Source organism: Paenibacillus vandeheii (genome assembly GCF_030433635.1).
GTDB lineage: Bacteria > Bacillota > Bacilli > Paenibacillales > Paenibacillaceae > Paenibacillus > Paenibacillus vandeheii.
Window position 1 is genome coordinate 57,672 of record NZ_JAROCD010000005.1, and the last position, 57,671, is coordinate 115,342.

At 46.5% G+C, this 57,671-nt stretch carries 62 protein-coding genes (1 of these 62 only partly in view); 52 read left to right on the forward strand and 10 right to left on the reverse strand.

The features are described from left to right. The first annotated feature begins 28 nt into the window (after positions 1–28). Positions 29–742: a cytochrome c biogenesis CcdA family protein gene (locus P5G61_RS10545; protein ID WP_301246384.1), complete on the forward strand. Its 714-nt coding sequence runs from the start codon at positions 29–31 to the stop codon at positions 740–742. A 148-nt stretch (positions 743–890) separates the two neighbouring features. Here the strand turns inward: P5G61_RS10545 and splB are convergent, their stop codons facing one another. Further along, entirely contained in the window at positions 891–1,961 is a 1,071-nt protein-coding gene (gene splB, locus P5G61_RS10550; RefSeq protein WP_301246385.1) for a spore photoproduct lyase, read from the reverse strand. A gap of 232 nt (positions 1,962–2,193) precedes the next feature. On the opposite strand from splB, the gene mntR reads away from it, so the two are divergent. The 3 genes from mntR to P5G61_RS10565 all read left to right on the forward strand — a co-directional run bounded on the left by mntR (position 2,194) and on the right by P5G61_RS10565 (position 5,516). Continuing rightward, positions 2,194–2,622 carry a transcriptional regulator MntR gene (gene mntR, locus P5G61_RS10555; RefSeq protein WP_024631015.1) on the forward strand — a complete coding sequence of 143 codons (429 nt, stop codon included), beginning with the start codon at positions 2,194–2,196 and terminating at the stop codon, positions 2,620–2,622. A 209-nt stretch (positions 2,623–2,831) separates the two neighbouring features. Next, positions 2,832–4,430 carry a family 10 glycosylhydrolase gene (locus P5G61_RS10560; RefSeq protein ID WP_301246386.1) on the forward strand — a complete coding sequence of 533 codons (1,599 nt, stop codon included), beginning with the start codon at positions 2,832–2,834 and terminating at the stop codon, positions 4,428–4,430. A gap of 84 nt (positions 4,431–4,514) precedes the next feature. Further along, the gene (locus P5G61_RS10565; RefSeq protein WP_301246387.1) at positions 4,515–5,516 is read left to right on the forward strand and encodes a patatin-like phospholipase family protein; all 1,002 of its coding nucleotides are present in this window, start codon (positions 4,515–4,517) and stop codon (positions 5,514–5,516) included. A 64-nt stretch (positions 5,517–5,580) separates the two neighbouring features. Here P5G61_RS10565 and P5G61_RS10570 read toward each other — a convergent pair whose 3' ends face one another. Further along, on the reverse strand, positions 5,581–5,913 hold the full coding sequence (locus tag P5G61_RS10570; RefSeq protein WP_301246388.1) for a hypothetical protein: 333 nt from the start codon (positions 5,911–5,913) through the stop codon (positions 5,581–5,583). Positions 5,914–5,918: 5 nt separating this feature from the next. After that, positions 5,919–6,911, reverse strand: a complete 993-nt coding sequence (locus P5G61_RS10575; protein ID WP_024631011.1) for a DUF1385 domain-containing protein — start codon at positions 6,909–6,911, stop codon at positions 5,919–5,921. 216 nt (positions 6,912–7,127) lie between these two features. On the opposite strand from P5G61_RS10575, the gene P5G61_RS10580 reads away from it, so the two are divergent. The 5 genes from P5G61_RS10580 (at position 7,128) to P5G61_RS10600 (ending at position 11,639) form a co-directional block, all read left to right on the forward strand. After that, positions 7,128–7,706 carry a YqhR family membrane protein gene (locus P5G61_RS10580; protein ID WP_301246390.1) on the forward strand — a complete coding sequence of 193 codons (579 nt, stop codon included), beginning with the start codon at positions 7,128–7,130 and terminating at the stop codon, positions 7,704–7,706. Between the two features lie 77 nt (positions 7,707–7,783). Next, positions 7,784–8,221 carry a type II 3-dehydroquinate dehydratase gene (gene aroQ / locus P5G61_RS10585; protein ID WP_285078633.1) on the forward strand — a complete coding sequence of 146 codons (438 nt, stop codon included), beginning with the start codon at positions 7,784–7,786 and terminating at the stop codon, positions 8,219–8,221. Positions 8,222–8,266: 45 nt separating this feature from the next. Further along, positions 8,267–9,340, forward strand: coding sequence for a M24 family metallopeptidase (locus tag P5G61_RS10590; protein ID WP_301246392.1), 1,074 nt, complete (start codon positions 8,267–8,269; stop codon positions 9,338–9,340). Positions 9,341–9,636: 296 nt separating this feature from the next. Continuing rightward, positions 9,637–10,194 (forward strand): elongation factor P, encoded by a 558-nt coding sequence (gene efp / locus P5G61_RS10595; RefSeq protein WP_024631007.1) that lies wholly within the window; start codon positions 9,637–9,639, stop codon positions 10,192–10,194. Between the two features lie 191 nt (positions 10,195–10,385). After that, positions 10,386–11,639 carry an aspartate kinase gene (locus tag P5G61_RS10600; RefSeq protein WP_076291870.1) on the forward strand — a complete coding sequence of 418 codons (1,254 nt, stop codon included), beginning with the start codon at positions 10,386–10,388 and terminating at the stop codon, positions 11,637–11,639. Positions 11,640–11,718: 79 nt separating this feature from the next. Here the strand turns inward: P5G61_RS10600 and P5G61_RS10605 are convergent, their stop codons facing one another. Continuing rightward, complete coding sequence (locus P5G61_RS10605; protein ID WP_301246394.1) at positions 11,719–12,468, reverse strand: 2-phosphosulfolactate phosphatase; 750 nt, start codon at positions 12,466–12,468, stop codon at positions 11,719–11,721. A 275-nt stretch (positions 12,469–12,743) separates the two neighbouring features. Between P5G61_RS10605 and spoIIIAA the strand changes: the two genes are divergently transcribed. The 27 genes from spoIIIAA (at position 12,744) to P5G61_RS10740 (ending at position 36,939) form a co-directional block, all read left to right on the forward strand. Beyond that, positions 12,744–13,748 carry a stage III sporulation protein AA gene (spoIIIAA, locus tag P5G61_RS10610; RefSeq protein ID WP_024631004.1) on the forward strand — a complete coding sequence of 335 codons (1,005 nt, stop codon included), beginning with the start codon at positions 12,744–12,746 and terminating at the stop codon, positions 13,746–13,748. Next, on the forward strand, positions 13,741–14,259 hold the full coding sequence (gene spoIIIAB / locus P5G61_RS10615) for a stage III sporulation protein SpoIIIAB (RefSeq protein WP_079349483.1): 519 nt from the start codon (positions 13,741–13,743) through the stop codon (positions 14,257–14,259). Before spoIIIAA ends, spoIIIAB begins: the two co-directional genes overlap by 8 nt. 29 nt (positions 14,260–14,288) lie before the next feature. Then, on the forward strand, positions 14,289–14,492 hold the full coding sequence (gene spoIIIAC, locus P5G61_RS10620; RefSeq protein WP_017687585.1) for a stage III sporulation protein AC: 204 nt from the start codon (positions 14,289–14,291) through the stop codon (positions 14,490–14,492). 32 nt (positions 14,493–14,524) lie between these two features. Further along, positions 14,525–14,914 carry a stage III sporulation protein AD gene (spoIIIAD, locus tag P5G61_RS10625; protein ID WP_017687586.1) on the forward strand — a complete coding sequence of 130 codons (390 nt, stop codon included), beginning with the start codon at positions 14,525–14,527 and terminating at the stop codon, positions 14,912–14,914. Between the two features lie 21 nt (positions 14,915–14,935). Then, the gene (spoIIIAE, locus tag P5G61_RS10630) at positions 14,936–16,126 is read left to right on the forward strand and encodes a stage III sporulation protein AE (protein WP_301246395.1); all 1,191 of its coding nucleotides are present in this window, start codon (positions 14,936–14,938) and stop codon (positions 16,124–16,126) included. Positions 16,127–16,157: 31 nt separating this feature from the next. Beyond that, positions 16,158–17,039, forward strand: a complete 882-nt coding sequence (gene spoIIIAF / locus P5G61_RS10635; protein ID WP_301246397.1) for a stage III sporulation protein AF — start codon at positions 16,158–16,160, stop codon at positions 17,037–17,039. A gap of 15 nt (positions 17,040–17,054) precedes the next feature. Continuing rightward, positions 17,055–17,693: a stage III sporulation protein AG gene (gene spoIIIAG / locus P5G61_RS10640; protein ID WP_301246398.1), complete on the forward strand. Its 639-nt coding sequence runs from the start codon at positions 17,055–17,057 to the stop codon at positions 17,691–17,693. A 66-nt stretch (positions 17,694–17,759) separates the two neighbouring features. Continuing rightward, entirely contained in the window at positions 17,760–18,599 is an 840-nt protein-coding gene (locus P5G61_RS10645) for a SpoIIIAH-like family protein (RefSeq protein WP_301246400.1), read from the forward strand. Between the two features lie 139 nt (positions 18,600–18,738). Continuing rightward, a complete protein-coding gene (gene accB, locus P5G61_RS10650) occupies positions 18,739–19,203 on the forward strand; it encodes an acetyl-CoA carboxylase biotin carboxyl carrier protein (protein ID WP_063565765.1) in 465 nt (154 codons plus the stop codon). Between the two features lie 53 nt (positions 19,204–19,256). After that, positions 19,257–20,600 (forward strand): acetyl-CoA carboxylase biotin carboxylase subunit, encoded by a 1,344-nt coding sequence (gene accC, locus P5G61_RS10655; RefSeq protein ID WP_285078641.1) that lies wholly within the window; start codon positions 19,257–19,259, stop codon positions 20,598–20,600. 226 nt (positions 20,601–20,826) lie between these two features. Beyond that, positions 20,827–21,237, forward strand: a complete 411-nt coding sequence (locus P5G61_RS10660) for an Asp23/Gls24 family envelope stress response protein (protein ID WP_024630996.1) — start codon at positions 20,827–20,829, stop codon at positions 21,235–21,237. A 147-nt stretch (positions 21,238–21,384) separates the two neighbouring features. Further along, the gene (gene amaP / locus P5G61_RS10665; protein WP_024630995.1) at positions 21,385–21,924 is read left to right on the forward strand and encodes an alkaline shock response membrane anchor protein AmaP; all 540 of its coding nucleotides are present in this window, start codon (positions 21,385–21,387) and stop codon (positions 21,922–21,924) included. 14 nt (positions 21,925–21,938) lie between these two features. Beyond that, positions 21,939–22,172 carry a DUF2273 domain-containing protein gene (locus P5G61_RS10670; RefSeq protein WP_094936964.1) on the forward strand — a complete coding sequence of 78 codons (234 nt, stop codon included), beginning with the start codon at positions 21,939–21,941 and terminating at the stop codon, positions 22,170–22,172. A gap of 195 nt (positions 22,173–22,367) precedes the next feature. Then, complete coding sequence (nusB, locus tag P5G61_RS10675) at positions 22,368–22,820, forward strand: transcription antitermination factor NusB (RefSeq protein ID WP_024630993.1); 453 nt, start codon at positions 22,368–22,370, stop codon at positions 22,818–22,820. A gap of 88 nt (positions 22,821–22,908) precedes the next feature. Continuing rightward, positions 22,909–23,766, forward strand: coding sequence for a bifunctional methylenetetrahydrofolate dehydrogenase/methenyltetrahydrofolate cyclohydrolase FolD (folD, locus tag P5G61_RS10680; RefSeq protein ID WP_285078643.1), 858 nt, complete (start codon positions 22,909–22,911; stop codon positions 23,764–23,766). Positions 23,767–23,775: 9 nt separating this feature from the next. Next, positions 23,776–25,140, forward strand: a complete 1,365-nt coding sequence (gene xseA, locus P5G61_RS10685; protein ID WP_301246401.1) for an exodeoxyribonuclease VII large subunit — start codon at positions 23,776–23,778, stop codon at positions 25,138–25,140. Beyond that, positions 25,130–25,387 carry an exodeoxyribonuclease VII small subunit gene (gene xseB, locus P5G61_RS10690; RefSeq protein WP_301246402.1) on the forward strand — a complete coding sequence of 86 codons (258 nt, stop codon included), beginning with the start codon at positions 25,130–25,132 and terminating at the stop codon, positions 25,385–25,387. The genes xseA and xseB overlap by 11 nt, the downstream gene beginning before the upstream one ends. Next, entirely contained in the window at positions 25,380–26,285 is a 906-nt protein-coding gene (locus tag P5G61_RS10695) for a polyprenyl synthetase family protein (RefSeq protein WP_024630989.1), read from the forward strand. Before xseB ends, P5G61_RS10695 begins: the two co-directional genes overlap by 8 nt. A gap of 279 nt (positions 26,286–26,564) precedes the next feature. Beyond that, positions 26,565–28,472: a 1-deoxy-D-xylulose-5-phosphate synthase gene (gene dxs, locus P5G61_RS10700; protein WP_079349474.1), complete on the forward strand. Its 1,908-nt coding sequence runs from the start codon at positions 26,565–26,567 to the stop codon at positions 28,470–28,472. 68 nt (positions 28,473–28,540) lie between these two features. Next, the gene (locus P5G61_RS10705; protein WP_301246404.1) at positions 28,541–29,386 is read left to right on the forward strand and encodes a TlyA family RNA methyltransferase; all 846 of its coding nucleotides are present in this window, start codon (positions 28,541–28,543) and stop codon (positions 29,384–29,386) included. Between the two features lie 84 nt (positions 29,387–29,470). Continuing rightward, on the forward strand, positions 29,471–29,956 hold the full coding sequence (locus P5G61_RS10710) for a hypothetical protein (RefSeq protein ID WP_301246405.1): 486 nt from the start codon (positions 29,471–29,473) through the stop codon (positions 29,954–29,956). 122 nt (positions 29,957–30,078) lie between these two features. Further along, positions 30,079–30,528: a transcriptional regulator AhrC/ArgR gene (gene ahrC, locus P5G61_RS10715; RefSeq protein WP_079349472.1), complete on the forward strand. Its 450-nt coding sequence runs from the start codon at positions 30,079–30,081 to the stop codon at positions 30,526–30,528. Positions 30,529–30,584: 56 nt separating this feature from the next. Continuing rightward, complete coding sequence (recN, locus tag P5G61_RS10720; RefSeq protein WP_301246406.1) at positions 30,585–32,303, forward strand: DNA repair protein RecN; 1,719 nt, start codon at positions 30,585–30,587, stop codon at positions 32,301–32,303. 120 nt (positions 32,304–32,423) lie between these two features. Next, the gene (spoIVB, locus tag P5G61_RS10725; protein ID WP_301246407.1) at positions 32,424–33,755 is read left to right on the forward strand and encodes a SpoIVB peptidase; all 1,332 of its coding nucleotides are present in this window, start codon (positions 32,424–32,426) and stop codon (positions 33,753–33,755) included. Positions 33,756–33,947: 192 nt separating this feature from the next. Continuing rightward, complete coding sequence (spo0A, locus tag P5G61_RS10730; RefSeq protein ID WP_301246408.1) at positions 33,948–34,763, forward strand: sporulation transcription factor Spo0A; 816 nt, start codon at positions 33,948–33,950, stop codon at positions 34,761–34,763. 313 nt (positions 34,764–35,076) lie between these two features. After that, on the forward strand, positions 35,077–35,943 hold the full coding sequence (locus P5G61_RS10735; RefSeq protein WP_301246409.1) for an EAL domain-containing protein: 867 nt from the start codon (positions 35,077–35,079) through the stop codon (positions 35,941–35,943). Between the two features lie 165 nt (positions 35,944–36,108). Beyond that, positions 36,109–36,939 carry a GGDEF domain-containing protein gene (locus P5G61_RS10740; RefSeq protein ID WP_301246411.1) on the forward strand — a complete coding sequence of 277 codons (831 nt, stop codon included), beginning with the start codon at positions 36,109–36,111 and terminating at the stop codon, positions 36,937–36,939. 111 nt (positions 36,940–37,050) lie between these two features. On the opposite strand, the gene P5G61_RS10745 is transcribed toward P5G61_RS10740, so the two are convergent. After that, positions 37,051–37,860 (reverse strand): hypothetical protein, encoded by an 810-nt coding sequence (locus tag P5G61_RS10745; RefSeq protein ID WP_301246412.1) that lies wholly within the window; start codon positions 37,858–37,860, stop codon positions 37,051–37,053. A gap of 342 nt (positions 37,861–38,202) precedes the next feature. On the opposite strand from P5G61_RS10745, the gene P5G61_RS10750 reads away from it, so the two are divergent. The 5 genes from P5G61_RS10750 to P5G61_RS10770 all read left to right on the forward strand — a co-directional run bounded on the left by P5G61_RS10750 (position 38,203) and on the right by P5G61_RS10770 (position 45,248). Continuing rightward, a complete protein-coding gene (locus tag P5G61_RS10750) occupies positions 38,203–40,017 on the forward strand; it encodes an AraC family transcriptional regulator (RefSeq protein ID WP_301246413.1) in 1,815 nt (604 codons plus the stop codon). Between the two features lie 192 nt (positions 40,018–40,209). Next, positions 40,210–42,186 carry an AraC family transcriptional regulator gene (locus tag P5G61_RS10755; RefSeq protein WP_301246414.1) on the forward strand — a complete coding sequence of 659 codons (1,977 nt, stop codon included), beginning with the start codon at positions 40,210–40,212 and terminating at the stop codon, positions 42,184–42,186. Positions 42,187–42,337: 151 nt separating this feature from the next. Beyond that, the gene (locus P5G61_RS10760) at positions 42,338–43,375 is read left to right on the forward strand and encodes an NAD(P)/FAD-dependent oxidoreductase (RefSeq protein WP_024630977.1); all 1,038 of its coding nucleotides are present in this window, start codon (positions 42,338–42,340) and stop codon (positions 43,373–43,375) included. A gap of 214 nt (positions 43,376–43,589) precedes the next feature. Then, positions 43,590–44,234 carry a hypothetical protein gene (locus tag P5G61_RS10765; RefSeq protein ID WP_024630976.1) on the forward strand — a complete coding sequence of 215 codons (645 nt, stop codon included), beginning with the start codon at positions 43,590–43,592 and terminating at the stop codon, positions 44,232–44,234. Between the two features lie 537 nt (positions 44,235–44,771). After that, complete coding sequence (locus P5G61_RS10770; protein WP_024630975.1) at positions 44,772–45,248, forward strand: hypothetical protein; 477 nt, start codon at positions 44,772–44,774, stop codon at positions 45,246–45,248. A gap of 221 nt (positions 45,249–45,469) precedes the next feature. On the opposite strand, the gene P5G61_RS10775 is transcribed toward P5G61_RS10770, so the two are convergent. Further along, a complete protein-coding gene (locus P5G61_RS10775) occupies positions 45,470–46,063 on the reverse strand; it encodes a thymidine kinase (RefSeq protein WP_024630974.1) in 594 nt (197 codons plus the stop codon). A gap of 184 nt (positions 46,064–46,247) precedes the next feature. Here P5G61_RS10775 and P5G61_RS10780 point away from each other — a divergent pair, with 184 nt between their 5' ends. Beyond that, positions 46,248–46,460, forward strand: a complete 213-nt coding sequence (locus tag P5G61_RS10780; protein ID WP_079349463.1) for a hypothetical protein — start codon at positions 46,248–46,250, stop codon at positions 46,458–46,460. Positions 46,461–46,567: 107 nt separating this feature from the next. Here the strand turns inward: P5G61_RS10780 and P5G61_RS31915 are convergent, their stop codons facing one another. Both P5G61_RS31915 and P5G61_RS10785 read right to left on the reverse strand, forming a co-directional pair. Next, positions 46,568–46,672 carry an ion channel gene (locus P5G61_RS31915; RefSeq protein WP_363325738.1) on the reverse strand — a complete coding sequence of 35 codons (105 nt, stop codon included), beginning with the start codon at positions 46,670–46,672 and terminating at the stop codon, positions 46,568–46,570. 37 nt (positions 46,673–46,709) lie between these two features. Then, positions 46,710–47,033, reverse strand: a complete 324-nt coding sequence (locus P5G61_RS10785; RefSeq protein ID WP_301246415.1) for a DUF2627 domain-containing protein — start codon at positions 47,031–47,033, stop codon at positions 46,710–46,712. 233 nt (positions 47,034–47,266) lie between these two features. Here P5G61_RS10785 and lpdA point away from each other — a divergent pair, with 233 nt between their 5' ends. The 5 genes from lpdA to lipB all read left to right on the forward strand — a co-directional run bounded on the left by lpdA (position 47,267) and on the right by lipB (position 53,218). Continuing rightward, positions 47,267–48,691, forward strand: a complete 1,425-nt coding sequence (lpdA, locus tag P5G61_RS10790) for a dihydrolipoyl dehydrogenase (protein ID WP_301246416.1) — start codon at positions 47,267–47,269, stop codon at positions 48,689–48,691. A 139-nt stretch (positions 48,692–48,830) separates the two neighbouring features. Further along, the gene (locus P5G61_RS10795; RefSeq protein ID WP_024630969.1) at positions 48,831–49,859 is read left to right on the forward strand and encodes a thiamine pyrophosphate-dependent dehydrogenase E1 component subunit alpha; all 1,029 of its coding nucleotides are present in this window, start codon (positions 48,831–48,833) and stop codon (positions 49,857–49,859) included. Positions 49,860–49,861: 2 nt separating this feature from the next. Beyond that, the gene (locus P5G61_RS10800) at positions 49,862–50,848 is read left to right on the forward strand and encodes an alpha-ketoacid dehydrogenase subunit beta (RefSeq protein ID WP_024630968.1); all 987 of its coding nucleotides are present in this window, start codon (positions 49,862–49,864) and stop codon (positions 50,846–50,848) included. Positions 50,849–50,896: 48 nt separating this feature from the next. Further along, positions 50,897–52,348: a dihydrolipoamide acetyltransferase family protein gene (locus P5G61_RS10805; protein WP_301246417.1), complete on the forward strand. Its 1,452-nt coding sequence runs from the start codon at positions 50,897–50,899 to the stop codon at positions 52,346–52,348. Between the two features lie 162 nt (positions 52,349–52,510). Then, a complete protein-coding gene (lipB, locus tag P5G61_RS10810) occupies positions 52,511–53,218 on the forward strand; it encodes a lipoyl(octanoyl) transferase LipB (protein ID WP_079349460.1) in 708 nt (235 codons plus the stop codon). A 27-nt stretch (positions 53,219–53,245) separates the two neighbouring features. On the opposite strand, the gene prli42 is transcribed toward lipB, so the two are convergent. After that, positions 53,246–53,347, reverse strand: coding sequence for a stressosome-associated protein Prli42 (gene prli42 / locus P5G61_RS10815; protein ID WP_090810668.1), 102 nt, complete (start codon positions 53,345–53,347; stop codon positions 53,246–53,248). An 83-nt stretch (positions 53,348–53,430) separates the two neighbouring features. Between prli42 and P5G61_RS10820 the strand changes: the two genes are divergently transcribed. Next, complete coding sequence (locus P5G61_RS10820; RefSeq protein WP_301246418.1) at positions 53,431–54,564, forward strand: M20/M25/M40 family metallo-hydrolase; 1,134 nt, start codon at positions 53,431–53,433, stop codon at positions 54,562–54,564. A gap of 124 nt (positions 54,565–54,688) precedes the next feature. On the opposite strand, the gene P5G61_RS10825 is transcribed toward P5G61_RS10820, so the two are convergent. After that, positions 54,689–54,823 carry a Z-ring formation inhibitor MciZ gene (locus tag P5G61_RS10825; protein WP_090810664.1) on the reverse strand — a complete coding sequence of 45 codons (135 nt, stop codon included), beginning with the start codon at positions 54,821–54,823 and terminating at the stop codon, positions 54,689–54,691. Positions 54,824–54,944: 121 nt separating this feature from the next. Between P5G61_RS10825 and P5G61_RS10830 the strand changes: the two genes are divergently transcribed. The 4 genes from P5G61_RS10830 to fur form a co-directional block, all read left to right on the forward strand. Beyond that, positions 54,945–55,520, forward strand: coding sequence for an NUDIX domain-containing protein (locus tag P5G61_RS10830; RefSeq protein WP_301246420.1), 576 nt, complete (start codon positions 54,945–54,947; stop codon positions 55,518–55,520). 2 nt (positions 55,521–55,522) lie between these two features. After that, positions 55,523–56,740, forward strand: a complete 1,218-nt coding sequence (locus P5G61_RS10835; protein ID WP_301246421.1) for an endonuclease Q family protein — start codon at positions 55,523–55,525, stop codon at positions 56,738–56,740. A gap of 186 nt (positions 56,741–56,926) precedes the next feature. Beyond that, the gene (gene spoIIM, locus P5G61_RS10840) at positions 56,927–57,556 is read left to right on the forward strand and encodes a stage II sporulation protein M (protein WP_053784440.1); all 630 of its coding nucleotides are present in this window, start codon (positions 56,927–56,929) and stop codon (positions 57,554–57,556) included. 108 nt (positions 57,557–57,664) lie between these two features. Beyond that, positions 57,665–57,671: the start of a ferric iron uptake transcriptional regulator gene (gene fur, locus P5G61_RS10845; RefSeq protein WP_301246422.1), read on the forward strand. Its footprint extends 461 nt past the window's final position; only the first 7 of its 468 coding nucleotides appear in the window; its start codon is at positions 57,665–57,667; its stop codon lies off the right edge, out of view.

Sequence of the window (57,671 nt, forward strand, 5' to 3'; positions counted from 1 at the left end):
CCCCCCAGGGAAGGGAGATATCCGCTTCATGCCTGATGTTAATGTGTGGCTGGCTTTTGTAGCAGGATTAGCTTCGTTTATTTCGCCTTGCTGTCTTCCGCTGTATCCTTCGTATCTTTCCTACATTACGGGGATGACGGTACAACGATTAAAGGATGAGCGCAATCAGCGTGAAGTTCGCTTCAAGACATTGACTCATACGCTGGCGTTTATTTTGGGCTTCTCGGCAGTGTTTTATTCGCTGGGGCTGGGAGCCGGTTTGTTTGGTCAATTTTTCAATGATAACCGTGATCTCATTCGTCAATTATCCGCGATCTTGATTATGTTAATGGGTTTATTCTTGCTTGGTTTGTTTAAACCTCAGTTTCTGATGAAAGAGCGCAAGATGGATATGAAATGGAAACCAGCGGGTTACTTGGGCTCATTTATTTTTGGCATTGGTTTCTCGGCAGGATGGTCGCCTTGTATTGGACCGATTTTGACTGCTATCATCGCGATGGCTGCAAGCGAACCAGCAACCTGGTTGGCATTAATTACGGGTTACACGGCCGGCTTTGCGTTACCGTTCTTCATTCTGGCCTTTTTCATCGGTTCTACACGCTGGATCTTGCGTTATTCCAATATCATGATGAAAGCCGGGGGCGCATTAATGTTGTTCCTCGGGGTTCTGTTATTTACGGATCAGATGACCAAAATAACGATCTGGTTACAGCAAATAACACCAGACTGGATGATTATATAGCCTTATATAGCCATCAACGAGTTGTTGTTTTATTCATGGTTTATTCCAAATAAGAACAAAGCAGGCTACGTGAAACCAGAATGATTCTGGTTCATGTAACCTGCTTTTTTAATCAAAGGTTCTTTAATATAAGGTGCCAGCTATACGCTTAGGTGAAATAATCAATGTTGGCCAGTGGGAAATGCTCAAAAATGCGCTCAGTAATAAACTCGCGCAGGGCATCCTGCTGATCTTCTTTATACACATATTTATACTGTCCCCATCGGCCCCATTTCATTTTTCGCTTTTCGATATCCATCTCCAGCTTGGTTTTGGGATATCGCTTCTCAATGGTAGCTTTTGCCGTTTTGGTAAAACGGTGCTGGATCATCTCAAAGGTTAGATCCTTGGTTGCTTCTTCAGGAAGTGTATCGGCAAGCTTTTGTAAAAGCTCAGAATATCCTTCTTCCCATCCGTCATACCACATGATTGGGGCAATAATGAATCCGAGCGGATAACCGGCATGAGCTATTTTGCCTGCAGCTTCAATACGCTCTTCAAACCGTGAGGTGGCGGGCTCAAAATTTTTGATCACATAATCGGAATTCACGCTGAAACGGATACGAGTGTGTCCGTTATGCTTGATGTTTAATAAAGGCTCAACGTGATGGTATTTGGTCACAAAGCGAAGTCGTCCGTGTTCCTCATCCGCCATAAAACGAATCAGGTCACCGAGGTTTCCGGTGATATGCTCCAGTCCTACAGGATCGGATGTACAAGCTGCTTCGAAACGGGTAATTTCAGGTGCACGTTCCTCAATGTAACCTTTGGCAGCCTGAATGATCTCTTCGGTGTTTACATAGACACGGACATAGGGCTTGGCCCCAAGTGTCGTTTGAAGATAACAATAATGACAGTGACCCATACAGCCTGTGGAAATGGGAATGGCATATTCGGCTGAGGGCTTCGATTGGTCAAACTTAAGTGTTTTACGCACGCCAACGACAAGGGTTCGTTTGGCCATTCGGTACTTTTCTTGTTCCGTTTCGCCAGGGAGATTGGTGATTCGATTATGGGATGTCGTCATCTGATAAGGAATATCCCTGGATGTGACCCATTCCATAATCCGTTTACCTTTCTCATATTCCAGCGCACCAGGTTCAAAATACACCAAATCGGGAATAAAGGGTTTAGTGCCTTTTGCTTTGCGAACGGGTGGATGCGCTACACTTGTACTCACGAAATCACTCCTTTCAATACGGGACCTCGCTTAGTTTGCCTCGTTTGGGGATAAGTCACCCATGCCAATACTTGCGCTATGGTAACGGAAAATAAGGCCTGAAAAGTGCTTTACGAACAGTAAGTAGTGAATGAATTGTGCAGGACTTGCCAATGCGTATTGATAACATGTATCATTATAAGATAGGGACCAGGCAAGAAAATTGCCGGTCAGAGAGAAGAGAGGGAAGCAGATGCCAACGCCCAGTATGGAAGATTATTTGGAGCGTATATACAAATTAATTGATGAAAAGGGCTATGCTCGTGTGTCTGATATAGCTGAAGGTTTGGAAGTGCATCCTTCATCGGTGACGAAGATGATCCAAAAGCTGGACAAAGACGAGTACCTGATCTATGAGAAGTACCGCGGGCTAGTGCTTACGCCAAAAGGCAAAAAGATGGGCAAACGTTTGATGGAGCGCCATCATCTGCTTGAACAATTTTTAACGACCATTGGTGTTCAGGAGGAAAATATTTATCAGGATGTCGAAGGAATTGAGCACCATCTGAGCTGGGATTCCATTACCTGCATCGAGTCTTTGGTAGAATATTTCCGCCAGGATGAGAGTCGATTGCGTGATCTGAAAAGTATTCAGGAAGACATGAGCAACACCGAATCCTAAGCCTTTAAAGCCAGACTCACCTGGAAAATTGCAACGCATATCCATTCAAAAATCAGAGGATGCACCTGCCGCTAAAACGGTAGGGAGCGTCCTTTTGCTTTTTCTTGACCAAAATTTGGCGATTTTTCGCAACTTAATAATCCTTAGGAGCGTCTATTAAACTAGCAGAATTTGCCGCGAATTTATAATTATTTTGGAGGATTGCACTGATGAAGCTTCGAAAAGGATTGATCCTGCTGCTCATTTTTGTTCTGGGTTTACAAACTGCAGGACTAACAGCGCAGGCAGCTAGTCAAAAGGAAATTATCATTTATTTGGATGGTCAACGATTGGAATCGGATGTATCGCCTTACATTTTGCCCAAAGTAAATGTAACGATGGTTCCTCTGCGTGTCATTAGCGAAGGTCTGGGTGCTTCTGTTCTATGGTCACAGGCTACGCGCACCGTCACCATCAAGAAGTCCGATTCCGTCATTACGATGACGAGTGGACGCCAACAGGCAACAGTAGATGGGGCCGTGGTTGATCTTGATGCATCGGTAGAATTGAAGCAAGGCCGTGTAATGGTACCGATTCGATTTGTCAGTGAGAACCTTGGAATCCAGGTTACCTGGAACCAATCTGCACAGACCATTGATTTGACCACAGGCAATGCTCCTGACCCTAATCCAGTCACACCAGCAGAACCTGGTGGAACGGGAACTACGCCAAGTACGGATGAGATGCGAGGAGCATGGATTTCGACCGTAAATGGAGACTGGCCTTCATCTAGTGCCAAAGGAAACATTGAGAAACAAAAGCTGGAGTTCATTCAGCAGCTCGATACATTGAAGGATATGGGAATCAACGCTGTATTTGTTCAGGTGCGGGCCAATGGGGATGCGATCTATCCATCAGGTATTGTACCGTGGAATAGCGTATTGACAGGAACACAGGGGAAAGATCCCGGGTATGACCCACTTGCATTCATGATCGAGGAAGCTCACAAACGTGGCCTTGAGTTCCATGCCTGGTTCAACCCTTTCCGGGCTACCAATTCGGCAACGACAACCGGGCTCGCAGCCAATCATGTATCCAAGCTTCATCCGGACTGGATTGTTAACGCATCAGGCAAAATGTATATTAATCCAGGCATTCCGGAAGCGAGACAGCATATTATTGATTCCATTATGGAAGTGGTTAATCAGTATGATGTTGATGGCGTACATTTGGATGATTATTTCTATCCTTCCAATGTAACGTTTAATGATGATGCGGCTTTCAAAGCATACAACACATTGAATACGAGTGACCGTGCGGAATGGCGCCGGGACAACATTAATCAATTTGTCAAGCAGCTTGGAGAGAGCATCCACAAAGTAAAAGCTGGCGTCCAATATGGCATTAGCCCATTTGGTGTGTGGCGTAACAAATCGGTTGATATGACAGGCTCGGATACAAAAGCCGGAGTAACCGCTTATGACAGCATGAATGCGGATGTACGGACATGGATTAAGCAGGAGTGGATCGATTATGTTGCACCCCAAGTGTACTGGAGCATGACACTTAGTGCAGCACGATATGACAAGGTGGTAGACTGGTGGGCCAATGAAGTGGCAAATACCGATGTGAAATTGTATATTGGACACTCCCCTTATAAGCTGGGCACACCGGAAATCGGATGGCAGACATCACAGGAGATTATTGATCAGCTTATATATAATGAGAAATATGATACGGTGAAAGGGGATATTTTCTTTAGTTCACAGTATCTGACGAAAAACCCACTTGGCTTGATTGCCAAATTAAAAGCCTATTATGGACTGTAAAACATTTTAACGTAATAAGACCAACCCCTGTTCTCATACAGTGGCAGTAGTAGCATGGACTGCCTGGAGAACGGGGGTTTTATTGTGTTGATTAATGGAGTTTTTGAAGGCGGCGGCGTAAAGGGGATTTCACTTGCCGGCGCCGTAAAGGGTGCAGAGGATCATGGTGTCGAGTTCAATCGCGTAGCCGGCACGTCATCGGGTTCCATCGTAGCTGCTTTGTTAGCCGCTGGCTATCGGGCAGAAGAGATGAAAGGCATTATCGAGAAAACGCCGTTCGCTTCGTTGCTGCGACGTTCTCCCATATTTGAGACCAAGTGGATCGGACCCGCAGCAAGGCTGTTTTTGAAGAAGGGACTATATTCTGGGGAAGCGCTGGAATGCTGGATTCAGGATATGCTGAAAAAAAAGGGGATTCGGACGTTTGCTGATCTGCCTCCAGGAAAGTTATTAATTATTGCATCCGACATTTCCAATGGTACCCTTTTGGTGCTGCCAGATGATATTAAACGATTCGGAATTGATCCTTCGAAACTGGAGGTAGCCAAAGCTGTACGCATGAGTTGCAGTATCCCCTATTTCTTTGACCCGGTAGCCATTCGCAGATCCCCTATCCTGTCTAAAGGTTTACGTTTTGCAGACCAGTTTGTTTACGTCGTCGACGGAGCATTACTGAGCAATTTTCCGCTCTGGCTGTTCGATGGGGAGCGTACAGAACGTGGAGGAGAAATCATACCTGTGGTTGGTTTTAAAATGGTTGGTAAAACTGAAGGAGAGCCGGCTAGAATCAGGGGTCCCCTAAGTATGCTTCAAGCTTTGGTAGAAACGATGCTTACTGCTCATGACGAACGATATATCGAACAGATCAATCGATTCCGTACGGTGAAAATCCCTACCCTTGGAATTAAACCTACGGAGTTTAACCTTTCCGTGCAGGACAGTACAGCTTTATATCAATCTGGGGTTAACGCAGGGACTGAATTTTTCAGTGGATGGAACACCAAGAACTATGGTGAACAGCTGGACAAACAGAGACGAGAGCTAAGAAAGAAAGAAGCGGAGATACCACCACTGACTCCTGTATAAAAGAAAAAGCAATTCTCCGCATGTTGGGAGAATTGCTTTTCTGTGTTTAGTCGAATTTAGTGCTTTAATGATACTTGGGTACGTCCTCATCGCTTTTACCCTTTTGTCCCTGGATAACCTGGAAAGGGTAATCCTTGCGTTTTTTGGAAGATGAGTTGCTTTTCCGGGTACCAGACTGCGCGTTAACTTTAGCCATGGTTTTAGCTGATGGTTTGATCTTCGGTGATGATGCTTTGCTTGCCCAACGCCGCGGCGGATACTTATAGAGCAGGAACACAACCCCGAATACGATCAGGGGTATCACAATTCGAGATATACCTCCACTCAACAGCCAATTCAAAATTCCAATGGCCGCGAGTGCAATGAGCGTCCAAAAAATGATGGCCTGCCTTTTCATATCATTCACCCTTTCACAGGATCAAATGTTGCAACAGGAACTTCTGACGTGGCCGATACGTTTGCAAGCTTGGCATCCAATTCACGCATACGGTTAAACGAAGCGATGGATACTTCTACCTGTTCATTGGTCGGCTCTTTGGTTGTCAGCAATTGCAGCCATAGTCCCGGGTATCCAAGATAACGCAGTACAGGAATGTCACGAACCGAGTTGGTCAATTTCAACAATTCGAACGAAATGCCGAGCACAACGGGTAACAACAGCAGCCGCTGTCCCATACGTTCCCAGAGATTATCGTATGTGAAGAGCGAGTATAAAAATACGCCGATAATGACAGTCAACATAATAAAACTGCTTCCGCAACGATAATGCAGACGGCTATACTTTTGCACATTTTCTGGCGTAAGCTCTTCCCCGGCTTCGTGAGCACTAATGACTTTATGTTCTGCACCATGGTATTGGAACAAACGTTTAATCATCGGTGTCTGGGAGATCAGCCACAGATAGGCAAGCAACAGGATCAGCTTAATTCCGCCTTCCAGTAAATTATGCAGAAACTGATTGTCGAATGCATTTTTGAATAGAAAATTCTCAATTACAACCGGCAACAATGTAAGCACAATTTTACCAAAGAGAAACGAAAGGATAGCTACTGCGGTGACGCCGATAATCATGCTTAGGCTCCAACCTGAGCCTTCTTTTTCTTTTTGCTTTGCTTTTTCTTCAGGTTCCAGTTCATCATCAGCATATGCGTCAGCAGAATAATTGAGATGTTTGCTTCCTTTGACACTCGAATCTATAATGCTGACAATTCCGCGCAGTAGTGGAATCCGCCGCAATTTCATGACCCAGGACTTGTCTTGCTTGGGAACTTCCAGATACGTAATTTCGCCGTCTTTTCTTCGCACAGCTGTAACGTTGACATGTTTACCGCCGAACATTACGCCCTCAATGACAGCTTGCCCCCCGTAGCTGACAGGCTTGGATTGTTGAGGCAAATTATTCACCTTCCTATTCTGTTCTAGGCCTTCATGGTCGAAGGCAGTTTAATATCCCTATTGTATCGAATTTTGAGAGCAATTTCTAGTTTGCGAGTCGATCCAAGGGCGATGTTGTTAACTTTGTCCTGATTTGTACATACTACCCGGTAGAGTTAGGACAAAATTGGAGATTTAACCGCAGGTTTTGCAAACTGATTGTGAAGGAGAATAACGATGACAGAGTATACCGGTGAACGCACATCACATAAGGAAAATCAACGTGCTGACAAAGGAGAGCAAAAGGACCGGGGCAAGCGTCCTACTCAACGGCAAGGCCAAGCGCATTATTTAACCAAGCCGTTACCTTTTGCAGTGGAGCTTGGTTTTTTCGCGGGTTTTATCTGGGGAGGCATGCATTGGCTGTTTTATTTGCTTCATTTTACAATTGTGCCATTAGGATTTTTGGCTGAACCCTTTTTTAAACACAATTTTATATATACTGCAGCAGGACATTTGACTGGCTGGCTGTTTTTTATTGTCTTTTCTCTTATCGGATCTCTGATCTACACATTCACTTTAAAAAAATTCAAAGGCCCGATTCCCGGCATGATCTACGGCATGGTATGGTGGCTGATTATCTTTGTCCTGGTAGGTCCAAAACTGGATATGGTAAAGCCCTTAAACCGCTTAACCTGGGATTCCATCATTACAGAATTTTGTTTCTTCTTGCTGTGGGGACTGTTTATCGGGTACACCGTAGCCATGGAGTTCACGGATGAACGGAAACGTGAGCCAGAGCAAGCGGGAGCATAGCCGCAAAAAAGCTTCTCAATCCGGTAATGGCTGTGTTAAAATAGCAGATGGTTATTTGCAGAAAGGGTGGAGTAGCTATGAAACGGATTGTTGTAATCAATGGCCCGAACCTGAACATGCTCGGCGTACGTGAACCCGGCATCTATGGAACGCTTAGTCTGAAGGATATTGAGGACAAAATTCGCAGACAGGCAGAGGAGCTGGGCGTCTCCATCACTTTTTATCAATCCAATCACGAAGGGGACATCATTGATCGTATTCATGCAGCGATGGGCGATGCAGACGGAATCATGCTGAATGCCGGAGCGCTGACCCATTACAGCTATGCTGTGCGTGATGCCATCAATGCCGTAAAAGTTCCTACAGTAGAAGTACATCTATCCAACATTCATGCACGCGAAGCGTTCAGACATCATTCAGTAATTGCTGCAGAAACAATCGGGCAGATTGCCGGATTTGGCGAAGTAAGCTACGAACTGGGACTGCTGGCTCTCGTACGTCATCTGGACAAGTAAACCTGAGCCGGGGACCCGGGAATGTGAGAGAAAGAAGGGTTACCGATGGAAAACAAACGAGTAAATAAGTTACGTGAGGCCATGCATGAACATGAACTCACGGCTATGCTGATTACAAATCCGATTAACCGTCGTTATATGACGGGTTTTACAGGCTCAGCGGGATATGTGCTGATTACGGAACAGGAAGCCTATTTGCTTACCGACTTCCGTTATATGACACAGGCACCGCAACAAGCCAAAGGATTTACCGTTGTGGAACATGGACCGAAACCGTTGGAATCCGTTCGCGATTTGCTAGCATCGGCGAATATCAATCAGGTTGGCTTTGAGCAGGATCATGTCACCTATGGCACGCATACTGCTTATGCTGAAGCGCTTCAGTCTATTGAATTGAAAGCTGTATCCGGTATCGTGGAGCAACTTCGCATGTTCAAGGACGAAGATGAGATCGCTGTAATGCAAAGAGCTGCGGATCTGGCAGATGCAACATTCAGTCACGTTTTGCAATTCGCAAAACCGGGTATGACTGAACGTGAAGTGGATTTGGAGATGGAGTTTTTCATGCGCAAACATGGAGCAACTTCCTCTTCGTTCGACACCATCGTTGCATCGGGTGAACGTTCTGCTATGCCTCACGGTGTAGCAAGCGGCAAAGTCATCGGACAAAATGAGTTAATTACATTTGACTTCGGTGCGCTTTTGGATGGATACTGTTCAGATCTGACACGTACCATCGCAACTGGCACGCCTGTACCTGAACTGCGTAAAATTTACGATATCGTACTGGAAGCCCAGTTACATACGCTGGCGAACCTGAAACCGGGCATGACCGGACGGGAAGCAGATGCATTGGCACGTGATATTATTGCAGGGCACGGATATGGAGAGCAATTCGGACACAGCACGGGCCACGGTCTGGGTATGGAAGTCCATGAGGCTCCCCGTTTGTCCAAGCTTAGCGACGATGTATTGAAACCGGGCATGGTCGTAACCGTTGAACCGGGGATCTACATTGACGGTCTTGGCGGCGTGCGTATTGAGGATGACGTGGTGATTACCGAGACGGGTATTCACATTTTGACGAATTCGGACAAGAAGTTCACTGTAATCGGCTAATTTACAGCCACTGGTGATATAAGACGATTTTTAATTTATGCTTTTGAATAAGTAAACTTGAAATTACACAATAACGGAGAGGGCAGAAAAAACCTGAAGAAGTGAAACGTTCGCCTTTATCACCGGATTTCTCCCTATTAGATAGGGATCAAAAAGAAATCTGGGGATAACAGCGATCGGAAGGTTGTTCTGCCATCGTAGTGGTCTGTGGAATATGACGGTTTGACTTTTTCAAACTTAAATTAACCCCTCGTCTCATATCACCTACTTTTCAACCATATCAGGAGGGATTTTTTGTGATTTCAGTAAACGATTTTAAAACAGGCTTGACTGTCCAAGTGGACAACGACATCTATACCGTACTTGATTTCCAACATGTTAAACCAGGTAAAGGTGCGGCTTTCGTCCGTTCCAAACTGAAAAACCTGCGCAACGGTAACACCGTTGAGAAAACATTCCGTGCGGGTGAAACCATTGGCCGTGCGATCATTGAAAACCGTGGCGTATCCTACCTGTACGCTAGCGGTACAGAGCACACGTTCATGGACAACGAAACATATGATCAGTTCACACTGACAAGCGACCAACTGGAGTGGGAATTGAACTTCCTCAAAGAAAACATGAACGTAAAAATCGTTAGCTACCAAGGTGAAATCCTCGGAATCGACCTGCCTACAAGCGTAGAGTTGAAAGTTATCGAAACAGAGCCAAGTGTAAAAGGTAACACTGCACAAGGCGCTACTAAAAACGCAAAAGTTGAAACAGGCTTAAATGTACAAGTGCCATTGTTCATCAACGAAGGCGATGTTCTGCTGATCGATACCCGTGAAGGTAAATACTCTTCTCGCGCGTAACGTTCACTTGGTGTAAGTTAAATAAAGCATGATTTCAACCCTCTGCCATTCCTTTGGCAGAGGGTTTTTTCGAAAAAAGATTAGCCTATCAGACGCTTTCGTAATATACTGGGTTAAAGTCATTTTTCGGAGAGAATAATGACGATGGACATCAATTATGCATACTGCACAAGGTAGGGAGTGGATTTGCGTTGTCATTGTACGTCATGAAATTTGGGGGCAGCTCGGTCGGAGATACAGAACGCATGAAGCGTGTAGCCGGACGTGTTGTAGAAAAAGCGGATGAAGGACATCAGTGTGTAGTCGTGGTTTCGGCCATGGGGGATACTACGGATGATCTGATTGATCAGGCGAAACAGCTGAACAGTGAACTGCCTGCACGTGAGATGGATATGCTTTTGACTACGGGAGAACAGATCTCGATTTCATTGTTATCCATGGCAATTCAGGCGCTGGGACGCAAAGCCATTTCATTTACAGGCTGGCAAGCGGGATTCCGGACGGAGCCGGTACACGGCAAAGCACGGATTAACGATATTCATCCGGAACGGGTGAATCAGGCTCTGGCAGAAGGCAACATCGTTATTGTTGCAGGCTTCCAGGGAATGACGGAAGACGGCGAGATTACGACGCTTGGCCGCGGCGGTTCTGATACAACGGCAGTAGCCTTGGCAGCAGCCATCAAGGCGGACGCTTGCGAGATTTACACGGATGTAGACGGTATTTATTCCACCGATCCGCGAATCGTGAAGGTTGCACGCAAGCTCAAGGAAATTTCGTACGACGAGATGCTGGAACTGGCCAACCTGGGAGCAGCGGTATTGCATCCGCGTGCAGTTGAATACGCAAAGCATTCCGGTGTGCCTTTGATTGTAAGATCCAGCTTTAACCATAATGAAGGAACGGTTGTGAAGGAGGAAGCAACAATGGAACAAGGCGTGGTAGTTAGTGGAATTGCCTATGACAAAAATGTGGCTCGCATCAGTATTCTAGGTGTACCAGACGTACCGGGAGTTCTTGCTGAGGTATTTGGTGCCCTTGCATCCGAACAGCTGGATGTCGACATTATCGTTCAGAGCGGTGTGATGGACGGCAAGGCAGACTTCTCGTTCTCTGTTGCATTGTCTGACCGTGAGAACGCGTTGCGTGTCATTGAGGCTCTTCACAGCCGCCTGCCTTACCGTGAAGTCACTTCCGAAGAAAACCTTGTTAAGGTCTCGATCGTTGGTGCAGGAATGGTTAGCCACCCGGGTGTTGCTGCGAAGATGTTCAAAGTCATCTCGGGTGAAGGCGTGAGCATCAAGATGGTCAGCACTTCCGAGATCAAGGTATCCTGTGTTATTGACGGAGAGAAGCTTCATGACGTAATTAAGGCCCTACACACAGCGTATGATCTGGATACGGCAGAACAAGCCGTGATTGGCGGACCGCAAGTTCGTAGATAAAAACAGATATAGCTGTAAAGATACAACAAAGGTGTACTGTGTATTCCCATCCGGGAAGCAGTACACCTTTTTAGGTTGTTCACAACAATTTAAACATTCTTTCCTTACGTGTTCCTCGGAAGGGTTGCATCCGGTTCTCTTCACCCATCTCTGGAACGCAGTCCAGCAAGTTCAATTGGGTGCAATACGTTACGTCATGCATTCTGCCTAGCCTCTCCAGCCTTCGGCCACCAGCGGATACTCGAACCAGATCGGGCAATTTGTCTTCGGCATGGGTTGCAGCCTGATGAAGCACCAGTCCCAGATCGTTGAGCATGATGGGAAATGGGGATTGCCGGTACAATTCTTCAATAATGCTGCCTGCACACAGGCCATCTTCCATTGCAAACTCATCCTGATCCCCGGCACATAACAATAGGATATCCCTGCGCAGCTCGCACAGAACAGCCGCTACAGCCTTCACATTGAGAAATGAGCCTGCAAGCACATGTTTGGCTTTAGATGCTTTGATGAGGGCGCGTGTACCATCTGTAGTAGTCAGAATAATGGTTTTGCCCACAATACTCGGCGTCATATATTCATAGGGGGAATTGCCCGCCTCGAATCCCGAAATTTTTTTATCAAAACGTTCCCCGCCACGAATGGCATCCTTCACGTTCAATTGTTTCGCTTGAGGAACCGTCTCTACAGCAATCACATCCGCCGCATCATATGCCAGTGCTGTAACAATCGTACTGGTCGTTCGCAACACATCAATTACAACCACACATCGTCCTGCAATATCCATTCTGCGAACTTCATTCACATTGCCTACCACATCAACTCTCACTCCCCACAACTCCTTTCTGTACTTGGGGTAGGTGGTTCTGTCCTTTTTTATCCCGGAATGAATATCACCTGTCTGCAAGCACTATATGCAATTGGATCTAGACGGGTGCCTAGATTTAGAACAGCAGGCTGATCTATGATTTTTAACTCTCATCGCTATTTTGAAGAAAATGATAGATTTCAGCGTCATAAAATCAATGTACACACATAAACTTGAGATATGAACAAGCACCAGAAACGCTACAAAACCGAAATCAAGGTTGGAGGGGCCTATTCATGATGGTGAACTGGAAGGATATCTTTCCGGAACCGATTCGAACCATTCTGGGAAGAATGCCGCCCGCTTTATTAGATAAAGTGGAGGAAGTACGTATCCGTGAAGGAAGACCACTGGAAATCAATGCAGGAGATACCTACCACTTCCTCACACCCCAGGGCAGTCCGACTTCGAAGCCTGATGAAGCCTATATTCCCTTAAAAGAGGTAACACACAGGCTGCTGGATCTGATCAGCAATCATTCGCTTTATACATTGGAAGAGGAGCTGCGTAAAGGATTCATCACCATTCCTGGCGGGCATCGAATCGGTCTGGCTGGCCGGACAGTGCTAAGTGGCGGTCGCGTGGAATACTTGCGTGATATCAATGGATTCAATGTCAGGGTTGCCCGAGAGATTCACGGAGTCGCTGATCGCATTCTGCCTTATTTGCTGGACATGAAGAGTGGACAGGTCATGCACACCTTAATTCTTTCTCCCCCACAGCAAGGCAAGACCACATTACTACGGGATTTGGCAAGACAGATTAGCAGTGGAACCAAACTTACGGGTGTCAATGAGCTAGTTCAGGGTATACGTCCGCGTTTAAAGGTTGGCATCGTTGATGAGCGATCTGAAATCGCTGGTAGTTACAAGGGCGTACCGGGATTTGACGTGGGACCCCGCACCGATGTCATGGACGGTTGTCCAAAGGCAGAAGGCATGATGATGATGCTTCGCTCCATGTCTCCCGATGTCCTGATTGTGGACGAGATAGGCCGTCCTGAAGATGCGGAGGCAGTGATGGAGGCACTCCATGCTGGCGTATCTGTCATTGCTACTGCACATGGTCGTGACTTGGCCGAGCTTTCTTCCAGACCTGCGCTGAGAACCCTGATCGTCGAGCAGATGTTTCAGCGCTATGTACAGCTGCAGCGGACGAGCCGGGGCATGACCTTTCGATTGGCCGATGGCAAAATGCGTGGCCTCCAGCAGACAGAAGTGGGAGGTGAGGCATTTGCTTAACATGCTCGGTGCCGTCATCATTCTGCTGGCCAGTACGCTCGCCGGATTCTACAAGGCAAGGCAGTATGCCTTGAGGCCCAGACAACTGCGAGAATTAATCGCCGCTCTCCAGCGGCTGATGACCGAGATTAACTACGGGCTGACCCCGTTGCCTGATGCAATGGGGAAAATGGGAGCCCAAACGAAAGAACCTGTTCGAACGCTGTTCCTCCACGCAGCCAGGCAGATGGAACCTCCCCATGGTCACACTGCTCTTGAGAGTCTGCAGTCTGGGATAGAAGAGACGTGGGGAAGATCAGCCATGAAGGCAGACGAGCGGGAGGTCATGCTGCAATTAAGCTTCAGCCTTGGCACCAGTGATCGTCAGGATCAGACCAAGCACATCTCGTTAGCCATTCAGCAACTCATGCATGAGGAATCCCGTGCCCAAGCCGATCAAATGAAATATGAACGAATGTGCCGCAGTCTCGGGATGCTTGTCGGAGCGTTAATCGTCATTCTGATCTTCTGAAATAGCCGGGATAGTGAGGTGCCAAGGTCATGAATTTAGAAGTGAACGCAATCTTTCAAATTGCGGGCATCGGAATCATCATTGCGATGATTCATACGGTGCTGAAACAAATGGGAAAGGAAGATATGGCTCACTGGGTGACCGTGATCGGATTTGTCGTTGTATTGTTCATGGTGGTCCGTATGCTGGACAGCCTGCTGCAAGAGATCAAATCGATATTTCTTTTTCAATGAGAACGGTCATGAAGCCGGGATGGTGGTGACCTGTGGAAATTATCCAAGTTGTAGGTCTGGCGCTCATCGCAACGGTGCTCATTTTAGTTATCAAAGAACAGAAGCCCATGTTCGCTTTTCTGATTGCTGCCGCTACTGGCATTGTGATCTTCATGCTGCTGATTGGCAAGATTGGCGCAGTAATCGAAGTGTTGAAACGGCTTGCCGAGAATTCAGGCATGGAGAGCATTTATCTGAAAACGGTACTGAAAATTATAGGTATAGCGTACATTGCTGAATTTGGGGCACAGATTGTCAGGGATGCAGGCCAGGAGAGCATTGCTTCCAAAATTGAACTTGCTGGCAAGGTGCTGATCCTTGTACTCGCCATACCGATCATCAGCATTATTATCGAAACCGTCATGAAGCTGATGCCGGTGTAGAGGGAGGCGTGCGGACTTCATATGAAAATGATGCATTACAAGCCGCAGTGGCGCCTTACCTTCGTGCTGACGCTGTGTTTTCTGTTTGCGATCATAGGACAGGTTGCCGCTGGTGCTCCCTCAGGAGAGTGGATGCAGCAGCAGGCTGACCAGCTGCCTAAGGATCAGGTGGAAAAATATTGGGATCAACTCATGCAGCAATACGGCGGTTTTTTCCCGGAAGGAAAAACACCTTCCTTTATGGATATGTTAATGCCCGGCAATGAAGGGTTCAGCCTGAAGTCGGTGTTTATAGCGATAGGAACCTTCATGCTGCATGAGATTTTATATAACGGCAAACTTCTGGTCACGATTGTGATGCTAAGTGTGCTAAGCATGATTCTGGAGACGTTGCAAACTGCTTTTGAGAAAAACAATATTAGCAAAATCGCTTACTCCATCTGTTACATGGTCATTATCATCATCGCCATCAACAGCTTCAGTGTAGCCATTGGATACGCCAAGGATGCTATAGCCAGCATGATCAACTTTATGATGGCCATGGTGCCCCTGCTGTTTACGCTGCTGGCTTCAATGGGAAATGTCATTACCGTTTCTGTGACCCATCCGCTCATTATTTTCATGATCCATCTGGTGGGTACGTTGATACACATGCTAGTGTTCCCGCTGCTCTTCTTCTCGGCAGTATTACATCTCGTCAGTTCCTTGTCCGACAAATACAAGCTGACACAGCTGGCAGATCTGTTACGAAACATTAGTGTGGCTCTGCTCGGTATCCTGCTTACGATGTTCCTGGGTGTCATTTCGGTGCAGGGTGCATCAGGCTCCGTGGCAGATGGTGTCAGCCTGAAAGCGGCGAAGTACATCGCAGGCAACTTTGTCCCCATTGTCGGTAGAACGTTTGCGGATGCAACCGATACGGTGATCACAGCGTCACTGCTGGTAAAAAATGCAATCGGATTGACGGGTGTCATCATCATCTTGTTTTTATGCGCGTTTCCCGCGCTTAAAATTTTGACGCTAGCACTGATCTACAACATCACTGGCGCGATCATGCAACCGCTAGGCGATACGCCGATTGTAGGGTGTCTGCAGGCAATTGGCAAAAGTATGATCTATGTATTTGCAGCACTGGCGGCCGTTGGACTGATGTTTTTTCTGGCAATTACGATCCTGCTAACCGCAGGCAATCTAACTGTCATGATGAGATGAGGGGCTGCTCAAGAGAAAGGGGGTTGGAAGGATGGGGTGGCTGAGCAGCTGGCTCCGGGAATTGATTATGATCGTTCTGCTGGCGACTTTCGTGGATATGCTGTTGCCTAATCGATCCATGGAACGCTATGTCAAGCTTGTGCTGAGCCTTCTTATCCTGCTGACCCTGTTATCTCCCATAACGAAGCTCTTGAAGAGTGATCCGGTTGGTGAGCTTAAGCGAGCGATGACCGCCATGGACTCGCCGTCCGATGGAAGTGCAACACTTGAACAGATTTTGGCTCAAGGCAAGCGGCTGCAATCCAATGAACAGGAACAGTCGCTGCAATGGACTGCCAAAGAACTGGCTAACGTAATGAAAGGGCAGATTGAAGAAACAACCGGGGAGCGAGTTCAGTCCGTCGAGGTAAAGCTCGCCATGGATACAACCAAAGCGGAGACAGATTTGGCATCCTCGGTGGAACTTCCCGTGATCCAGTATGTTTTGGTGGAGATGGCAGGTGAGACTACAACGGGCAAAGGTAATTCCAACACAGGTCAACAGGATGCAGTGGCAAGTACATCACCGTCACTCGGCTCTGATTCGGAATCTGAACCCACTGAATCGACTCCAGTACAAGAGCCAATCCAGATCGGTCAGATTGAGGTCCCAGATGTACAGATCGAGGTGAACAGCGGCAGCAATCCTGAAAGTGGCCGCGAGAGTAACGGGAATTCTGGCGATTCGCAAAATGGACAGGAAGCTGACTCGACACCTGTTTCGGGTGAACAGGCAGAGACAAATCCTCAGCAAGGACAGACAACCTCCCGGTCAGAACGTGCAGTACAAATTATTACGCTATTGACGGAGAAGTGGGATATTGATGCAAACAAAGTACAGGTGAAAGAAAATAAAAGCGCTTCGGCGCTGTGAGAAGGAGGGTATCCGATGAGGCAATGGCTCAAAAAGATGGAAAGCTGGTTTGGTGGCGGAGAAGGTGGACAACGACGCAGTCAAACCTTTCGCTGGCTTATTATCCTTGGTTTGATCGGAGTGGGAATCATGTTGTTCAACTCCTTCGTCAATGTCAAAAAGATTGATTCTGAGAATATCGGTCGCGAGCCTCCTGATCCGGCTACATCCATGGCATCTATACAGACGGACCTGACGGATCAGAACCCATTTCAGGCGATAGAGATTGCATTCGAGGACAAGATCAAGGGTGTGCTGGAAAATATCGTAGGTGTGGGGACCGTTGATGTGATGGTTACCGTGGATTCTACTGAGGAGCTTGTTGTACAGCGTAATGTGAAGGATTCGCAGCAGCTCACCGAAGAAACGGATGCCAACGGGGGCAAACGACATATGACGCAGTATACCCGGGATGGTGAAATTATTACGTATGAAATATCAGGGGATCAGACGCCGATTGTCACGAAAAAGCTCAAACCGCAAATCCGGGGCGTGCTTGTCGTTGCCAGAGGTGCAGAGAACAAGGTTGTGAAGGACCTGATTACAGATGCTGTGGAAAAAGGACTGAATGTTGCGGCCTACCGAATTTCGGTTGTTCCGCGCAAGCAGAATTAGTCCGGGACCCTGTATCACAAGATTTGATCGTCACAAGAATGAAGCCAATTCGAGGAGGAAGTTCTAATGAATAACAAACGTCAAACGGTATGGCTCGTATCCATGCTGAGTCTGATGGTCATTTTGTCCGCCTATTACCTGTTCACTGAAGATTCCGGTCCGGTTAATACGCCTGTAGCTGAGAGCACGCAGGTGGATGGGATGAAACAGGGAGAAACAAAGGAAACAGCTGGAATCCTTGATCCGACAGAAGGTTTGGTTGTGAATGAAGTGGTCAATGGCGGTGAAGTTACAGGGACAGAGGGAGACCAAGCTGCAACTGAATCTGTTGATAATCCTGCAGTTGTAGACGGTAAAGAAGCTGGAGACACGGAGAAATCACCGGCTGCGGAATCGGGAGAGAAGCAAGGTGAGGCGGGTAAAGGCAGCGAAAAAGGGACAGACAAAGGCACAGCAACCACTCCTGAGACAAATGCCGGAACAGACGGTAGTTCAACGAAAACCGATGAGGACGTCCTTAAGGAGATGGAGGAGCAGAATACGGCGGCGTCCGCGAGCAGCCAGTTCCAAAACTACCAGTGGCAGCGTGAGGAAAGCAACAACCGCAAATATGAGGAACTCATGACCGTTGCGGGTGATCTGAGCAAAACGCCAGAGGAAAATGCCAAGGCAACAGAGCAGCTTCGTACGCTTGAAGAAAAAGAAGCCAAAATCAATGGAATTGAGGAAACACTTTCGCAACAGTTTGCCAATGCCATCGTTCAAGAGGATGCCGACAAGTATAAAGTTGTTGTTCTTAGTGACAAACTGGATGTAAAACAGGCGGTTTCCATTGTGGATCTGGTGATGAAAGAATTGGCTGTATCCCAAAATAAAATCAGCGTGCAATACGTGACAGAACAGTAATCCAAATCATGGAAAAGTAGCCCCGAGAGCTGGATCAGATCTCGGGCTCTTTCCATTTTTATCGATTATGATATAATACATAAAGCCATATGACCGTCCTAGTGAGACTGGCATGATGCCGAAGGAGTGAATAATGGAAATGTTTAAATTGAGTGAGATCAAAGAACTGATCAAACTGGTAGATGAAAGTTCCGTTCAAGAGTTGGAAATTGAAAACGAAGGATCACGGTTGTCGATTCGCAAACCGGGTAAAACCGAGTATGTGCAGGCAGCTGCTATTCAACCGCAAATGATTGCTGCACCACAGGTGCAACCGGCTGCAGTGGTAGCTGAGGCTGCTCCGCAAGTCGATACTACAAGTCATTTACATAAAATTGTATCTCCGATGGTAGGTACTTTTTACAGAGCTTCCTCGCCGGAAGCAGGTCCTTTTGTAAGCGCTGGTGATAAAGTTGTTGAGAAAACAACGGTATGTATCATTGAGGCGATGAAGCTGATGAACGAGCTTGATGCTGACATCAAGGGAGAAATCGTTGAAGTGCTGGTTGAGAACGGACAGCTGGTTGAGTATGGACAACCCCTGTTCCTGGTAAAACCGGAATAACGGTTATAGCCGCATAACGCAACTGCATGAGCTTCGAAGGAGGACAAAACGAAATGAAATTTCAAAAAATACTGATTGCGAACCGTGGCGAAATTGCGGTACGTATTATTCGTGCCTGTCGTGAAATCGGCATTTCGACGGTAGCAGTCTATTCGGAAGCGGATAAAGACTCCCTGCATGTTCGTCTTGCAGATGAAGCGTATTGTATCGGGCCTACACTTTCGAAAGACAGTTATCTAAACTTCACCAACCTGATGAGTGTAGCTACACTGACGGATTGTGATGCGATCCATCCCGGGTACGGATTCCTGGCAGAGAACGCTGATTTTGCAGAAATCTGTGGTTCCTGCAATATTACGTTCATCGGCCCTTCTCCGGAAGCTATTACCAAAATGGGAGATAAGGCTGTAGCCAAACAAACGATGAAGGATGCAGGTGTACCTGTAATTCCGGGATCTGACGGTTTGGTTGAAAATATGAATGAAGCCATTATGATTGCTAGAGATATTGGATATCCTGTCATTATCAAAGCTACCGCTGGTGGCGGAGGTAAAGGGATTCGTATCGCTGAAGATGAGGAAACGCTGATCAAGCAAATTACAGCGGCCCAGCAGGAAGCACAGAAAGCTTTTGGCAATGCCGGAGTGTACCTGGAGAAATTCCTGACAGGCATGAAACATGTAGAGATTCAGATCATTGCAGACAAACATGGAAATGCAGTGCATCTGGGCGAGCGTGATTGTTCCGTTCAGCGTCGACGTCAAAAGCTGGTGGAAGAAGCACCTTGTCCAATTATCTCTGAAGACGTGCGCACATCGATGGGTGAAGCCGCAGTCCGGGCAGCACTTGCCGTGGATTACTCTGGAGCAGGTACGCTTGAGTTCTTGCTCAGCCCTAACGGTGAATTCTATTTCATGGAAATGAATACACGTATTCAGGTGGAACACCCCGTAACAGAGATGGTTACAGGAGTGGATCTGATCCGCGAAATGATCTCGGTAGCTGAAGGCAATCCACTTTCTTTCCGTCAGGAAGATGTTGTGATCAACGGTTGGTCCATTGAATGCCGTATCAACGCAGAAGATCCAGACCGTAACTTTATGCCTTCACCAGGTAAAATTGGTTTCTACCTTGCACCAGGAGGTCCGGGTGTACGTGTAGATAGTGCAGCTTATCCGGGTTATACCATCTCTCCTTATTATGACTCCATGATTGCCAAATTGATCGTGTGGGGAGCAAACCGGGAAGAGGCCATCGCGAAGATGAAGCGTGCATTGGCTGAATTTGCGATTGAAGGCATTTCCACAACGATTCCTTTTCATCAGAAATTGCTGGAGCATCCAACGTTCGTTCGTGGTGACTTTGATATCAAATTTCTTGAGGAAAATGAGATTTAAAAGGTATATTGGGCTTGTTTGTCATAATGTAGCCCAAATGATATAGTATGTAATAATAAGAGCGCATGTCTCCTGCAGAGGATAAGCCGTATGTAATAAGCGGATAAAGGTTGCAGGAGTTCCGGTAAAGCCGGACCGGAAGGGTTCTGAAGGTCAGATTGGCCTGAATACCAGCGCCCTGACGGATGGCCGCAAACTTATTTCGCGAAAGGTGTGTTGAACAGTTATGAGTACACTGCCGACAGAATTTGAACGAACGGATATCGGTGAAATCCAGATCGCACCTGAAGTTATTGAAGTGATCGCTGGGCTGGCTACAGTTGAAGTCAAAGGTGTTGCAGGCATGAGCGGTGGATTCGCTGGTGGATTTGCTGAATTGCTTGGTCGCAAAAACCTTTCCAAAGGCGTTAAGGTTGAAGTAGGTCAGCGTGAAGCTGCAGTGGATGTTTCCGTTATTATTGAATATGGTTACCGTCTGCCACAGGTGGCTACCGAAATTCAACAGAACGTGAAGCGCTCCATTGAGAACATGACAGGATTGAATGTGAATGAAGTGAACGTGCACATTCATGACGTTCAGTTCAAGAGCACCGAGAAAGTAGAAGAAATCGACCTGAACAGTCAGCGCGTAAAATAAAAGAAGACAGATTCCCCCGGCATCACTGCCGGGGGTTATCCCGTCTTGGACAGGTCTTCATAGAAAGCGGAAGCTTGCACCGGAGGATCACTTTTTGCCAATGGGCAGGTTAAGCCATGTTAGTGAGCAAGGGAGGCTGTGCAGTTCGTGGCTAAAATACTGGATCGGCTTCTGTTGTTTATATACAGCATAAGCGTTGGAGCAATATCGGCAGCAGTCATACTTCTTATCAGTGGTGTGCTGCCTTACGAATTGAATTACCAGCAGGAACAAAACGTCATTGTTGCGGCGGTTGTTGCAGCAGCGATTTTGTTTATCCTGAGTTTGCGATTTTTCTACATCTCGGTTCGACGTGATCGTGCTTCATTGCCGTCTGTAGATCAGCGTACCGAGTATGGTGATGTACAGATTTCGATGGAAACGATTGAAAATCTCTGTCTCAAAGCAACTTCCCGTTTCCGGGGAGTGCGTGATGTCAAAGCTCGTATTCGTGTGGTTGAATCCGGACTGGAGATTATGATTCGCGCGGTAGTGGATGGTGAGACGCCAATCCCGACGCTGACATCCGATCTGCAGAAGGCAATACATGATCATGTACAGGAGATTACGGGTATCCCGGTTTCTTTTGTCACCGTGTATATCGCTAACGTTACCCAGTCGCCTAACTACAAGAGTCGAGTGGAATGAGGTGAGTTTCACTGATGCTGTGGAGAGAGATTTGGGATAGTCACAGAGGCCGAATTACTGGAATTATCGGCGGCATCTTTTTTGGATTTCTTTATGTATGGATCGGTTTTTGGGATATGTTGTTCTTTGCACTCTTGGTGTTCATCGGTTATACGTTAGGCAGACGAAGCGACTCGAAGCTGGGCTCGTTCATTCCCTGGAGGGAATGGGGGCAATGGCTCGGCGATCGCTGGCGTCCCTTTAAGTGAGCCACCTGAACCCTGCAATATGTTTCTTCCGAAAATAGAGCTGTAGTTTAGGTTGCCCGTTTTTTGGAGGAAACGATTGCAGGTTTTTTTGTGAAAAGGGATAACAATATAATAAGATCTCTGATTCCATCAAAGATTTTATATTTTAAAATAAGCATGATGACGCTCCAGAGGGAGCGCTGCAGGAGGCAGGAAATGAAAAGACGTTTGGCAAGGGAAATTGCAGTACAAAGTCTGTATCAGATGGAAATGAATGAAGTGGGCGCAGCTGAAGCCGTGAATATGTTGATCAATGAAGCCGCTGAAGACAATGAAACCGAAGTGGTTATTCGTGATGCAGATGTGATGCGTACCTACGTGACCGAAATGGTACAGGGCGCATGGAACAATAAAGAAGCGATTGACGGCTTACTCGTCGATTATTTGAAAGGCTGGCAGATAAGTCGTCTGTCGCGGGTAGATCGCCAGATTTTACGGCTTTCGACGTATGAAATGGTGTTCCGTGATGATATTCCGGCAAAGGTATCCGTCAATGAAGCGATTGAATTGTCCAAATATTTTGGTACAGATGAATCCGGTAAATTCGTTAATGGTGTACTTGGGCGCATGATTCAGGAAGTCGACACCATCAAAGCAAAAATGTCTTAAGTTACAATTAACTATAGTTTGTTTTCAAAAAGACCGGTTTTCAGTACCGATTCTAAATCATATGTTCACATAAGGGAGAGAGAGTACAGTGACAGCATCTATTATTAACGGTAAAGAAGTATCCCAAGAAATCCGCGCAAGCATGACAACTGAAGTAAAACAGCTTAGCGAACAGGGAGTAGTACCTGGTCTGGCTGTTGTGCTCGTCGGGGAAGATCCGGCATCCCAAGTATATGTGCGTAATAAAGAAAAAGCATGTCACGACCTCGGTTTCTATTCCGAAGTTCATCGTCTGGATGCAAGCACGTCCCAAGAGGAACTGCTCGCTCTGGTGGACAAGCTGAACAAGCAGGAATCCATTAACGGCATTTTGGTTCAGCTCCCACTACCGAAGCATATCGAAGAGAAAGCGGTTATCGATGCGATCGCCGTGGACAAAGATGTGGACGGCTTCCACCCGGTTAATGTGGGTAATCTCGTCATTGGGGATGATAGCCTGTTGCCATGTACCCCTGCGGGCGTAATCGAGCTGATCAAGCGTACGGGTCTCGAAATGTCGGGCAAACATGCTGTAGTTATCGGACGCAGCAACATTGTCGGCAAACCGGTATCCTTGCTGCTTCAACGTGAGAACGCAACGGTAACCATGTGTCATTCCCGCACAGCGAACATGAAAGAGATCACGCGCCAAGCAGATATTCTTGTGGTTGCCATTGGACGTGCAAACTTTGTGGATGCCGATTTCGTTAAACCGGGTGCCGTCGTAATTGATGTTGGGATGAACCGCTTGGATAACGGCAAACTGGCAGGGGATGTGGATTTCGAAAGCGTGAAGACGGTATCTGGTCCAATTACACCCGTTCCTGGAGGCGTTGGTCCAATGACGATTACCATGTTGATGCAAAATACACTGATCGCTGCCAAACGCGCTCACGGATTGGCCTAGGTCGAATCTGTGGCAGATCAAAAAATCTACTCCATTAAAGACCTGAACCGATACATCCGGATGAAGCTGGAATCGGATCAGGTACTGTCGGATGTATGGCTGCGCGGAGAGATCTCCAACTTTACACATCACTCCAGTGGTCATATGTATTTCACATTGAAGGACAAGGACAGCCGAATTAAATCCATTATGTTTGCGTCCCATAATCAACGATTGCCCTTTGTACCGAAGGAGGGTGCAAGGGTTATTGCTCGTGGCAATGTCTCGGTGTATGAACGGGATGGACAATATCAATTCTACGCCACACACATGCAGCCGGACGGTATCGGAAGTCTGTATTTGGCTTATGAGCAGCTGAAAAAAAAGCTGGAGGACGAGGGGCTGTTCTCTGCATCACGGAAAAGGCCGATTCCCCGTTTCCCACAGACGATTGGTGTGGTCACTTCACCTACAGGTGCAGCGGTAAGGGATATCATGATTACCTTGCAACGCAGATATCCCTCTGCCCAAGTGATTCTATATCCTGTTCTCGTTCAGGGTAAAGGCGCGGCTCCTTCCATTGTGAAGGCCATCAACAATCTGAACCGAATGGGCGAAGCCGATGTGCTGATTGTTGGACGAGGCGGTGGATCATTGGAGGAGTTGTGGGCTTTCAACGAGGAGATCGTGGCAAGAGCGATTGTGGGCTCGGACATTCCAGTGATCTCAGCAGTCGGGCATGAAACAGATTTTACGATTGCTGATTTTGCTGCGGATCTGCGTGCAGCAACGCCTACGGCTGCTGCCGAACTGGCAGTGCCCAATCGAGCTGAACTGCTTGATCAGATTGCTCAGCGTCAGCGTCAGCTGCAGCACAGCTTACGTCAGCGTGCTGTTCATAATCGCGAGCGACTGGCCAGGTTGCAACGTTCACCTGTACTTGTGCACCCAAGACGTACCTTAATGCAGCATACGGAGCGACTGGACATGCTGCAACAACGACTTCTGAGAACCGTAAATACGCGCATGAAATGGACAGCTGAGAAGCAGGAGCGTTTGCGTGCGGCATTGCAGCGTTTCAATCCTCGTGAACAGGTAAATGCAGCAAGGCGCGAGAATGCATCAGCCCGGCGTCAGCTGGAGGTTGCCATCCGATCCATTACGAGAGCGAAGCAGCAGCAGTGGAAATCATCTGTGCGGCATCTGGATGCGCTTAGCCCGCTCAAAGTCATGTCACGAGGTTACAGCCTTGTATATGACGAACAGGAGCAACGATTGATCAAATCGATAAAGGATGTACAGCCTGGAGATTCGATAAAGATTAAATTAACAGACGGGCAGCTGGACTGTCAGGTTTGGGGAATGAAGGAGGACGACAATACCCATGGCGAATGAACCGGAATTGAATTTTGAAGAGGCAATGGCGGCATTGGAAGACATCGTAGGTCAGCTAGAGCATGGTGATGTTCCACTGGAACAGGCCATTGATTTGTTTCAGCGTGGAATGAAGCTTTCACAACTTTGCGGTTTGAAGCTGGAACAAGTGGAACGTAAGATCGAAATGATCGTAGAAGAGGATGGGGAACTTCGCAAGAAACCGTTCGGCAATGCCGTCGACGAAAGCGGTGAAGTCAATGAGTAATCGTCCTTCGTTTGAAATGTATCTTGAGGAAGTCACAGCTGAAGTGACGGGAGAGTTGAAGCAGACTCTTCCTGTTCACTGGGATGTGCCTCAGTCACTGGTTGACGCGATGCAGTATTCACTTATGGCCGGGGGCAAACGCCTTCGTCCACTTCTGGTCGTTGCTGCGGCGGAAGCCTTCGGTGCACAGCGTTCAGCTGCACTGCCGGTAGCCTGCGCCGTGGAGATGGTTCATACCTATTCGTTGATCCACGATGACCTGCCTGCCATGGATAATGACGACTATCGCAGGGGAAAATTAACGAATCACAAAGTATTTGGTGAAGCGACAGCTATATTGGCTGGTGATGCACTGTTAACGCATGCTTTTTATAGTATCGTTCAGGCAGGTCGTCGCAGCGGTGTGTCAGCAGATGCATTGTTGTCCATTGTGGAGGAATTGTCCGAACTGGCTGGAGCCAGAGGCATGGTTGGCGGACAAGTGGCTGATATGGAAGGCGAGCAGGGGATGACTGATCTTGCCCAACTGCAGTACATTCATCTGCATAAGACCGGAGATTTAATTGTGTTTTCCCTCATTGCTGGAGCTCGCATTGGTGGTGCAACAGAAGGCCAATTGGAAGCGCTGCGAGTATTTGGCAGAGACCTGGGGCTGGCTTTTCAGATTCAGGATGATATTCTGGACCTGACGGGTGACGAGCAGAAAATGGGCAAGAAGACGCAAAGTGATGTAAATCAGCAAAAGGTTACCTATCCTTATTTTATTGGTATGGATGCATCTCTTCATGAGGTGAAATCCCTTACGCAATCTGCAAAAGATGCGCTTGATAGAGCGGAGTTACCTGACCCTTCCAGACTGATGGAGATTGCTGATTATCTGATGAGTCGTGATCATTAGGTTCTGGATAACTTCACTGTTTCAAATCACTCAGAATAGTGTAATCCTTTTAATGTGCTTTTTCTGGGTTCATGAGTAGAGTGTCCCAAATGAATTGAGGAATACATATGGAGGAAGATCATACGTGCGTTGCTGGCGAAAATGCTCGTTACCTGGAGTATAGTGCCGTAAATTATGATTCTTGTTCTTTTATGTTATAATGTTTTAATGTGATTTAATAAACTGTATATATATCGTTTACAAAACAATCAAACAATCTAGGAAAGCGGGGAGATTCTCGTGCTGCTTCCACAAATTAAACAACCCAGTGATCTAAAGTCGATGTCTCAGGATGATCTCGTTCTTTTGTCGGCAGAGATCCGGCAGTTTCTGATTGAGAAGCTGTCCGTTACAGGGGGCCATCTTGCACCAAACTTAGGAGTGGTTGAGCTCACGGTAGCCCTGCATTATTGCTATAACAGTCCTGTGGACAAAATGATTTTCGATGTAGGGCATCAGGCTTATGTGCACAAGGTTCTAACGGGGCGGATGGATCGCTTTGATACACTGCGTCAGCACAACGGTATGTGCGGATTTGTTAAACGTAACGAGAGTGAACATGATGTATGGGAAGCCGGCCACAGCAGTACATCGTTGTCTGCTGCAATGGGAATGGCGCTTGCCCGTGATCTTAAAGGGGAAGACAATCAGGTTATTGCGATGATCGGGGATGGAGCGCTTACAGGTGGTATGGCCTTTGAAGCTCTCAATCACATTGGTCATGAGCAGAAAAAACTGATGGTCATCCTCAATGATAATGAAATGTCCATTGCTCCGAATGTTGGGGCTATGCATAAATATTTGAGCAAAATCCGTTCGGATCGTCATTATTTGAAAGCCAAGGACGACGTGGAAGGAATGCTCAAAAAAATTCCTGCCATCGGGGATCGTTTGGCCAAATCGGCGAGCTGGATTAAAGATAGTGTCAAATACATGATGGTTCCAGGAGTTCTGTTCGAAGAGCTGGGCTTCACCTATTTGGGACCTATTGATGGACACGACATTCCTAAATTGATTGAAACGTTCAAACAGGCGGATAATGTGGATGGCCCTGTAATGGTGCATGTACTCACCACCAAAGGTAAAGGTTATCAACCAGCTGAGGCTGATTCACACAAATGGCACGGCATTTCTCCGTACAAGATTGAATCAGGTCAAGTGCTAAAAGCTGTAGGCAAACCGATGTATACTGAAGTGTTTGGTAAAACGTTGATTGATCTTGCTAAGCAGGATAAACGAATTGTAGCGGTAACACCAGCCATGCCAACAGGTTCGGGACTTATTCCTTTCAGTAAGGAATTCCCTGATCGCATGATTGACGTGGGTATTGCTGAACAGCATGCGGCAACCATGTGTGCAGCACTGGCTATGGAAGGGTTAAAACCTGTATTTGCCGTTTATTCGACGTTTATGCAGCGTGCATATGATCAGATTGTACATGATATTTGTCGGCATAACGCCAATGTTATGTTCGCTATTGACCGTGCCGGATTTGTCGGGCCGGATGGCGAAACGCATCAGGGTGTGTACGATGTGGCGTTTATGCGTCATATTCCAAATATCGTTCTGATGATGCCGAAGGATGAGAATGAACTGCGTCATATGATGAAGACGGCGCTTGAATATAATGAAGGTCCAATTGCTTATCGTTATCCACGAAACAATGTGGTAGGCGTACCTCTAGACAATGAACTCATTCCAATTCCAATCGGTACATGGGAGCAGCTTCGTCCATCTGAAGGTTATGCGATTATCGCATCGGGATCGATGGTACAGCTTGCTGAAGAAGCTGCGGAGACGGTTAAAAGAGAAGGTATTACGGTTGGTGTAATTAACGCACGCTTCCTTAAACCGCTTGATGAGCAGATGCTGCGTGATCTGGCAGTCCGAGGCACGAAGTTGATTGTGCTTGAAGAAGCATCACAAGCTGGCAGTATGGGCAGTGCAGTTCTGGAATTCTATGCAGAACAAGGGCTGCATGATGTTCATGTGCAACTGATGGGGATCCCTGATCGATTCATTGAGCATGGAAGCATTGAGGATCAGAGAGCTGAAGTGGGACTCACGGTCGAGAATGTGAGCTCGGAGCTGCGCAGTATGGCAGCCCAATCTTCATATGGCATGTCCAGAACTCGGTTCCCTTCGTAACAGGAGCAATTAGAGTAACTGGAACACATGATTGATTAATTAGGATTACTACATGATAGGAGAAAGACATGTCACTCCCGAAAGAACGAATTGATGTTCTGCTGGTTGAGCAGGGATATTACGAAAGTCGTGAGAAGGCAAAAGCTGCAATCATGGCTGGACTGGTATATGCCAACAATGAGCGGATTGAAAAAGCGGGCATGAAGATTCCAAGGGAAGCCGAACTTAAAGTAAAGGGTTCAGTACACCCCTATGTCGGTAGAGGCGGATTAAAGCTTGAAAAAGCGATCCGTCACTTCGATCTCAATATGAATGGACTTGTGATGCTTGATATCGGTTCATCGACTGGTGGATTTACCGATTGTGCTCTACAGCATGGTGCATCTCATGTATATGCCATCGATGTAGGATATAACCAGCTGGATTGGTCACTCCGTAATGATGAACGGGTTAATGTAATGGAAAGAACGAATTTCCGTTATGTAACTCCGGAAGATTTAAATGGACCTGTACCGAATTTTGCCAGTATCGATGTATCCTTTATTTCGCTGAGAATTATTTTACCCCCGTTGCTGGCACTTCTGAAGCAGCCGGCAGACATTGTAGCGTTGATTAAACCTCAGTTTGAAGCAGGCCGTGAGAAAGTCGGCAAGTCTGGCGTCGTTCGTGATTCTAAGGTTCACAAGGATGTTTTGCAGACGATGCTCCGTTTCGCCAATGAGCTTGGGTTGAAGTTGAAGGGTTTAACTTTCTCGCCGATTACAGGCGGAGAGGGCAATATCGAATTTCTCGCGCATTGGCGTCTGGAAGAACCGGAGGCAACACAACAAGAGAACGTTCAGGCTTCACTTGATGCACTTGCAGATCAAGTTGCAATGGAAGCTACTCATACTTTTACAGGAAACTCATCATAAGATGGGTTTCTTTTCGCTGGAAAGGTGACATTCTAAAAGGAAATCGGTTGTCGAATCTCGAATATGTCTTCGAGGTGAGCGATGATGGATGGGCAATATGACACAATTGTTATTGGTGTACTTGCTGTCTGCTTGATATTATGGCTGTTCTTTGGCTTGCGGAATTGGGTTAATCGTCCGATTCCGGTAAGTTTGTCGGGTATGCAACTGAATTCAGAAATCCAGGACTCACCGGCATTGGATCTACTTGAAGCGGAAGGATATGAAGTCATCGGAGGTAAAATGAAGGTTCCACTTGCCTTTGAAGCGGATGAATCCGTTTATTACAGCAGGCTGTTCATTGATTATGTGGCAGAGCGTGATGAGGAAAGATATCTGGTAAAGACGTCTCGTCGCAGACAACCACTTGAACTTACTGGCCCATCCCTGCGAGACCGTTTCCTGTATTATTTGTTGTTATATCCCGGCTGTGAAGGCTTGCTGTATGTGGACATGGAGGAATCGGATATCAAGATCATCAGGCTCATGGATTATCAGGAAGACGTATACGATGGGGATGATCTGGACTAAGGGTATTGATATAACCTGGAAGTTGCTTATATAACGAATAACGAATTGCAGCATGGCAAAGTATACGGAAATTAAAATTTGCCGTCTATTGCAATATATTGAACTTTTAACTGGAGGCATGTATGAAAGGACAACGACACATTAAGATACGTGAAATTATTAGTCAAAACGAAATAGAAACCCAGGATGATCTGGTTGAAGCTTTGCGTAAATCCGGATTTCAGGTGACACAAGCTACAGTATCCCGGGATATCAAGGAACTCCTTTTAATCAAAATCCCGATGGATGATGGACGTTACAAGTATTCGCTGCCGACAGACCAACGATATAATCCGATTCAGAAGCTGAAACGTGCCCTGGTGGACAACTTCTTACACATTGATCACTCAAACAATCTGGTCGTGATGAAGTGTTTGCCTGGCACAGCGAACTCCATTGCTGCTTTGCTCGATAATATCGAGTGGACGGAAGTGATGGGGACTATCTGTGGAGATGATACCATACTCATCATTTGCCGGACGGAAAGTAACAGCGTGACCGTTATTGAGCGGATTATGGGTTATATTTCCTAGAATATAATGGTTCAAAAACATAATTTCTGAGGAGTCATCCGGAGGTGTTTTTGCAGATGTTAGTTACATTATCGATTCGTAATCTGGCTGTTGTGGAAGAGGTTGATGTTGTTTTTCACCCGGGATTTCATGTTTTGTCTGGCGAAACAGGGGCGGGTAAATCAATCATTATTGATGCGCTGGGTTTAATTGCAGGTGGACGAAGCTCGGCCGATCTGATCCGGTATGGATGTGAGAAGGCCGAGATGGAGGCTCTGTTTGAAATGGAGCCAAGCCATCCCGTATGGGAGACGCTGGAGAAGCTTGGTATCCATTGTGAGCCAGAGGAGCATCTGGTGATCCGTCGTGAATTGAACACGCAAGGTAAAAGCACATCTCGTATTAACGGCCAACTGGTCAATTTGACGATGCTTCGTGAAGTCGGAGAGAAATTAATTAATATTCATGGGCAGCATGAGCACCAAAGTTTGTTACGTGCAGAGAGTCATCTGGGACTTCTGGATACATACGGGGCAGCCATCGTAGGTCCAGTCAAAGCGGAGTATCAGGAGCGCTACAGTAAATTTATTACTGCGGAAAAAGAACTGCGTGCGCTTCAGGAATCCAGTCAACGGGCATATCAATTGCTGGACATGTATCGCTTTCAGTTGGAAGAGATTGCAGCTGCTTCTTTAACACAGGGTGAGGATGAATTACTCGGAGAAGAACGGGTCAAACTATCCCATAGTGAGAAAATGATGGACAGTGTAGCCGGTGCCTATGATCTGCTTAGCGGTCAACGTGGGTTAGAAGCTGTAAGCATCGCTCTGTCACGCATTGAAGATATATCGGGTTATGACAGCAAAGGGCTACAGCCTATTGTTGAACAGCTCCAGTCAGCATTTTATCAGCTGGAAGACGCCACGTTTCAGTTACGCGATTATCGCGAGAAGATCGAATTTAACCCAGGGAGACTGGAAGAAGTGGAACAGCGACTGAATCTGATTTCTGGCCTCAGACGGAAATACGGCGACAGTATAGAACTTATTTTGAATTATTATGAACAAATTAGTCATGAAACCGACCAGCTGGAGAACAAGGATGAACGTCTGGAGAAGCTGCGTAATGAACGGGACAAATTGCTCAAGTTGGTTATGGAGTCTGCCGAGGAACTTAGCCGTGTTCGTAAACAATGTGCAGAAGAACTTGCAGCGCAGGTGGAAAGTGAGCTTAAGGATCTACAGATGGAGAGAACGACTTTACGAGTTCAGATTACTCCTTTTGAAGATTCAAAAGGGATTGAATGGAATGGGCGTCGTATTCGTCTAACGCGTCAGGGTGCAGATAATGCGGAATTCCTCATTTCTCCGAATCCAGGTGAGCCTTTACGTCCGCTCGGCAAGATTGCCTCTGGTGGTGAGTTGTCCCGAATGATGCTGGCGATGAAGAGTATCTTCGCACGTCATGATCGGATACCGGTGTTGATCTTTGACGAGGTGGATACGGGTGTGAGTGGAAGAGCAGCACAATCCATTGCGGAGAAATTATACCGTCTGTCCTCCACTTGCCAAGTTTTCTCTATTACTCACTTGCCGCAAGTGGCTTGTATGGCGGATCATCAGTATCTCATCGAAAAGCATGTCTATGACGGGCGCACGATGACACAAGTGGAATCGCTGTCAGACGAGGGCAGAGTGAAAGAATTGGCACGTATGCTGGGCGGTGTGGAAATTACAGAAAAAACGCTGCATCATGCACAGGAAATGTTGAATTTGGCGGAAGCCAAAAAAGGGTGAAACGAGCGACTGGCGTAATGATTGACAGTAATAAAAGCCTGGGGGCGAGGTTATCTTATAGGTACGCAATTGGCGACCACCTTTCGTCAAGCGAAAGAAGCAAAGGGAGTGTGACAGCCATTGAATTCCCCCCTCAGGAAGAAATTGCTAGGTCTTTTATTTGCCTTCTTTCTATGTGTGATCAGCCAGGCCATTCAGCCTGTGCAAAGTTTTGCTTCATTACCTGATGAGGTACAGGTATTTGCAGGCAGGCAGGCTGATGTTCATCTCGCTGTACCGGCTGCTTCAAGCGCTGTTGTGGATCGCCCTGACATCGTCGGTTTCGATGGAAAGGAAACTGCGGTCCACGTAACGAAGCAACAACCTTTGCATCTTCATCCCCAACAAACGGGACAGGCCAAATTAACGTTAAAGTTGTGGGGCAAAATTCCGGTAAAAACGGTTAACGTAAACGTAATTCCGGATTTGCGTGTAGTGCCCGGTGGTCAAACCATTGGCGTCAAAGTAAAATCTGCAGGGATTCTGGTTGTAGGGCACCATCTCGTCCGTTCTGGTCAGGATGAACGTGTATCCCCTGGAGAATCAGCAGGTATCAAGCTTGGAGATCTGATTACCCATATGGACGGTAAGCGTCTGGATGGTGTATCGGGTGTCGCTGAAGCTGTTGAGCTTGCAGGCAAGAACAAAAAAGGAATTGATGTCGTATTAAAACGCGGCAAAGAAACGGTTAAAACCCGTTTGACACCTGCTTATGATGCTGAAGATAAAGCCTGGAGGCTTGGATTGTACATTCGTGACTCCGCAGCAGGTGTAGGGACATTAACCTTCTATGCTCCGGATCAGGGCGTGTATGGCGCGCTGGGACATGTCATTACGGATATGAATACTCAAACCTCCATCGTTGTCGGTAGTGGCCAGATCGTTCAGTCCAATGTAACGTCGATTTCCAAGAGTGAATCCGGTGATCCGGGTGAGAAACGCGCTCATTTCCTGAAAGAGAGTAAAATTTTGGGCAATATTGAACGCAATACGGCTTTTGGTATCTTTGGTAAAATGTCCGGTAATCCTGAACATAGTTTGTATTCCAAAGGCATTCCCGTTGCTTTCTCCCATGAAGTAAAGGAAGGTCCTGCAGAAATTCTCACTGTCGTTGAGGGGCAGCAAGTGGAACGTTTCGCGATTGATATTGTTCATGTTGCCGACCAATCCGAACCGGCAACGAAAGGTCTAGTGCTTCGTATAACTGATCCGAAGCTGTTGGATAAGACCGGAGGCATTGTACAAGGCATGAGTGGCAGTCCAATTGTTCAAAATGGAAAATTGATTGGTGCTGTGACCCATGTATTCGTCAATGATCCGAAATCAGGTTATGGCTGTTTCATTGAATGGATGTTACAGGATGCAGGAGTCATGATGAAGAAGGATAATGCAAAAAACCTTAAGGCGGGTTAACCTCCTTAAGGTTTTTTTGTCGAATGGAAACATAAAACATCAGATAATGAAATAAAATATTTATTATATAGCAACGAGAAAAAAAAATAAAGAAAAATAATATTCGACAGAAGGAATTTCCTCTGCTGTGTCGAAAATTTAACCTGTAAGGAAATGTACGAAACGATGTTTAAATTAAAGGAGGATACCGTTTTGCAAAAAATTGAGGTACTGCTGGCCGATGATAATCGTGAATTTACGAATTTGCTTGCCGAATATATATCCGAACAGGAAGATATGGAAGTGACTGGGATTGCTTACAATGGAGAAGAAGTGCTGCAGCTGCTGGAGCAGACACGCGATGTACCAGATGTACTGATTCTGGATATTATTATGCCTCACCTGGATGGACTGGGTGTGTTGGAGCGTCTGCGCAACCTGAATCTGTCTCCACAGCCCAAAGTCATTATGCTTACGGCTTTCGGACAAGAGAATATCACACAGCGTGCCGTGCAACTCGGAGCTTCTTATTACATCCTGAAACCGTTTGACATGGAAGTACTCGCGAATCGTGTTCGTCAACTGGTTGGCACACAAACCACGATCTCCACAGGCGGTGGTAGCGGTTCATCGATGTTTATGAACAAGTCCAACGTGGTGCCGATGGGTAAACACAAAAATTTGGATGCAAGCATTACGTCCATCATACATGAAATCGGCGTTCCTGCGCATATTAAAGGATATCAGTATTTACGCGAAGCCATCACCATGGTGTATAACAATATCGAAATTTTGGGAGCCATCACCAAAACCCTCTATCCAGCGATTGCCGAAAAGTTCAAAACAACGCCGTCTCGCGTCGAACGTGCGATCCGTCATGCCATTGAAGTGGCTTGGACCCGTGGCAACATCGACAGCATCAGCCACCTGTTTGGCTATACCATCAACATCAGCAAGTCGAAACCGACGAACTCCGAGTTCATCGCGATGGTCGCTGACAAGCTCAGAATTGAGAATAAGGTGTCCTGAAAGGATCAGGAATAAGGGTAATCTGAAACAAATAATTGAACTTCTGTATAGATAAGTGAACACCACATTTTTATTGAGTCTTCCATGACCGATAGAAGCGTGGTGTTTTTTTTACCAACAATTTGTACATTCCTTCAAGAAGTGGAGCAATCTTCATTAAACAGCAGCGGCTGAGTATGAATTTCTCAGAATGTATACTTCGAATGGTGAATTTTTTTACAAACTTTTACTTGCAGTTAACGCTTTCTCAGCGAGAAAGTGGTACGATGTGACCACTGACAAGATCACATTATAGGTATAAAGGATGAATGATATGAAGAGAACCACTTTTCTCTATACATACAAAAACGAACTATACAATTCTCTGAGATATGTACATAAATCGCTTCAACAATCTATTCTTAGTTACAGGCAATTCACAGGACTGCAAAAAATTATGCGGGATAGAATGCTTACTACATATTTTCAGCCAATATTGAATCTGCAGAACGGGAGATGTCTTGGTTACGAAATATTGAACCGTCCTCCTATATCTAATCTTTTTCCAAATGCAGAAACTTTTTATCAATTCATTGGTCATACGGATCAGGTTTTTGCGTTTGAACGCTTCTGTCGTGAGATCTCGATTGAAAGATTCAGAGCCTCTTTAACTAGAGAGCAGTATCCCGAAAATACTGTCGTTTTTTTAAATATACATCCTCAGGTTTTAGCCGATTCCACCTACCGCAGTGGAGAAACCATCAGTCTACTGAACAGTTATGGTCTATCCCCTGAACAAGTGGTCTTCGAGCTAACCGAAAAACAGGCCGTTCATGATTATGTGGAATTCGAACGGATCCTCTCAAATTATCGATCTCAGGGCTTTCGGATTGCCATTGATGATGCAGGTTCCGGTTACAGCAGTCTCAAGGCGATTGTAAGCCTCAAACCGGATTTTATTAAATTAGACAGAGCGTTGATTAGTCGAGTGGACACACATCCGGATCAGCAGCACATTGTAAGGATTCTTAAACAATTTGCAGTCGACTCGGGCACCAGTATCATCGCAGAAGGTATCGAGCGTTACGAAGAAATTCAATTTTTACGTCGTGAAGGTATTGAATACGGTCAGGGTTACGCACTTGGAAGGCCAGACACTGTATTAAAGCCGTCTCCCTTATCTTTTCCCAAGGGTAATTAAAGATTTAAAAAGTAGAGGGTATAGCTATGTATAGAGGAGGCGAATGGTATATTTACGCAAATAGGTGAGATAGCCGATACGATTCCTGTAGTAGCGCCTGAGACAAAATGTGATATCGTCTATAATCTTTTTAAGTCCAATCCCAATCTGGAAGGTGTGGCGATTATGGGAGAACAGGGCGTGTCATTAATGATGCGAGCTCGTTTCTTCCAGCAGATTGGGACACAATACGGCTATAATTTGTACATGGGACGCCCGGTGGAACTGGTTATGAACGTTCGGGCACTGGTCGTCGATTACGCTGAACAGATTACGGATGTCAGTGTGCTGGCAATGAATCGATCTGAAGAAGAACTATACGATCTGGTGCTTATAACGGCTGAAGGCGTTTTGTATGGAGCGGTTAGTATCCGACGTTTGCTGCTTGCAGTTGCGGATGTTCGAGCCGAGATGGCGATTTTCATGAATCCCTTGACAGGGCTTCCGGGTAACCGAATCATAGATGAACGATTAGATCAGTTACTCCAGCTTGATTATTATAGCGTTCTATACATAGATTTGGATCACTTTAAATCCTACAATGATAGCTATGGGTTCAAAATGGGGGATCAGCTTATTCAAGCTACTGCTAATCTGCTCCGGAAGCTTTTTGTTTTTCCAGAAGCTTTTCTGGGCCATATCGGCGGCGACGATTTTATTGGAATATTAAATCATCATGACTTTAGGGATGTCTGTGAAGAGGTAATAGCAGGTTTTGAGAAGATCAAGCGAATGTTCTACAATCAGGATGACTTGGATAATCAATATGTTTTGGGCGAAGGACGTTCTGGACTGAATCGACCGATACCACTCGTGTCGGTATCAATCGCTGTGGTCACAAACCGTGGACAACAGTATGAAAATATTGATCAAATTGTGAGTGAGGCGACCCGGATTAAAAAAGTATGTAAATCGGTGAATGGCAGCATCATTTGCGGGAATGAGGAAGCTGTATAACGATAATTGTGGGAGAGATTCATCGGATTTGGAAAAACCGTTATTTATCAGGAGAAATTGACCTGTAAATAACGGTTTTTTACTGAGAATTTAATCCTTATATGTAACTGGTTAAACCCGAATGTCGAGTGAAACATAGGAAGGGGCAGAGGATGCATTTGATTGCGTCTCTTGAATTTTTCCTAGGTCTTTATCATTCTGTGTACCATTGGAAATCTTCGATTTATTTTCTGCCTTGTTTTCTTTATTCACTTCCTGAACTTCATTTGCATGAGATGTTGGAATCGAATCGGCAACTTCTGTTGGTAGCGGTTGGTTTATTTCTTTTAATTTTTCTCCAATTGACTCATCAACCTTGCGGATTTGAGAATCAATCTCTTGGACCATTTCACGCTTCATTTGAAAAACAGTTTGTTCTGCGTTTTCCAACATCATTGACTTGCCCATGTCATTTCCCGAGTCGCTATCGAGAACGATCCGATCGAATCTGGTTTCACCCTCTAATGTTTGAATAGATCCGTGCATGCGATCACGCAAACCGACAAGTTTACCTAACTGATCATAAGTCTGGCTATTTTTGATTAGATGACCCATTGACGGAGCGTGATTTTCGTCGGTGACCTCAGACGGTTGAGGCTGTTGTTGCTTAGGTTGATCAGACTGTTTTAATTTATTTTTTTCTTGAAGCTCCTCGCTTTTGATTTGGGCAATTTGATTATCGACCTGTTGGATGAAACTCGTTATAGATTTAACTCGTTCAGCCTTAATTTTGGAGTCCAATTGATCATTGGATTTGACAGATTGCAGTTCTTCATTAAGCCTGATTTTTTGTTTCATAAGTCCTTGAATTTCCTTATCTCTGCTGGAGACTTGGCTTCCGGGGGTGAAGCTGCTTTTGGCGGCAGGTGAAATTGAGTTCATGATCTTTTCCCCTTCTTCGTTATATCGTGGATCTACTTACATATATCGGATGTTACAAGAAGCAAATGAAGATACGCTGGCTAATAAGTTCCCTCTCACTTGTGTATTTGCTTACTTACTGATAATAATTGATAATGGTTATCAATGAGTGAGGGATAGTTTCGTCACAATCTATTTAGACGGGGTTGGGTTAGTGAAATGTGGAATAATTATTACATACTCTGGAACTATGCTGCTGTGAGTATTGCGGATATACGTTATATGGAGTTAAGCCCCTATGAGGAGCTAACATATACATTTCCTGCGAGCACGTTTGTATTCACCATCCAGGGGAAGGCCTATGTGACAATAAATGACCAGAAGCATGAGGTGAGTCGTTTTTATGTTCTCCATGGTGGAAAGGGAAGTATGCTGCATATTGAGGCTGGACAATCTGGATTGAACCTGTTTTACCTTATGTACAGAGCAAGCTTGCCAAGTGGAGGAAGAACCGATCTGGGGAAAATGATGGAGCACATGAATCCATTTCAGCTAACTTATGGTTATGCTCCCAAGTCACCAGCTGTGCTTTATGAGCAGGTGAAACAGATGCACTCTTTGTGGGATAAAAAGAACCCTATTCATCATTTTCAGGCAAAAAGCCTGTTCTATCCCTTCGTAGAACAAATATCATCACAGATTCCGCAATCTGCGAATCGCTATTCATATACGAATCAAGTCAGCCATGTCATTGAAATTGTGGAATCCTCCTATGCCGAGCCGCTAACGCTGAACGTTTTGGCAGAGAAGATCGGCAGCAGTTCCAGAAGTCTGTCTCGCAAGTTCAAGCAAGCGACGGGTTATAGTCCAATCGACTACTTGACCCAGTTTCGCTTGTTCAAGGCCAAGGAGATGCTGCTGCACACCGACGCTACTTTGGATGAGATTGCAGCTGGCATCGGTTATCCGGACGGATATTATCTGGGACGCATGTTCAAAAAACATACAGGTGTTTCTCCCCTTCAATACAAGGAAAAGACGTCTGGACCGCTAAAATGGCCTGATCTGACATCGGCCTTGGCGCGAAATGACATTTCCAGTGGCAGAGCCGGAAGGTATGTTTATAACGATGATGATAATCATTATCAATATAAACACGGAGGGTCAATGTACATGAATAGACAGACAAGAACGGGAATGCTGCTTACAATTTTATTAAGTCTTACTCTACTGCTTAGTGCCTGCTCGCCAGGGACAACTAGTCATTCTGGGGGAGAAGCAGCTGGAGGCAAAGGGACTTCGAGTGCCACCAGCACAGTAACGGCAGATAGCCAATCGAACACTTCCGAGCCTCGTACCATCGCGACGGTCAAGGGAGATATCACGGTCCCGGCTGAACCCAAGCGAATTGTGGTTGATTTATATTTGGGCAGCCTGATTGCTTTGGGTATCAAGCCAGTAGGTACACCGGAGATGAACCTGAAGAATCCCTACTTTATCGAATCACTTGAGGGCGTAGAGAATATTGGGGAATACGAAACGATTTCTCTTGAAAAGGTGTTGGAACTGCAGCCAGATCTGATTGTCACCGGTGATCCGGATTTGTTTGATTCTTTTAGCAAAATTGCTCCGACTCTGGTTGTTCCTTATGGAGAGTTGAAAAATACCCATGAGGAGATTGCTTATTTTGGTAAAGCACTGAATAAAGAAAAGGAGGCTGAGGCATGGTTAGCCAACTATGACTCACGAATTGCAGACGCAAAGAAGCAAGTTCATAATGCCATTGATGTGGATGCAGAAGTTTCGATCATGCAGTTTTATGATAAAGGACCCTTGGCTTTTGGTGATAATTTTGGTCGGGGAGGTCAGGCCGTATACAGTGCACTTGGATTGAATCCCCCGGCAGATAAAAAAGAGGTATTAATGAAGGATCAGCTTGTTGAAGTGTCTTCCGAGGCGATTCCTGAATTTGCTGGGGATTACATTATTCTGACAGCAGATAATCTAACTGTGGAAGAGTTGAAAACAAAACCGGTGTGGAGTTCGCTTGAGGCTGTCAAGAATGATCGAGTGTATATATGGAGTCCAGATCGTTCATGGTACTTTGACCCGATCGCAACGTTAGATCAGACCGAGGAATTGGCAGCTTGGTTCACAAAAATTTCGAATAAAAAATAATGGATCGATGTGGATTGTAATTTGTCGAAATCTAATCCTGGTTAAAAACCAGTTGATAATGAAAATTATTATCATCTATAATGAAGGCATAAAAGTGAACCTCTGCTAACGCTTTGGTTAGAGGATGGTTTACAGAACGATGGCCTGTACATGGTCTTTGTTCCGGGTGAGAATGGGATTGGAGAGTAATCGATGCAATTAAATGAACAGATGCAATGCTGGAACCAAGCGGCTGTTAAAATTCTGGATATACGCCGGATCGTTATGGAGGCAGGGGAGATACAGGAATCATATTTGCTTCCGGCAAACGCTTTTATATACAGCATTCGTGGTGCAGCTCAACTTAAATTGGATGGAGAAACACATGAAGCACAGCGATTCTGTATTCTGCATGGTGGTAAAGGATCATCACTGGATATTCGGGTAAGCGAAAAGTTTGAATATTTTTTGCTGTTCTACAGGGCATTCCTTGTGTTTCCAAGTCATCGTAAAACATGGCAGTTGCCACAACCTCAGGTTGCTCCGTTTTCTTTGCAATACGGGTTTACGCCGAGTGATCCTCTTACTTTAATGCGCTATTTTGGTGCGCTGGAGAAAGCTTGGGATCAGGCAGACAGCCTGGACTTACTTCAAGTGAAAAGTTTGTTCTACCAATTTATTCATGAATTATCGTTTCAATTGGCACAGCAGGAGATCAGAACGGTGCTTCCAGACCCTATTGAGCAAACACTCCGCTACATACAGCAGCATTATAGGGAACAGGTCACATTGGATTTTCTGGCTGAACAATTCAATTACAGCTCCCGTCATTTATCCATGCAATTTAAACGAAAGACAGGACACAGTCCGATTGATTATCTCATTCAAACAAGACTGGCCGAGGCACGGAATCTGCTTATGCGATCGGATGCAACCCTACGTGAAATCGCGGCAGAAGTGGGATACGCGGATGTGTATTATTTCAGCCGTATTTTCAAAAAACATGTAGGCCTTTCTCCCACGCTCTATCAGCGAAAAATAAGAGATCAGAGTCTGGCAGAGGATCGTCCATTACAATTCTCCGAATTGTCCATTGGCTGGAGAAGGATGCGAGGATATATTGATTATGAGAATCATTATCAATATATAGACGGAGGGTCTACATTAATGAAAAGAAGAAAAACAAGCTCCAGCATGATTATGGTTGCACTTTTGAGCATCACAATGTTTTTATCAGCCTGTTCAGCAGGTTCCGCAACTACGCCGACAACGGGAGAAGGCACCAATGCCAACTCATCCAGCAGCACAGCGGCATCCTCGTCATCAGAATCAGGTAGCCAAACGAATAATGAAAATGGAACGCGCACGGTTTCCACGGTTAAGGGTGATGTTGTTGTTCCGGCAAATCCTAAACGGGTTGTTGTACTCTATCTCCAGGGGGACATCGTTGCACTTGGAATTAAGCCCATTGCTACATCGGACGTATACGACGGGGCTGCATATAAGAATGAGCTTGAAGGTGTAAATTCACTGGGCACCTGGTTTGAACCCAATCCTGAAGCTGTCATTGATCTGGACCCAGATTTGATTATTGTTCCTTCAGAAGAGACTTACACGTTATTAAAAGATATTGCACCAACGGTGTATGTCCCATATGAGAAAATGACAACAGAAGAAAGACTCCACAGTATAGCCAGCATTTTTGGCAAAGAGCAGGAAGCTGACGTTTTAATTAATAATCTCAACAGCAAAGTAGAGGAAAGCAAACAAAAGCTGGCAGATGCTGGCATATTGGACAAAACGGTTTCCATTGTCGAGGGTGGTCTCAAAAGCATGTCGATTGCAGAAAGCAAGCAATATGGACGAGGCTCACAAGCCATTTATGAGTACTTGGAAATGAAAGCACCCGAAAAGGTTCAACAAAAAATTGATAAAGTATCAGAAGCAGCAGCTTCAACGGTATCCATGGAAGTTCTTCCCCAATACTTGGGCGACTACGTGTTTCGTTCGGTATATGAAGGGGCGGACAATCTGACGGATAACCCGGTATGGAGCAGTGTACCTGCTGTCAAAGAAGGTCGTTTAATTGAAATTGATTTTGATTTTTTCTATTATTCGGATGTATATTCAATCAACAAACAGCTCGATTTTGTCGTCGAACATTTACTGGCAGCCCCCAAAGTGAAATAATGGACCAACGGGATGGCAGTTTTGTATAAGAAATGTTTGAATTTTAGCCATTGTAATTTGATAAGTTTCCCATTAGACTAGAAAAATAGTGATAATGAGAATCGATATCAAATAGTCAAGCGCTTTGGATCGAACTGATGGAGGTAACGAAATGGATCAGCATTTGGAATTATATGATGTAACAATTATCGGCGGGGGACCTGCCGGCATGTATTCTGCATTTTACAGCGGGATGCGTGATATGAAGACCAAATTGATTGAGGCGCGGGATAAATTGGGTGGTCGCATGCTCTTTTATCCAGAGAAAATGATCTGGGATGTTGGCGGTGTTACCCCCATTCTGTGTGAAAATTTAATAAAACAGCTGGAGGAACAGGCGAGAACGTTTGAGCCAACGATTGTGTTTGAACAGCAAATTGAAGGATTTGAGCGTCAGCCTGATGGCACGATTCTGCTGACATCGGCTACAGGAGAACAACACTGGACACGTACCGTCATATTGGCGATCGGGTATGGTATATATAAAATGGCCAAGCTGGAGCTTGAAGGCGCTGACCGTTATGAGGTTACCAATCTTCACTATACGGTACAAGAGCTGGAACCCTTCCGTGGCAAACGTGTACTGATTTCTGGTGGAGGTGACTCCGCTGTGGATTGGGCGAATGAGCTTGAAGCACTGGCAGAACAAGTAACGGTTGTGCATCGTCGTGACCGCTTTGGCGGATTGGAGCGCAATGTACTGCGGATGAGAGAATCCTCAGTGGATATTCGTACACCGTATGCCGTTGATACTCTGCACAGCCAAAGTGGTGAAAGCATCGAACAGGTGACAATATCCCATGTGGAGACAGGTGATAGCGAAATTCTTGATGTGGATGCGATTATCGTCAACCATGGCATGAAGAGCGATTTTGGTCCGATCCGGGATTGGGGACTTGATCTTGGTGAGTGGCATGTCAGCACAACAGAGAAGCTGCAAACGAATATTCCAGGTGTCTTCGCCGCAGGAGACTTTGTCGATTACGGAAGTAAACTGTATCTGATAGCCGGCACTTTCACGGATGCAGCACTTGCGGTAAACAGCGCCAAACTGTATATGGATCCTGAAGCGGAGAAAGTTGCTTATGTGTCTTCCCATAACAGCCGTTTTAAGGAGAAAAATAAAGCGCTTGGTGTTGTGGAAGAATAGAATCTCTTCATACTAAGTTTAACTCAAATGAAGTAGTTCCGGCTAATGCCGGAACTGCTTTTTTTAGCATCGGTTTGGGTATGAACTTCCCCTAATTGCACAACATAGAACAGGCACCGGAATTGAACACGCATCATCAACTGTCTATAATGAGAGCTATAGAAGTGAAAAAAACATCAAAAAATGTAAAACAGATTAGAGTGGAGTGCAGAATATGAAAAAAGAATTTCAACGTATATCCACATTGATTCATCGTTGGTTCAAAGATCCTGAGAAAAAACGAATCAAATGGTCTGAAATTTATCTCGCTGTTGCTGGGAAAATGCACCGACTGTTAGTCGAAGGACGTCGCACACGTTCAGCGGCGAGAAGGCTGCATCAGGATTTGCCAATTACCGCTTTGGGCCAAATGAAGCTGGAGCCGGGGGATATTGTGTATACGCCAAGTTCGGAATCGACTTATTACGCCGGACATATGGGGATTATTGGGCTCGATGGTAAAGTGTATCACGTTCACCCTTACGGACCTGTATTTGCCGATTCGATGGACTGGTACATTACCCGCTTTTATGAAGGGGATCGTTTTATTGTATTTCGCTCCAGATTGAATCAGGCGGGGGTAAAGGCTGCGGAGTGGGTACAGGAACATTACAAACAGGTGAAATACTACCGTCTGCAGACGAATCTGCATAGTATTGAACGCAATTATTGTTCCAAGTTTGTCTATCAGGCATACCAATTTACATCTGGACTTGACCTGTGGAGTCGCAAGTTTGCCAAGCTGAATCTGGGATATATCTATCCATTTCGAATTGAGCGCTCCCCTGAGCTTGAAGTTCTTGGGACGTTTTATAAATAAAGCTCCACCGATGACGCCTGCTCTATTCTTTATTAAGAAGCTGGAGCAGGTTCTGTCGGTTTTTTTTGTATGCCTAGTGATTAAAAACAGGAAAAAGGCTCAAAACGTCGAATAGATTATGAGATAGACATGCAACTTGGAATCGTATACATAACCCATTGTAGGATCAATTATTGCCCAAGCATAAGCAATTCTCCCCTTAGAAGGCAATCAAGGAAGAGAGAGAAAGAGATGAAATGGCTGAACTTCGTGCGTAGATTCAAATCAAACTCAAATGTAGTAAACCTATCCGATTATACTCCCAAGAAGGAAAGGAGGTACCATTGTTCCATTTGTAATAAAAAAGTGAAGTCCATCGTGCATTATGCGACTTCCCAGGGAAATGTTACAGGTGTATGCAGTTCTTGTAAATCATTGGCGGAACATCGAGGAATGTTACCCATTTAATAAGGAAGAGATGCGCTCAGGAAATAACATTGCTTTGATTTATGAGCGTTTTTGTAGTACATTAGCAAATGTATTCGAAGGAGGATTCTAATGTACTCAGGTAGACAAGACGATACTTTATACATCATGACCTACACCTTAAACAGCGGTATCAAGGGTACGGTTCCACTGTCAAATAAGCAGATTATTGAGTGGCTGGATTGCTACAGAAATGAGAAGCGCTTCGTGACCGAAATCGGCAAGGAGTTTTTTGGATTGAATGCAGGATTGGTAGCAGATTTTAAAGTTCAGAATCATTTATCGGATTATCAGCAGACAATTATGCCTACACAGCAGCAGGATAACATGGAACGCTTGTCCAGCGCATATAAATCAACCGAGTTATTAATGAAGATTGATTGCAAATGTGGCACGGCATATGTTACGGAATCTCCATATAAGCGCACCAAATGGTACTGCACCAAGTGCAAAGAAATTGTATTTTTGGATGCCAAAAAAGGAATGGTAGAAACGTCGCGTGGCGACGCTTACTACATGACCAACAAATATTTTGTTTCCCGGGACTAGCGGGAGATGACGGATGGGAAGCATCGCTGCGAGGCGGTGCTTTTTTGTGTTCATAAAGAATTAACAATCGAGATAAGGAGAGGTATATTAAGGGTATGCTGGTAAAATAGGAGCTATAGCAAAAAAAGCCCTCAGGGGCTTTTTTAAAATCTCAAGGAAAACTGTAGCAGCAGATACCGCTGATCAAAATCTATAGACGAACCATTGTAAGCTGAATCAGCTCAGCATTCAACTTTATGAGGAGGGATGAAGCAGCAGCGGCAGCGTGGCTCGTAAGCCTCTGAATCGCCAATCATGACAACCGGGCCAAGCGTCACAGGCTCTCCATTAACGATACGCTGGGTAAAAGCCGCATCCGGGCTTCCACATACGGCACAGAATGCCGACAGCTTCTCGATGTCATCCGCCATGGCGAGTAAACCGCCCACATATCCGAATTCCTTGCCACGGTAATCCATATTCAATCCATCCACGATGACATGTTTGCCACAGTAGGCAAGCTCGGAGACCAGTTCCATGATGGCACTGCTAAAAAATTGCACTTCATCAAATGCAACAACATCAGCATCTTTGGTCTGAGTCAGGATCATCTCAACAGATTCCGGGGTCAATTGCCGGGGAATGGAATGGGCAGGCAGACGATAGCCGATACGGCTAACAATCTCGTCTTGGGCAAATCGATCATCTTCAGCAGGTTTGTAGGCAACGACCTTTTTACGGCCAAATTGTATTAATTTTTGACAACGGCGAATGAGTTCACCGGATTTTTCACTAAACATAGGTCCTGTAATTACGGTAATTCGTCCTGTTTGCACAGTTCTGCTACTCCTCTCACATACGGGATTCAACAAAAAAAAGCGACCATTACAGAGTACCACAAAATCTTTAGTAAGAGCCAGAACTAATCTGAGCAGCTTTGTGTTACTATATGGATTGTTAAGCTGTTGGTTACGGCAGTGTAGTGCATGAACCAGGAGCGATTGAAAAGAGGTGTTAACGATGAGTGAAGCATTATCCGAATTGCAGGAGCGATATGAACGTTTGAAAGGGCAGTCGGCCCTTGATGAAGCTGCGCAGACGTTGTTTGCAGATTTATTCGCTGAAGCGGAGCGGCTGCAAGCCAGTAATCTAACGTTGCGCAGAACGATTCTGAAGTCCTCTTCCAAAGAGTCACGCATGTCCACCAAGCTGCGGGATGCATTATACGAATAACCCGGAGACTACTCCGGGTTCTCTTCTGTCTGCAATTTACGGGGAAATAGAATACCTGCTGTAATTCTGGCAATCATGGCGAAGGTAAGGCTGTTGCCTGCAAACATCTAGATGACAGCAAATGCCTTGCCGAATCCGGTCGATGGTACCAATTCCGGGTGTCCCACCGTGGTTAGAGTTACTGCGCAGAAGTAGGGGCATCCATCCAGCACAGCCCTTAAGCCAGAAAAAATGACAAAAAGCCCGGACTCAGGAAGTCGTACCGGGCGTCTCTGCTTTATCGGCTGCGGGTGCGCTTTTGGATCGAAAACGGGGTCCTACATAATTACGCTTGCGGTCACGGAACAGAATCCAGCCTCCCAGAAAGCTCATGCCTGCGGCAAACAGGACAAGTCCTCCACCGAAGGAGAGCCATTGAAAACCTGGGGAGATCTGCTCGTTCCCATGCTCGGCATAATACAGGAAAAGGGCGTCTTTCATCATTAGAAACCCTTTCATTGCCATTAACCCGGGAATGACCAGAACAAGAATCGCCATAAATCGTGCAAAGACAAGTCTAGTATTCATCACCATTAAACTCCTTCTGCCTGAAGTTGACGTAAAATAAAGGTTGCGCTTACAGGTCATACCTGATTCCATCATAGCTTGGTTTTCAGAAGCTGTCCATGCGTTTCAGGGTCAAATTTTGAGTTGACTGCTCAAGGGGAGTACAATGGAATACAGATAATGTCTATGAAACAGAGAATCATCCGAATCATCATCTTACAAATTCATCGAAATTATATTTATAGAGGAGAACATAAGAGATGCCAATTACATGTGATGTTGCCATTCTTGGAGGAGGAACCGGAGGGTACGTTGCTGCCATCCGTGCTGCACAGTTAGGGAAACAGGTCGTTATTATCGAGAAGGATAAGCTGGGGGGCACCTGTCTGCATCGTGGCTGTATTCCGAGTAAGGCATTGCTGCGAAGTGCGGAAGTGTATGCGGAGATTCAAGAGAGTGAAGCTTACGGTATTGAGACAGCTGGGGCAACACTTGTATTTCCGAAAGTGCAGGCGCGCAAGGATGCGATTGTGGAGCAGCTTCATCAAGGTGTGCAGTATTTAATGAAAAAAAATAAAATTCAGGTCGTGCACGCCAATGGGCGCGTGATCGGACCTTCCATTTTCTCTCCTCAGAGCGGTGCAGTGGCTGTCGAGTTCGAAGATGGCGAGATGGATACAGTGGTGCCAACCAATCTCATTATTGCAACCGGTTCTCGCCCGCGGGTGCTGCCAGGTCTTGAGCCAGACGGCAGGTACATCATGAGCAGTGATGAGGCTCTGCGAATGGACGAACTTCCTGCATCTCTGATCATTGTAGGTGGTGGTGTTATTGGCCTCGAATGGGCCTCCATGCTGAATGATTTTGGGGTTGAAGTTACAGTTGTTGAAGCCGCCGCTCATGTATTGCCAGCAGAGGATGAAGATGTAGCGAAGGAAATGCAGAGACTGCTTGGCAAACGCGGTGTTCGTTTCCTGACAGGGGCCAGCGTCCTGACGGAGACATATATCGTGGAGAAAGACGGTATTCAGATTGATGTCAAGCTGGGGGACGAGAAGCACGAGACCCTAAGAGCAGACAAGATGCTGGTGTCAGTTGGTCGTCAGGCCAATGTCGAAAATATCGGACTCGAAAATACGGATATCAAGCTTGAGCGTGGCTTCATTGCCGTGAACAACCATTTGCAAACCGGTGAGGGACATATTTATGCCATCGGCGATGTCATCGGCGGATTACAGCTTGCACATGCGGCGAGTCATGAAGGCATTCTGGCTGTGAATCATCTGGCGGGTGAAACGGTACATGCCGTCGAATCGCATCGAATCCCGCGTTGTGTCTATACACGTCCGGAAGCAGCAAGTATCGGATTCACGGAGCGTGAAGCCAAAGAGCGCGGTTATGAAGTCAAAACAGGCAAGTTCCCGTTCCAGGCGATTGGAAAATCCTTGGTTCATGGAAGCCGGGATGGATTCGTGAAGGTAATCGCCGATGCCAAGACGAATGATATATTGGGTGTACATATGATCGGTACCCATGTGACGGAACTGATCGCTGAGGCCTCTCTGGCTCAGATGCTGGATGCCACACCTTGGGAAGTGGGACAGACGATCCATCCTCACCCTTCTTTATCAGAAATCATGGGTGAAGCTATGTTGGCAGTTGACGGAAAAGCGATTGGAATGTAAGCTGCACAAGCTTATGAGAAAGGTCCTTTCCTTTTTTGGGTAAATGGGATTATAATAAGGTTAAGCCAAGTCTTAGTACCAGGTTATAAGATCGGGTAGTAAGGCGGGCACAGGCTCTGATTAAAAGGAGGTACCTCATATGAGTTCACAAGGTACTGCAGACGCGGTCCATCGGCATGAACAGCTGGGACTTAGCGATGGTGAAGTATTGGATATGTACAAATACATGCTGCTCGCACGCAAGTTTGACGAGCGTTGCTTGCTCTTACAGCGGGCCGGCAAAATTAACTTTCACGTATCCGGTGTAGGACAGGAAGCTGCGCAAGTAGGCGCTGCCTTCGGCCTGGACCGGGATCACGATTATTATTTACCGTATTACCGCGATTATGGCTTTGTACTGGCAGTCGGCATGACTCCACGTGAGTTAATGCTGTCTGCTTTTGCGAAGGCTGAAGATCCGAATAGTGGCGGACGGCAAATGCCGGGTCACTTCGGTCACAAAAAGCTGCGGATTGTTACGGGCTCCAGCCCGGTTACCACACAGGTTCCGCACGCTGTAGGGTTTGCACTTGCTGCCAAAATGAAGAAGAAAGAATTCGTTTCTTTTGTTACCTTTGGCGAAGGTTCAAGTAACCAGGGCGATTTCCACGAAGGTGCCAATTTTGCAGGCGTGCATAAGCTTCCTGTGATCATTATGTGTGAGAACAATCAGTATGCCATCTCGGTGCCGATCCACAAGCAGCTTAGTGGCAAAATATCGGATCGTGCACTTGGGTACGGGTTCCCTGGACTTCGTGTAGACGGAAACGATGCGCTGGAAGTATACGGTGCAGTTAAAGAAGCTCGTCGCCGCGCAATTGCTGGTGAAGGACCTACGCTTATTGAAGCGATGATGTATCGTTTGTCTCCACATTCCACTTCCGACAATGATCTGGCTTACCGGACGAAGGAAGAGGTTGAAGAGAACTGGAAGAAGGACGGTGTCCTTCGCATGAAGAACTATCTGATCGACTGCGGCATCTGGGACGAAGCCCGGGATGCTGATCTGGCTTCCCAGCTTGCATTGGAAATGAAAGAAGCGACTGAATATGCAGACAATGCGCCATATCCAAAACCTGAGGACACTCTGACGCACGTTTATGCGGACAGCGAAGAAGGGGGACGGTAATCATGGCGGTAATGGAATATATTGATGCAATCCGTCTCGCGATGAAAGAAGAGATGGAGCGGGATGAAAATGTCTTTATCCTTGGTGAGGATGTAGGGGTCAAAGGCGGCGTGTTCACTACAACCAAAGGATTGCAGGACCAGTTCGGTGAAATGCGTGTCATGGACACACCTTTATCCGAATCAGCCATTGCAGGTGTAGCTATTGGAGCAGCGATGTATGGCATGAAACCTATTGCCGAAATGCAATATTCGGATTTCATGCTGCCTGCAACGAATCAGATTATTAGTGAAGCGGCCAAAATTCGCTATCGCTCCAACAATGACTGGAGTTGTCCGATCGTTATTCGTGCGCCGATTGGCGGCGGTATTTTCGGTGGGCTGTATCACTCCCAATGTCCGGAATCGATCTTCTTTGGCACACCAGGTCTGAAAATTATAGCTCCATATTCGGCATACGATGCGAAGGGATTGCTCAAGGCAGCCATTCGCGACCCGGACCCGGTTCTCTTTTTCGAGAACAAAAAATGCTACAAGCTTATCAAGGAAGATGTGCCTGAGGATGATTATATCGTTCCGATTGGTAAAGCCAACGTGCTTCGTGAAGGAGCAGATATTACCGTTATCGGTTACAGCCAGCCACTTCATTTTGTTATGCAGGCTGCAGAGGAGCTGGAGCGTGAAGAAGGCATTACTGCTCACGTTCTGGATCTGCGCACATTACAGCCGCTTGATCGCGAAGCAATCATTGCCTCCGCTCGTCTGACAGGCAAAGTGTTGATCGTGCACGAAGATAATAAAACCGGTGGTGTAGGCGCCGAAGTAGCGGCCATTATCAGCGAAGAATGCCTGTTCGAACTGGATGCCCCGATTCAGCGTCTCTGCGGACCGGATGTACCGGCAATGCCGATTAGCCCAACATTGGAGAAATTTTATATGCTGAGCAAGGATAAAGCCAAGGAAGCGATGCGTACGCTTGCTGAGTATTAATTCGTGTAGTGAGATCGTTTAAAAGCAAAGTTTGGAGTGATAAAACCAATGAGTATGAAATGGATCGAGGTCATTATGCCGCAGCTGGCGGAATCGCTTGTCTCGGCTACCATTGCCAAATGGTTGAAAAAACCGGGTGACCCGGTTGAACAATACGAGCCAATCTGTGAAGTCATTACGGATAAAGTCAACGCAGAGATTCCATCAACTGTTGATGGAATTATGGGTGACCTGTTGGTCGAAGAAGGTACGACCATTGCTGTTGGAGAAGCGATCTGCCGTATGCAGGTTGCTGCTTCCGATGAGGAAACCTCAGAGCAGGTAACACCAACCACGCATCAGCAGAATGAGGCCCAGGGCCATGTACAACAACATACGAGTCATACACCTGCGGCAGGTGCAGCGAGTACGGGAGTTCATGATCCCAATCAGCCAATGCGTAACCGGTATTCCCCTGCGGTGCAATCACTGGCAGCCGAACACGGTCTGAACTTGCAGCATATTCAGGGTTCTGGGGCAGGTGGGCGGATTACCCGTAAGGATGTGCTGGCTTTTGTTGCACAAGGAGGCAACACAAGTGCAGTGCCTGCACAGTCTCCTGTTGCAGGGCAGCATACACCTTCAGGAGTACCTTCTTCTTCACCGTTCAGCGGAATGAACCGGAACGTCGGAGATACCCGCTTATCCACGGCGGAGTCTATTCCTGCAGCCGATGCAGGCGTTCCTGTGAGGCATTCCGGCATACATCTGACGGAAAGTCCGAAAATCCCGCCAATTGAAGTCGAGGGTGGCGGACAGGGAAGATCGGAATATTTTATCGACGTTACCCCTGTTCGTAATGCCATTGCTCGTAATATGCGTCAAAGCGTATCGGAAATCCCGCATGCTTGGACGATGATTGAAGTGGACGTGACCAATTTGGTGATGCTGCGCAACAAACTCAAGGATGAGTTCAAGCGTAAGGAAGGCATCAACCTGACGTATCTGTCCTTCATGATGAAGGGGGTCGTCAACGCCATTAAAGACTATCCGATCATGAACTCCGTTTGGGCTGTCGACAAAATTATTGTCAAACGGGATATCAACCTGTCCATGGCGGTGGGTACAGAAGACTCTGTATTGACACCTGTAATCAAACACGCGGATCAGCGCAATATCGCTGGACTGGCTCGCGAAATTGATGATCTGGCACGTAAAACACGTGAAGGCACTTTGAAGCTGGACCATATGCAGGGCGGTACGTTCACGGTTAACAATACCGGATCATTTGGTTCGATTCTGTCGCAACCTATTATTAACTACCCGCAGGCAGCGATACTTACATTTGAGTCCATCGTGAAGAAACCTGTGGTTATCAATGACATGATTGCTGTCCGTTCCATGGCGAACCTTTGTCTTTCCCTGGATCATCGTATTTTGGATGGGGTCATCAGCGGACGTTTCCTGCAACGTGTAAAAGAGAATCTTGAAGGATACACGATGGAATCGAAAGTGTATTAAGAGAGAGCGTATGCATCATTTCAATGAGTTACTAATGATGCCCCGGCGCTGAATAGATGGATGATGGGAAAGTGTATGTGCCAAAGGCCGTGCACTTTTCCCGTTTTCTTCAATAATGCTCATCAGGCAATGAACATTGAAACAGAAGGGTGTGGAGAAATCATGAGCAAGCCGCTGGATGTTGTATACATACCGATGCTTGATTATGAAGAGGCTTGGAACCGCCAGAAAGCGATTGTGCAGCAACTGGATGAGGGAGAAGGAGCGGAACAGATGCTGCTGCTCCAGCATCCACCGACGTATACGATCGGTTCACAGAATCACCCGGAGCACCTGCTTCTCAGTGAAGATGAACTGCGGGAGCAAGGCATCTCCTTGTTTCAAATTGACCGCGGCGGTGATATTACTTATCATGGCCCTGGCCAATTGGTAGGTTACCCGCTACTTGTTCTTGGACGGGATGAAGCTCTGGATTTACATGGCTATTTACGCTGTCTGGAGCAGATGATTATTGATTACCTGGCTGATCAGGGTATTGAAGCGGGACGCAAAGAGGGTTACACGGGTGTATGGATCGGAGATCTGAAAATTGCCGCCATCGGCGTAAAGTTCAATCGGTGTAAACATCGGCGTGGCTTTGTGACGAGTCACGGATTTGCTTTTAATATCACCTCTGGCATTCAACACGCAGGTTTCCAGGGAATTATTCCTTGCGGCATTGAGCAGTACGGTGTGACCTCGCTCGAGGATATTACAGGCAAAACCTACACTGTGGAACAGGTTGCGCAGGATATCGTTCCATACTTCAATCGGATTTTCCCGTATGAGATTACCTGGATTACAGAAAAAGAAGCCCTTCTCCGTCTGTAAGTCAGACAGTCAAAAGGCTTCAGGTTTCTATCCGAACAATAAAGGTTCGAGTGCAATGAAAAGGGTGGACCCAATCATGGCGAGCAGCATGAGATAGATAATGATGCGAAACCATTTCTTTTTTTGCATGATGAGAGAACTCCTTTCAACAATTGAATAAACAGACCATAGTAATTGTATTGTAACGTATTGACGAAAGGTAGGAAAGTCCTATGATAAAACAGCAGCGCGTTATTGATCAGTTTATGGAACTGGTGCAGATTGATAGTGAGACAACCCATGAACAGAATATATCAAAAGTGTTAAAAGAACAATTTACCCAGCTTGGCCTCAGCGTATATGAGGACGACACGATGGAGGAAACCGGACATGGCGCGGGTAATCTTGTGATTACCTGGGAAGCCGAGGGTGTGGAAGACGTGGCTCCCATCTTTTTCACATGTCATATGGATACCGTAACGCCGGGACAGGGAATCAAACCTGAGCTCGGTGAAGACGGCTGGATTCGCAGTGATGGCACGACGATTCTGGGTGCAGATGACAAGGCGGGGATTGCGGCTTTGTTTGAAGCGATTCGAGCCATTCAAGAGAACAACATACCCCATGGTAAAATTCAATTCGTGATTACTGTCGGTGAAGAGTCGGGTCTGGTTGGTGCACGTGCAATGAATCCGAAGGATATTGAAGCCGAGTTCGGTTATGCTCTGGATTCCAATGGAGCCGTGGGTACAATTTGTGTGGCTGCTCCGGCCAGAGCAGAAATTCAAATGAACATCTATGGAAAATCCGCACATGCGGGCGTGAATCCGGAAGACGGCATCAGTGCCATTCAGGTGGCTGCCAAAGCGATTGCGGCGATGAAGCTGGGACGAATAGATGATGAAACTACAGCGAATATTGGCAAATTCCAGGGCAAATCAGCGCTGAACGTCGTTTGTGATTTTGTGCAGATCGAAGCTGAAGCTCGCAGCATTGTGCAGGAGAAAGTAGAACTGCAAGTAGCCCAGATGCGTGAAGCGCTGGAAACGACGTGCCGCAAATATGGTGCAACGGCTGAATTCCGCAGTGAGATCCTGTATCCTGCATTTGGCTTCCATGATGAACACGAGGTTGTTCAGCTTGCACAGCGTGCCATTCGAAGCCTGGGGCTGGAGACCAGCACGTTTGCATCCGGTGGGGGCAGTGATGCCAACATCTTCAATGGGTTCAACATACCTACGGTCAACCTGGCTGTAGGCTATGAAGATATTCATACGACAAAAGAACGCATTCGCGCCGAGGATATTGTGAAGCTGGCCCAAGTGGTTGTGGCCATTATTCAGGAAACGGCTGCAAGTAAAAAGTAATCCAAGGAGACTAGGGGTAACTCCCCCTTGCTCAACTGAAAAGTCCGAATCCGGTACAAACCGAGTTCGGACTTTTTGGCAAAAAAATGTTATATTCCATAGGTACAACAGACCCTGAACAGAATCATTTACGTCCAGCGAGCATATCGATTAATTTGGCATCGGGGCCCCACTCACGCACCCATTGTTTGAGTATGAGCTGGACTTGTCTGGCTTGTCCGACCACGTGTACGGATTGCGGTGTTAAATAACTGTTCATTGGTTGTCCCCCTGATTCGCTATATTTGCTTGAAACGGCTATAAGCTCACCATATGCCAAAAAACAGAGGTTTATACGTATAAAGAGAACCAAAATTTGAAGAAGTGGAGTTGAAGAACAGATGAACCCAACCAATCCTAAGCACCCGGCCAATCCAAAACTTGATGAAGAGACGATATCCACAGAGCCCATCTTCAAGGGTAAAGTCATTTCGCTTCAGGTTGACACCGTGAAGCTGCCCAACGGACAAACCGCTACCCGTGAGATTATCCGTCATCCTGGAGCAGTCGCAGTGCTAGCCCTGAATGGCGATCGCATGTTGGTGGTAGATCAGTATCGTCAAGCCATGGGACGTACCGAAGTGGAAATTCCGGCAGGCAAGCTGGACCCGGGAGAAGAGCCTGAAGTGGCAGCAGCACGCGAATTGCGTGAAGAGACTGGTTATGTAGCCAAATCACTGCGGCATTTGCGTTCATTTTATACGTCACCAGGATTTGCGGATGAGATCATCCATTTGTACATCGCCGAAGAGCTGGAAGCAGGAGACATGGCTTTGGACGAAGATGAATTTCTCGAAGTGTCCGAGATTACGATTGAAGAGGCATACGAGTTGATGGATCAGAATCGGATTAGTGATGCCAAAACGATGATGGCTGTGTATGCCTGGGATCTTTACAGAACGACAGGACGGTTTTAGCGATGAATGAGCAACGGGCAGCGTCTGCGGGTTGGGAGCCTTGTTATGCAGACCTCCATATTCACATTGGGCGAACTTCGCGCGGTGAAGCTGTCAAAATCAGCGGCAGCCGTGATCTGACATTTGAGAACATTGCCAGGGAAGCCTCGGATCGCAAAGGAATTCATCTACTCGGTGTCATTGATTGCCACTCTCCGGTTGTGCAGACGGACATCGAACAGCTGCTTGAGAACGGCACGATGTCCGAGCTTGAGGGAGGGGGCATTGCTTATCAGGACACAACGATCCTGCTGGGTACGGAATTGGAGCTGCGCGAACCAGAGATGCGGGAGTTTCATATGCTGGCCTACTTCCGTGATCTGAAAACGATGAAGTCCTTCACGGACTGGATGAAACGTTATATGAAAAATGTGAACCTGAGTTCTCAGCGGGTGTATGTGCCCGCGCTTGAGATGCAGGCCGAGATTAAGGCTCGGGGTGGGCTTGTCGTGCCCGCACATGCTTTTACCCCGCATAAAGGCATATATGGCAGCACAGCCCCTCGGATGGCTGATGTGCTGGACCCAACCCTGATCGATGCCGTCGAGCTTGGACTCAGCTCTGATTCATCCATGGCCAGTTATATTCGTGAGCTGGATCAAGTTCCTTTTCTGACCAACTCGGATGCACATTCTCTGGGCAAGATTGGACGGGAGTATAACGAGTTGCAGCTTGCAAAGCCTTCCTTCGACGAATTCACCAAGGCTCTCAAGGGACAGGGAGGCAGAAGCATAACGGCCAACTATGGCTTGGATCCGAGACTTGGCAAGTACCATCGGACTTATTGTGCAGCCTGTGGAAGCATTATGGATGAGCAGGCGATGTCAGCTGAACGCTGTCCACGTTGTGGCAGTGTGAAGCTTGTGCAGGGTGTGCTTGACCGCATATTGGCCATTGCTGATCGGGAGAGTCCGCATGTTCCTGCAAACCGGCCAGCGTACCACTATCAGGTACCGTTGGAATTCATCCCAGGTCTGGGGAAAGCCAAACTGCGCCAGCTGCTGGAGCGCTTTGGTACGGAAATGAACGTATTGCATCGTACAAGTGAGGATGAACTTACAGAGGTCGTTGGACCCGTTCTCGCAGGCCTTATCGTGGCGGCACGGAATGGTCAACTGGAATTGTCATCCGGAGGCGGGGGCACTTACGGGAAGGTCTCCAACAAAGAAAGATCAGAGTAGAGTAATTTGCAGTAGGCTCATAAAGTGAGTTAGCTAATGGGGTGTAGACACGGTATTGGTCATGAAGAAGGAAGCTGAATCTTGGACAAGAAGTCATACGTGTGCATTCCGGTTCATAAGAATGACTATGAGGATTACACTCGACATCCTTGCAGCATGATAACCGGAAAGGGGACCCGTACCTGTATGCGCTCTGCCTACTTCACATTCAAAGGCCAAACCTCGTTATATGTATTCGTGGCTGTTTTGTTTCTGGTGGGTGTCATTTTTGGCGCCCTGATGGTCAACGCCCTGTCCCTTGAACAACGCCAGGATCTGGAAGGATATCTGGGCAATTTTTTCATGACGGTACAGCATAGCGGACAAGTCGTTGAAACCGGAACCTATTGGGACATTGCCATGCTTCATCTAAAATGGGTAGGTCTGATCTTCATTCTGGGTTTATCGGTCATCGGCCTGCCGGGCATACTGGTTCTGGATTTTCTGAAAGGTGTGCTTATTGGATTTACAGTGGGTTACCTTGTCGGACAGTATTCCTGGAAAGGGTTATTGTTTGCTCTGGTTTCCGTTGCGCCTCATAATTTATTTGTGATCCCGGTACTGCTGATTTGCAGTGTGTCGGCCATGACCTTTTCCTTATATATTATTCGGAACCGTGTTCTGATGCAGCGGACGCCAGGCCGTCAGAAACCTTTTGCTTCTTACATGGTGTTGACTCTTGTTATGGCAGCGCTGCTGTTAGGGGTTGCGTCATTTGAAACATGGGTCACACCTGCAATGATGCGTTGGGTCACGCCGATGTTACTACCTGCTTAGCTTGCGCGGTGAACGTGTAAAATGTTGACTTTAATTATGTACTCCCCCTATAATGAAAGAAGTGGGTTAAGTTGCAGTGTGCAGTGATTTCCTAGGGGGAGGGAGAAAATGGAAG

Excerpts from the sequence above, each read along its gene's own strand:
- P5G61_RS10545 (WP_301246384.1), top strand. The coding sequence starts at position 29 with ATGCCTGATGTTAATGTGTGGCTGGCTTTTGTAGCAGGATTAGCTTCG.
- mntR (WP_024631015.1), top strand. The coding sequence starts at position 2,194 with ATGCCAACGCCCAGTATGGAAGATTATTTGGAGCGTATATACAAATTA.
- P5G61_RS10560 (WP_301246386.1), top strand. The coding sequence starts at position 2,832 with ATGAAGCTTCGAAAAGGATTGATCCTGCTGCTCATTTTTGTTCTGGGT.
- P5G61_RS10570 (WP_301246388.1), bottom strand. The coding sequence starts at position 5,913 with ATGAAAAGGCAGGCCATCATTTTTTGGACGCTCATTGCACTCGCGGCC.
- P5G61_RS10580 (WP_301246390.1), top strand. The coding sequence starts at position 7,128 with ATGACAGAGTATACCGGTGAACGCACATCACATAAGGAAAATCAACGT.
- aroQ (WP_285078633.1), top strand. The coding sequence starts at position 7,784 with ATGAAACGGATTGTTGTAATCAATGGCCCGAACCTGAACATGCTCGGC.
- P5G61_RS10590 (WP_301246392.1), top strand. The coding sequence starts at position 8,267 with ATGGAAAACAAACGAGTAAATAAGTTACGTGAGGCCATGCATGAACAT.
- spoIIIAA (WP_024631004.1), top strand. The coding sequence starts at position 12,744 with ATGATGGTGAACTGGAAGGATATCTTTCCGGAACCGATTCGAACCATT.
- spoIIIAC (WP_017687585.1), top strand. The coding sequence starts at position 14,289 with ATGAATTTAGAAGTGAACGCAATCTTTCAAATTGCGGGCATCGGAATC.
- spoIIIAE (WP_301246395.1), top strand. The coding sequence starts at position 14,936 with ATGAAAATGATGCATTACAAGCCGCAGTGGCGCCTTACCTTCGTGCTG.
- spoIIIAF (WP_301246397.1), top strand. The coding sequence starts at position 16,158 with ATGGGGTGGCTGAGCAGCTGGCTCCGGGAATTGATTATGATCGTTCTG.
- spoIIIAG (WP_301246398.1), top strand. The coding sequence starts at position 17,055 with ATGAGGCAATGGCTCAAAAAGATGGAAAGCTGGTTTGGTGGCGGAGAA.
- P5G61_RS10645 (WP_301246400.1), top strand. The coding sequence starts at position 17,760 with ATGAATAACAAACGTCAAACGGTATGGCTCGTATCCATGCTGAGTCTG.
- accB (WP_063565765.1), top strand. The coding sequence starts at position 18,739 with ATGTTTAAATTGAGTGAGATCAAAGAACTGATCAAACTGGTAGATGAA.
- accC (WP_285078641.1), top strand. The coding sequence starts at position 19,257 with ATGAAATTTCAAAAAATACTGATTGCGAACCGTGGCGAAATTGCGGTA.
- P5G61_RS10660 (WP_024630996.1), top strand. The coding sequence starts at position 20,827 with ATGAGTACACTGCCGACAGAATTTGAACGAACGGATATCGGTGAAATC.
- P5G61_RS10670 (WP_094936964.1), top strand. The coding sequence starts at position 21,939 with ATGCTGTGGAGAGAGATTTGGGATAGTCACAGAGGCCGAATTACTGGA.
- nusB (WP_024630993.1), top strand. The coding sequence starts at position 22,368 with ATGAAAAGACGTTTGGCAAGGGAAATTGCAGTACAAAGTCTGTATCAG.
- xseB (WP_301246402.1), top strand. The coding sequence starts at position 25,130 with ATGGCGAATGAACCGGAATTGAATTTTGAAGAGGCAATGGCGGCATTG.
- P5G61_RS10695 (WP_024630989.1), top strand. The coding sequence starts at position 25,380 with ATGAGTAATCGTCCTTCGTTTGAAATGTATCTTGAGGAAGTCACAGCT.
- P5G61_RS10705 (WP_301246404.1), top strand. The coding sequence starts at position 28,541 with ATGTCACTCCCGAAAGAACGAATTGATGTTCTGCTGGTTGAGCAGGGA.
- P5G61_RS10710 (WP_301246405.1), top strand. The coding sequence starts at position 29,471 with ATGGATGGGCAATATGACACAATTGTTATTGGTGTACTTGCTGTCTGC.
- ahrC (WP_079349472.1), top strand. The coding sequence starts at position 30,079 with ATGAAAGGACAACGACACATTAAGATACGTGAAATTATTAGTCAAAAC.
- recN (WP_301246406.1), top strand. The coding sequence starts at position 30,585 with ATGTTAGTTACATTATCGATTCGTAATCTGGCTGTTGTGGAAGAGGTT.
- P5G61_RS10735 (WP_301246409.1), top strand. The coding sequence starts at position 35,077 with ATGAAGAGAACCACTTTTCTCTATACATACAAAAACGAACTATACAAT.
- P5G61_RS10740 (WP_301246411.1), top strand. The coding sequence starts at position 36,109 with ATGGGAGAACAGGGCGTGTCATTAATGATGCGAGCTCGTTTCTTCCAG.
- P5G61_RS10745 (WP_301246412.1), bottom strand. The coding sequence starts at position 37,860 with ATGAACTCAATTTCACCTGCCGCCAAAAGCAGCTTCACCCCCGGAAGC.
- P5G61_RS10755 (WP_301246414.1), top strand. The coding sequence starts at position 40,210 with ATGCAATTAAATGAACAGATGCAATGCTGGAACCAAGCGGCTGTTAAA.
- P5G61_RS10760 (WP_024630977.1), top strand. The coding sequence starts at position 42,338 with ATGGATCAGCATTTGGAATTATATGATGTAACAATTATCGGCGGGGGA.
- P5G61_RS10765 (WP_024630976.1), top strand. The coding sequence starts at position 43,590 with ATGAAAAAAGAATTTCAACGTATATCCACATTGATTCATCGTTGGTTC.
- P5G61_RS10770 (WP_024630975.1), top strand. The coding sequence starts at position 44,772 with ATGTACTCAGGTAGACAAGACGATACTTTATACATCATGACCTACACC.
- P5G61_RS10780 (WP_079349463.1), top strand. The coding sequence starts at position 46,248 with ATGAGTGAAGCATTATCCGAATTGCAGGAGCGATATGAACGTTTGAAA.
- P5G61_RS10785 (WP_301246415.1), bottom strand. The coding sequence starts at position 47,033 with ATGGTGATGAATACTAGACTTGTCTTTGCACGATTTATGGCGATTCTT.
- lpdA (WP_301246416.1), top strand. The coding sequence starts at position 47,267 with ATGCCAATTACATGTGATGTTGCCATTCTTGGAGGAGGAACCGGAGGG.
- P5G61_RS10795 (WP_024630969.1), top strand. The coding sequence starts at position 48,831 with ATGAGTTCACAAGGTACTGCAGACGCGGTCCATCGGCATGAACAGCTG.
- P5G61_RS10800 (WP_024630968.1), top strand. The coding sequence starts at position 49,862 with ATGGCGGTAATGGAATATATTGATGCAATCCGTCTCGCGATGAAAGAA.
- P5G61_RS10805 (WP_301246417.1), top strand. The coding sequence starts at position 50,897 with ATGAGTATGAAATGGATCGAGGTCATTATGCCGCAGCTGGCGGAATCG.
- lipB (WP_079349460.1), top strand. The coding sequence starts at position 52,511 with ATGAGCAAGCCGCTGGATGTTGTATACATACCGATGCTTGATTATGAA.
- prli42 (WP_090810668.1), bottom strand. The coding sequence starts at position 53,347 with ATGCAAAAAAAGAAATGGTTTCGCATCATTATCTATCTCATGCTGCTC.
- P5G61_RS10820 (WP_301246418.1), top strand. The coding sequence starts at position 53,431 with ATGATAAAACAGCAGCGCGTTATTGATCAGTTTATGGAACTGGTGCAG.
- P5G61_RS10825 (WP_090810664.1), bottom strand. The coding sequence starts at position 54,823 with ATGAACAGTTATTTAACACCGCAATCCGTACACGTGGTCGGACAAGCC.
- P5G61_RS10830 (WP_301246420.1), top strand. The coding sequence starts at position 54,945 with ATGAACCCAACCAATCCTAAGCACCCGGCCAATCCAAAACTTGATGAA.
- P5G61_RS10835 (WP_301246421.1), top strand. The coding sequence starts at position 55,523 with ATGAATGAGCAACGGGCAGCGTCTGCGGGTTGGGAGCCTTGTTATGCA.
- spoIIM (WP_053784440.1), top strand. The coding sequence starts at position 56,927 with ATGCGCTCTGCCTACTTCACATTCAAAGGCCAAACCTCGTTATATGTA.